The following is a 57,671-nucleotide window of genomic DNA, read 5'->3' on the forward strand; positions in this document are numbered from 1 at the left end:
ATACGAGTCGGGAAGGACTCCACGACGGCCAAATCAGAATCTTCAGTCAGATCTTTTTTGACACGGTTAAGGACTTCCATGCCGATCTGTTGGTGCGCCATCTCACGTCCACGGAATCGCAGAGTGATTTTGGCTTTATCGCCATCTTCCAGAAAGCGAATCAGGTTGCGTAGTTTGACCTGATAGTCGCCATCATCGGTACCAGGACGGAATTTAATTTCCTTGACCTGAATGACTTTTTGCTTTTTCTTCTGTTCTTTTGTCGACTTGCTCTTCTCATAGAGGAATTTGCCGTAATCCATGATACGGCAAACCGGCGGCTCGGCATTCGGACTGATTTCTACTAAATCAACACCGGCTTCCTCGGCTTTTTCAAGAGCTTCATTCAGACTGACAATGCCAATCTGCTCACCATCGACGCCTGTTAAGCGAACTTCTGTGGCGCGAATCTCTTTGTTGATGCGATTAGGACGCGCCGGTTGAACTCGTTTTCCGCCTTTAATACTTTATTCCTCCAGTTGATGAAGACTACGGCTGCGAATTTCTGCTAGCAGCTGGTCTACGACCACGTTGACGTCTAAGCTTCCTAAGTCTTTACCACGGCGGGTACGAACGGCAATTTTGCCTGATTCGACCTCTTTATCGCCACAGACCAACATATATGGAACCCGACGCAACGTATGTTCACGAATTTTAAAGCCAATCTTCTCATTTCTCAAGTCCGCTTTTGCCCGAATCCCTGCATCTTGCAGTTTTTTGGTCACTTGTTGGACATAATCAGACTGACTATCGGTGATATTCATCACCACGACTTGTACCGGTGCTAACCAAGTTGGGAAGAAGCCTGCATATTCTTCGGTAAGAATACCGATGAAGCGCTCCATTGACCCCAAAATAGCACGGTGAATCATTACTGGCACCTGGCGATCGTTATTTTCGCCGATGTAAGACGCACTTAAGCGGCCCGGTAATGAGAAATCGAGCTGTACGGTACCACACTGCCACGCACGATCCAAACAATCATGCAAGGTAAATTCAATTTTCGGACCGTAGAAGGCACCTTCACCCGGCTGATAATCAAACGGAATACCGTTTTCGGTCAGCGCAGCGGCTAAATCGTCTTCAGCACGAGTCCATAAGTCATCGCTACCGATACGTTTTTCAGGGCGCGTAGATAGCTTGACCACAATCTTTTCGAAGCCAAAGGTGCTGTACATGTCGTACACCATCTTGATACAGCTGTTCACTTCATCGCGAACCTGCTCTTCAGTACAGAAGATGTGGGCGTCGTCCTGAGTAAAGCCACGCACACGCATTAAGCCGTGCAATGCGCCTGATGGTTCATTACGATGGCAGCTACCGAACTCAGCCATACGCAGTGGCAGGTCACGGTATGACTTCAACCCTTGGTTGAAGATCTGCACATGCCCTGGGCAGTTCATTGGCTTGATGCAGTACTCGCGGTTTTCTGACGACGTGGTGAACATATGCTCAGCATAGTTCTCCCAATGCCCTGTTTTTTCCCACAGAACACGGTCCATCATAAATGGCCCTTTCACTTCCTGGTACTGGTACTCTTTGAGCTTCATGCGCACAAAAGTTTCCAGCTCACGGAAGATTGTCCAGCCATCATTGTGCCAGAACACCATACCGGGCGCTTCTTCCTGCATGTGGTAAAGGTCCAATTGCTTACCAATCTTACGATGGTCGCGTTTGGCGGCTTCTTCCAGACGTTGCAGATAAGCATTCAGTTGCTTTTTATCACCCCAAGCCGTGCCGTAAATACGTTGCAGCATTTTATTTTTGCTGTCGCCACGCCAATAGGCCCCAGAGGTTTTCTGCAATTTAAAATGATGGCAGAAACGCATATTGGGAACGTGTGGGCCACGGCACATATCAACGTATTCTTCATGGTGATATAAACCAGGGCGATCATCGCGGCTGATATTCTCGTCAAGAATAGCCACTTTATAATCTTCACCACGAGCAGCAAAAGTATCACGGGCTTCTTGCCAACTGACCTTTTTCTTGATCACGTCGTAATCTTTATCGGCAAGTTCATGCATCCGCTTTTCCAGCAGCTCAAGATCTTCCTGCGTCAGAGTACGGTCGATATCAACATCGTAATAGAAACCGTTGTCGATAACTGGGCCGATAGCCATCTTGGTATCTGGCCAAAGTTGCTTAATAGCGTGCCCCAGTAAGTGCGCACATGAATGGCGAAGAATTTCCAAGCCTTCAGCATCTTTGGTGGTGATAATGGCCAGTTGTGCATCAGATTCGATCAGGTCACCGGCATCCACTAGTTCACCATTGACGCGGCCAGCAATACAGGCTTTTGCCAAACCGGGGCCGATATCTAAGGCAACATCAAGGACAGAAACGGCGTGATCATATTGACGCTGACTGCCGTCAGGAAGGGTAATAACAGGCATTCTAATTCCTTATCTACAGTGGTGACCCACACGACAGATCACATGCAAAATTCTAATACTATTTAAAATCAATATGTTATAAACGCTATCCGGCTTTACTTTGCCTGATATGTACACTCATATGTACACAACTCGTTTTGCACATATAGTGTGACGCTATAACGGACAAGTCATACTAACATTCTCATTATTGGTTTATCTACTTAGAATGTTTTCTTTATTAAGCATCCCTGCCCTTCCGTTACATACACGGTCTATCGTCAAACACATCTGTCCTAGTATCGTTAATCGACCAGGTTACAACGCCCTCGACTGCAACCTCAGTATCCTCAATATTATAGTGATGTGATGGACGCCCCTTCCTAAGGTAGTCAGTGCCATACTTTTACTGACTGAATTAATCTGGGAGTAACACCACATGAACACAATCAGAGTTGTTGGTATCGATATTGCCAAATCTGTTTTTCAGGTATGTGTTTGGATGGTTGATGGTTCCGTTGCCTGGAACAGAAAAATATCACGTCAGAAATTGCTGGATACGCTTCGCCAGTTTGAGCCGGGTACTTTAATCGCGATGGAGGCTTGTTCAACCTCTCATTTCTGGGGGCGAACCCTCAGTTCTATGGGGTATAGCGTAAGGCTTATACCCGCACAGCACGTGAAAGCATTTGTCAGAAGCCAGAAGAACGATGCAAACGATGCTCTGGCAATTTGTGAAACAGCATGCCGCCCTGGTATCCACTTTGTTCCGGTTAAAACCACGGAACAGCAGGATATCAAAGCACTGCGGAATACCCGTCAACTGATGGTTGAGCAGAGAACCGCGCTGGCTAACCAGCTTCGTTCTTTGCTCGCTGAAAACGGCCTCATTCTTCCCGTTGGGATCCAGCGTCTCCAGCAGCAGCTACCTGAACTTATTGAAGATGCATCTAACAATTTAACTTTCACACTTCGCCGATTGCTTTCTTTATTGCGGGAAGATATGCAGGCGCTCAATGAACGCGTTACCTATCTGGATAAAGAAATGGCTGCATTGTCTTCACAACAAACAGCATATCGCCATTTATTAACAGTCCCTGGTGTTGGCCCGCTTATCGCTGCAGCATTTATCAGTGAAGTTGATGCAGTACAATTCTCCAACGGCAGAGAATTATCCGCATGGTGCGGCCTGGTTCCCCGGCAGCACAGTTCAGGAGGAAAACAAAGGTTGTCTTCTGTGACCAAAAACGGCAATCGCAGCCTGAGAACATTAGTCATCCATGGCGCGCGCTCAGTGATGCGCTGCGTGAAAAAACGTGATGACAACCTAGGTCTTTGGCTGAAGAGGCTCGAGGCAAGGCGAGGGTTTCTGAAAACCACCGTAGCTTTGGCGAATAAACTGACCAGAATCATCTGGCGAATACTGACCGATGGCGTTGATTTTAATATGAGCAAGGCTTTTACTGCGAATTAACTCAATACTCGTTAAAGAAAACATGTCTCTCTGAGTTTGCAGGCACTGATGAGAAAACGGCTACCGTCCCTGTAACAGCCTGAAGTTGACCTGGGTAATAATATACCGGTGTAGTGATAAGGAAACAGGGTTCGGATAACATCATGGCGCAGGTAACTTTACCTACTTATGACGCCGGATATATGGTCGCAAACCGTATCGAACCAGTACTTGTAACATCCGGGGCGTCCATATATGGTCAACTAAAACCGGACACGGATTTAGGCACATTGCTGTAGTCGGCGCTCATATTCATCCGGCGATATATTTCCCAGCCGATAATGCCGCCTTTAAGATGATAAAAACTGTCGATATAATCGATAACATCAGCGATACCCTGACTTCGGGTTTCATAACGACGATAGTTAACCCTCTCAGCTTTCAGGCTGCGGAAAACCTTTCTGTAACAGCATTATCCAAGCAGTTACCTTTTCGGCTCATTCTACCTGTAACATCCAGTTCCTGCTGGCAGGACTGGAACTGAGTTCTGGTATATTGCTCCCCTTGATCGCTATGGAACACCACTGACCCTGTGGGTCGTCGTTTATTGACTGCCAGCCTTAAGGCCCGGACAGTCAAGTCGCTGTCCGGTTGTCTGAGAAAGCCTAACTCACTATTTTTCTTGATAAGTCCATCACGATAGCCAGATATAACCAACCCTGAGTGGTACGCAGATAGGTAATATCACCTGACCATCAGGTATTCAATGTCTCTGGATTAAACTGCCGGTTCAACAGATTAGCGGCCACGACCGCGGGTTTTCCGCAGCGTGGATAACTTCAGTCCTTATGATGTGTTACCGAGTAAAAGCACATCACTGGTAAGCTTTACACACAACGGATTGAACGTAAAAACCTGAACCTTCGCAACCGATTAAGACGTCTAAATAGAAAAACTCTCGGGTACTCAAAATCAGTGGAGATGCATGATAAGATAATCGGTACATTCTAGAACATAAACATTATTTGCAATAACATGATCTACACAGTAAATACGTGACCCGATATTTCCTGATATTTTTAAAAACATCGAATTCCTGCATTCTATATATAGGAAATTTCCTACAACTAAATTTCTTGTTTCTTATTTCAATTAAACTATAAACTTATTATAATGTTAATAAGTTGTTTACCCGCGGGCCTTTTATAGGCAATTAATTTGAATGATAAGCTTTATTTAACAGTAAAGCTTCTTAATATATTTCAAGGTTTAAATATTATATTTATATAGAGTTAAGAAAACAAAAAGTAATATGATTTTTATTACTCCGCGCCTGAGTGTAATTGCATTAATATTCGGTCAATTATTTGGTGGTGTAAATGCCCAGCCCATTGTATTAAACGGAACCACAGTTATCCTAGATAATCCAATAGTAATTGACACTGGGTCAGTGGCGGGGAGTGCTGGCTACGCTATTAGTGTTTCCAATGCTGGTAAATTAATTGTAAATAATAGTGTTGAATTATTTACATCGGGTAATCTCGCGCATGGTATTTCCTTAAATAATAATGCCACTGCTGATTTGGCACAAGGCGGCGCTATAATAATTAAGGGTACAGGCTATGGCGTATACAGTGACAGTGGTGCTTCTATTAACTCAAATGGGCCACTATCTATCACCACTAATGGCCGCACTACTTATGCGCTCTATGCACGAGATAATGGGGGAATAAATTTAACGCAGGGTGATATATTAACTAATGGCATTAATGGTACGGGTGTTGGGGCGCTTAGTGGTGGTCAAGTTGCTCTCAATAATACTGATATTACCACTACGAATAATAGTTCCCGAGCGGTGTTAAGTACTGGACAGAATAGTCTGGTACAAATTGATAATGCAAATATTAGTACGCAAGGTGGATATACTACCGCTTACACTTGGGGTTCTAGAGGTATCAGTGCTGAAAACAGCGGCAGTATAAAATTAAGTAACAGTAAAGTCAGCACCGTCAGCCAGAGAGGTTTCGCTGTTTATGCGACAAATGGCGGTACTGTGGAACTAAATAATACCGCTATTGATACCCAGGGGGTATCTGGGCATGGGGTAAGTGCAAGCGGGGTCGACTCCATCGTTAATTCAGCGGGTGATCTAACGATTGATACATTTGGTAACTCTGCCCATGCAGCATCAGCCACTCTAGCAGGAGCGGTCAACCTTGGAAGTGGCGCGCGGATCAACACTAGTGGTAATACCTCAAACGGCATTAATATTATCAGTGGTGGTGGTCTTATTACTGGAGATGCTGTCACTTTGACTACCGAGGGTTTGGCTGCCAATGGTATTTATGTTGATACTATGGGGGCCGCTGCGGGGGAGGTGGCCGAAGTGATATTAACTGGGAATTCAAACCTACATACCACTGGTGAAACTTCGGATGGCATATGGAGTGCAGGAAAGCTAACCAGTATTGATATTGAAAATGTCAATATCAATACTGGTGGAAATATTTCTTATGGCATTAATGCTCAACGTGATTCTAAAGTCAAAGTTACACGAGCTGTATTGTCAACTTCAGGTGATTGGTCTTACGGAGCTGTTGCAAACCTAGGCGGGCAAATAAGTCTAGGTGCCGGGAGTTTGATTAATACACTGGGAGAGTATGCGCATGGTCTATGGGCTGCAGATGAAAAAACACAAATTAATGCAAGCGATACTTCCATTGTTGCTTATGGTTTAGGTGCTGATTCTGTCGTAGCAACAAGCCTAGGAACTGTAATATTAAGCCAACGCTCTGGTCAGTTAGTGAGTAACCATGGGACAAACTTCAGTGCTAGCGGTGGAACGATCAATGCAACTCTGGATGGAAGCGAGGTACGCAACAGTGGTTTGCTGATTAGCGCTCTTTCTGATGTTAATGGGCATCAAAGCGATATTTCCTTACAGACCAGTAATTTATCTATGCAAGGCGACATTCTGGCTGACACAATCAGTATTGCTGATCTTTCTATGTACAACACACAGTGGACTGGCGCTGCGACCAACGGCGGGAAAATTGAGATTGATGGACTCAGCCGTTGGGATTTGACACGTAATTCTGATGTTGCAAGTATTACTAACTCCGGTTTAATTAATTTCATGAATCCTGTTCCAGGTGATGTTCTTGTCATACATGGTGACTATGTAGGTAATAATGGCACTTTGCACTTCAATACTCAGTTAGGGGATGATACTTCCTCCACAGATAAAATAGTCATTGAAGGGAATACTTCTGGTATCACTAATGTGAGTGTTAGCAATGCTGGCGGTCAGGGAGACAAAACTCTTAATGGAATTGAGCTGATTCAAGTGAACGGTCAGTCAGACGGTGATTTCGTGCAACGTGGACGTATTGTCGCGGGTGCTTATGACTACAGTTTGGCGCGTGGTGTCGGTGCGAATGCCGTCAACTGGTATCTGAGCAGCGCAGCGGTACCAGTTGACCCGGCGGCCCCAGTTGACCCGGCGGCCCCAGTTGACCCGGCAGCCCCAGTTGACCCGGCGACCCCAGTTGACCCGGCGACCCCAGTTGACCCGGCGACCCCAGTTGACCCGGCGACCCCAGTTGATCCGGCAGCCCCAGTTGACCCGGCAGCCCCAGTTAACCCGGCAGCCCCAGGTGACCCAGGTGAGCGAGTTGACTCAGTTAACCCATCACCATTGACCGTGCGCCCCGAGGCTGGTAGTTATATGGCCAACTTAGCTGCCTCGAACAATATGTTTGTAACACGCTTGCATGATCGTTTAGGCGAAACTCAATATATTGATGCGTTGACTGGCGAACACAAAGTGACCAGCATGTGGTTGCGTAATGAAGGTGGCCATACCCGCTCTCGTGATACTTCAGGTCAACTGAATACACAAGCTAACCGCTATGTAATGCAATTAGGTGGAGATATTGCTCAATGGAGCAATAATGAAATGGACCGTTTTCATCTTGGCGTTATGGCTGGTTATGGTAACAGCAAAAGTACCACTGTATCACGCGTATCAGGCTACAATGCCAAAGGGTCAACTTATGGTTATAGCGCGGGCGTATATGGAACCTGGTACGCTAATAAAGAAGATAAAGCTGGGTTATACGTGGACAGTTGGGTGCAATACAATTGGTTCAACAATACTGTGGAAGGTCAGGATCTAGCTGCTGAAGAATACAAATCTAAAGGGATAACAACATCTGTCGAAAGCGGTTATACATTTAAAGTCGGCGAAAATGCTGCTAAGAATGCGACCTACTTTATCCAGCCTAAGTCACAGATAACCTGGATGGGAGTAAAAGCCGATGACCATAAAGAAGCAAACGGTACCAATATATCGGTTGATGGAGATGGAAATATCCAGGTACGTCTGGGAGTGAAAGCCTTTATGAACGGCTATAGTAGCCAAGATAAAGGCAAAGATCGGGTGTTCCAGCCTTTTGTTGAAGCTAATTGGATACACAACACTAAAGATTTTGGTGTCACAATGGATAATGCTACCGTGAAGCAAGATGGGGCTGCAAATATCGGTGAGCTAAAAGCAGGTGTTGAAGGTCAGATTAACAAGAAAGTCAATCTTTGGGGTAATGTAGCTCAACAAATTGGTAGTAAAGGCTACAGTGACACTGCTGTGATATTAGGTATTAAATATAACTTCTAATTAGCATTTGAAATAGCAAATTAGGTTGTCAATAGAGAGTGTTAGAAATTCTGTGTCATTCCAGTAATATGCAATCAAAAAGGAATGACACATGTTCCACCCCTTCGATTTTGACAAAGCCCTTAAAGCACTCCAGTCTGGTCAGGCACTAACGGGGAAAAATGGTATTTTAACATCTTTAATAAAACAGTTAACCGAAGCAGCACTGGCTGCTGAGCTTGACTCTCATCTGGCTCAGGATATGGAAGCCAACCGTAAAAACGGCTCCAGTAAAAAGACCATTAAAGCCGCTACAGGCAACTTCGAACTGGCGACGCCACGTGATCGTAATGGCTCGTTTGAACCCCTGTTAGTGAAAAAGCATCAAACCACACTGTCCTACGAGATCGAACGCAAGATCATTCGTCTGTTTGCACTGGGGATGTCCTCATGTGGCTTATGAAGACATTACTAATTACTAATATCGGGGTGTACTAATCAACGGGGAGCAGGTCAGGTACGCAACTGTGTATACAGTTTACTTTGTGACACAGATCATGCCATAAAGTGAAGTCATATTATCACCACTTAATGCAATGGCAATAAAACCTAGCGAATAATCTATTAATACGGCAACCAAACAGTGATAATGATCACCGACAAAGTTATCATGCTTAAACTGCTCTACGATCAGCATAATATCAACACCATATAACTGAGGGTCTACTATTGCAGCGACACCCTGTTACATCCTCCAGAATTTTGTCGATTGGTTATGATCCTGAAAATCGCATGCTGGAGATACAGTTCAGAGAACAAGGGATTTATCAGTATCTTGGCGTCCCTGAGCGTGTTCACCAGAATTTTATGTCGGCCGTTTCGAAAGGTCGTTTTTTTGATGGCGTAATAAAAGGCAAATTTTTATGCCGGAAAATTGGCTAGGCAAAAAATAATCAAATAAAAACAAATCATTACACCACATTGAAACGGTTACTTCTATGATAAGCATTTGCAAAGAAGCCTACCGTTTCAGTATCTTAGCCGCTCACGCCCTCAAATTCTTATCCCATGAAGTGACGCCATAAATAAGAAATTGGCACGACAAACAATAATGCTGGTAGAAAATTCACCACAGCAAATATTTTAATTTGAGCAATTCGCAATCCAACTGCAATCATAATAATCCCACCACAGGCGGAAAAATCGGCAAAAGCGATGTCATCCATGTACGGCATAATAAGTTTTGCCAGAAAAACCAATGCGATTTGAATGAGCAATTGAGGAATCGCAATGGCTACCAATGCAATACCTAGTGAGATGGAAAATATCAGCGCGGTGAAAAAGTCCATCAGAGCTTTTACGAATAGCAGCTGAAAATCACCGGTAAGACCTTCAGTTAGAGAACCTACAACTCCTAATCCGCTGGCACAAAACAAGACAATCATGGCGGTAAAACTTTGTGCAAACTCCTGTAGCGGTAAGGTACTGCGTGAAGGAATGATGCGGTCTAACTGTAAGTATCCCCTCAAAACGGCCCATTCACTTTTAGAGATCTTCCGACATACTGATTATGTCATCTGAGGAGATCACTATGCGTAAGATCCGATTCACCGAGCACCAGATCATCGCCGTACTGAAATCAGTCGAAGCGGGTAGGACCGTCAAAGATGTGTGCCGTGAGGCTGCTATTTCCGAAGCCAGCTACTACAACTGGAAGGCGAAATATGGCGGAATGGAAGCCGCTGATATCAAAAAAATCAAAGATCTTGAAGACGAGAATCGTCGTCTGAAGCAGATGTTTGCCGATCTGAGTCTGGAATGCCGGGCGCTGAAAGACGTCATCGAAAAAAAGCTTTAAAACCAGCGATAAAGCGTGAGCTCGTCAACTATTTGACCGCGCAGTTTACGATGAGCGTACGCCAGGCATGCAGGACGTTATCGCTGAGCAGGACGGTGTTTCGTTACCAACCGGATACGCGACGTGATGAACCGGTGATCCAAATGCTGACAGAGGTGGCCGAGCGCTATCCCCGCTACGGTTTTAAGAAGCTTTTTCAGGTGCTTCGCAGGCAGGGGCACGTCTGGAATCACAAGCGCGTACACCGGATTTACTGTCTGTTAAAACTGAATTTTCGTCGTAAGGGTAAACAACGCCTGCCGGTGCGCAATCCGGCTCCGCTGGCAACGCCGGAAGCCCTGAACCAAAGTTGGTCGATTGATTTTATGCACGACGCGCTGACATGTGGCCGACGTTTTCGGACCTTCAATGTCGTCGATGATTTTAACCGTGAAGCTCTGGCTATCGAAATTGACCTAAATATCCCGGCACAGCGTGTCGTCCGAGTGCTGGACAGGATAGTAGCAAACCGTGGATATCCGCTGAAGATGCGGATGGATAATGGGCCAGAACTGATATCACTGGCTCTGGCGCAATGGGCCGAAGAGCATGGCGTGATGCTGGAATTTATCAAGCCGGGCAAACCGACGCAAAACGCATTTATCGAACGGTTTAACAGGACGTACCGGACAGAAATACTGGATTTTTACCTGTTTAGAACGTTGAACGAAGCACGGGAAATTACGGAACGTTGGCTGAATGAATATAACAGTGAGCGGCCCCATGAATCCCTGAATAACCTGACACCGGAAGAATACCGGCTGATGGCTGAAAACCCGGAAATCTCAAAAAGTGCGTGGAACTAAAGCTGGGATACTTACATAACAAAGCACGAGTTTTATTGGCCCCCCACTTCACACCTTGTTCCAGCGATAGTAGCTCCCCTACTGCTGTCCCAATAATCAGTGCCAAAATGACAGCAGGCATAAAGTGCACTTTTATCACCATCACAATACCAATGGATATCGATGCCAGAGCGAATGTTGCCGGTAATCCCTCTTGGAGCCGTTTGGGCACATGACGGGCAAGCAAGACACCTATGATACCCCCAAGGATTATCCCCGCACTGTTAATAAATGGACCGACCATAGCATGCTCCCAACCGCTAAAATGCGTTCTGATGAGTTAAAGTGTGTCTGTTTTAGAATTGGTATTTCCGCTAATAGCTAAAGACAAACGATTGAATCGCCGACACAATTTTTTTAAATGTTACGTTTGGCGAAGGGAACTGATTTTATCACACATACAACAGGCGTCAGTTGTATAAAGGTGTTTATCCTTACCAACAATGATTTACATTATGATCTATTGCTTTTGAGTAGCACTGGGTGTATTGCTATTTCAACAGGATATGTCCATAATCAATTTCCGTTTCCGTGTAGCAATGGTTACTGGAACGCCGCCCCGATTGTTTACGCAATCGGGGCGTTTTATTTGGCCCAGACCAAGAATTACATGCTTTCTTTCCCCTCTCCTCGTCAATACTCCTCATTGCTTAAAATGGCGGCGTTTCCCTAAATACTGAACAATAAGATATATTCCATCCCTTTTTCTTCCGCATTTTATTGCCTATGATTTGCACACTGGTCAATAAGAGGGAGAAATACGATGAAACAGACTAACGACGTTCTGTCGGGCCTCGAACTTTACTTTCGCCGGACACATCAACAGAACACAGAGAAAACACCTTGGTTTACTCGCTGGTTGTATATTCCGATAGAAGAAAGGATGCAGATACTGGATGATTTACTGAAGCCATACCCTGCTGCTACAGAGTACCAAAAGAAATAAGCTATGCGAGTCGAGAGAGATATTGAGTAAAAAGAGGATAACGGTTGAGATGCACTCACTCTGATGAGTGCATTTTGGCCAGATCGATAGCGGCTTGAATTGCTGAGCGCGCTTGAGGGCTATTTTTCCAACACGTCGATCCCACCATGGCAGCCGCGCTGCTAACAATCTCATTCATATCAGCCTGACCAAGTTGAGTCAGAGAAGTAAAACCGAGCTGCTCCAGACGTGTAATAACAGTCGGCCCAACCCCCTTGACGGCCAACAAAGCGCTGCGTTCATTATCAGTAAATGCCATGCTAGCCTCCGGAGAGATAAGGTGAAAGTTAATAAAAAGGCACGTTATTTAAAGTAAAACCATGCTGTCACAATCAAACCATCCTTTACTTCAAAAACAGCCATACTCTCTATTGGCTCATCACTTAATCCGTAAATTTTTTCCAAATCGAACACTTTATTACCCAATACGCTACGAGAAATTAATTCAGCTCTTAATGCAGGAATATTAAAACGTTGTGTCCGATAAAACTCTGTCAATTGCTGTTTTCCCACCAGCGATGGTGTGGTAGACGGCATTCTGTAAGCAACAAATGAGTCACTAAAATTTGCCACGAAAGCGGCTAGATCATGCTGATTATAAGCATAAAACTGTTTTTCTACCGGTAATAATGCGCTTGACATAAAACCTCAAGATTAATTTAAATGCACAATAAATGAAAATAAATTCACTTTATGCATCTTGTCAAACAAAACCGACTATGGGCTCAGTTAAAAGTGATTAGAGCCGCTTCCTGGACGCATTTTCCGCACTGAAAAACCAGAGCTCGGGCAAACGGTTAGGATAAAAGCGGATTTCGTAAGTATCTTTAAGCGGTGCTAAGCGCCAACGGGGACGGGCTTCACGTTTAGGTTTTAAAAAACGCAAACGACCACGATCACGTGCAGCTTGTGTATCTAACACCCACGCAGCGGAAGCCGATAATGGCTGACGAATATATTCATCTTCAACACTGATATCACAAATACACAAAACCTTATTCCTTGCAAAAATTGATGCTGACATGATTATGCTTTAAATAATTCGAGTTGCAGGAAGGCGGCAATTAAGCGAACTCCCAGGAGCTTACTTATTTTAAGGTCAACAATCAGTAAGTGACTAGGATGACAAATCTGCCGGCAGCAGCTTGAACTATGGTGAGTATATTCTGGATCTGCGGTATTGAGCCAACTGTTGTCAGCCAAAGATTTGATCTACATCACATATCTTCTGGTGCTTGTTATCTCCGTTACACTCATTGCTGGGCGTCGATGCCAATGACGTTGGGCAATAGCATTGGTATCGCGTAGAGTGGCAAGGTAAGTAATCATTGCGTATGCGGGCATATTTGCCTGATGTGCAGCTAATTGCCTAATATGTTTTACTTTCATTGGGTTGGTTTAAAGTTATGTCCGGAGCAAGATGAATGCATAGTATTCTTGAGTTATTTAAAGCCATTGGCCTGGGGTTAGTTCTCCTGCTGCCATTGGCAAACCCATTGACGACAGTGGCACTATTACTCGGTTTATCCGGCAATATGACCAGCGAAGAGCGTAATCAACAGTCGAAGATGGCATCGATTTATGTCTTCTTTATTATGACTGTTGCTTACTACGCAGGTCAGGTTGTCATGAGTACCTTTGGTATTTCGATTCCTGGATTGCGCATCGCGGGCGGACTGATTGTGGCATTCATTGGTTTTCGTATGCTTTTCCCACAGCAATCCGCAGAAGATACGCAGTTAGAAGCAAAATCACAGGATTTAAAGAAACGAAAATCGATCAATATTGCCTTTGTGCCATTGGCAATGCCCAGTACCGCCGGGCCAGGAACTATCGCCATGATCATCAGCTCAGCAGCCTCGGTAAAAGGTCATGACATGTTCAGCCCATGGGTTGTGACAGTTGCACCCGTGCTGATTTTTCTCAGTGTTTCACTGATTTTATGGGGTTCACTGCTCAGTTCTGGTGCCATTATGCGTTGGGTCGGGAAAGGTGGTATTGAAGCTATTTCACGGCTGATGGGATTCTTACTGGTGTGTATGGGCGTACAGTTTATTATCAACGGTGTGCTGGATATTATTGCCAATTACCACACTGTGGTTGCATAACCTAACAATGACCAAGAAAGAAACGCTAGCCGATGTTTACGCTGATGCATCCATAAACGACATCGGTTAGCGTTTTAATATTATTCTGACATCGCCCGGTAAGCGGTATCGACTTTCCACAAATAACGTGGCGCTTGTGCGGCCGGGTGCTTCTTTTGTATATGCTGATAAAATTCGTTCGGGCTAAGACTATTAATTTTATTCACTGCCAGACGTTTATCAGATGAGAACGTCCGCAGCATAGCACCCGCGCCATTGGCGTAAGAGACGATAGTCGCATAACGCAATGTTTGCGGATCACTGATCCCCGCTAACTGCTGGTTTTGCAAAATATTGATATAAGCCGTCCCAATATCAATATTCTTCACTGGATCTTTTAATTCGCCAGAGCTTGGTTGACCATTACGCCCTTTCATCCGGTAGGCATCACGACCCGCAGTAGAGGCTTTAATTTGCATCAAACCCACAGCATTTGAAGTACTGACCACATTAGGATTATAACCAGACTCCACTTGGATAATGGCTTTAATCAAAGTTTCATCAACACCATAATGGCTGGCGGCTTGTTTAATTACATCGCTATATGCAACTGTACTTGAACCTACGCTGCTTTTTTGTGCATTAAGGAAACCACCTTGGGGCGCGTTCTTCAGCCACCCATTATTTGCTTGCGGTGGCGGGGTTTGTTTGGCGCACCCCGCCAGCAATAAAATTGCCATTAGGCAACCGACTTTTGAATTCACAGTATTCCCCGAGCTAGTAAGCTGTTTGGTAGCATATACAAGTTGTCACTTCGTCCAAATAGATTTTTTGCGCTAGTTTGACCATTATTAACATAATGATCAGGCTATATTCGGTAACTATCGGTAAGTTTTAGTTTATTGTATGGCGGGGCTTGACTTCATCGCTAATGATATTGATAATCATTTTCATTTAAAGAAAGGGAACATCGCCATGTTTACTAAGCAAAAAATACCCTACCTGCACTCTATTCACGGCTTCAGACCTGGTTTTTTACGGGCTATCGCCTTGTTAACAGCTGTGGCAATTTCATCACTGATCAGCACCTCAGCGTTGGCAGAAAATAAGCCCAACGATCCGGATAAAAAATTCAAAATTGTGACAACATTCACGATTATTCAAGATATTGCGCAAAATGTCGCCGGTGATGCGGCCGTGGTCGAGTCGATAACCAAACCCGGTGCTGAAATCCATGACTATCAACCGACCCCGCGTGACATCGTCAAAGCACAGTCAGCGGACCTGATTTTATGGAATGGCATGAATCTGGAACGTTGGTTTGAGCGCTTCTTCGAAAATATTAAAGATGTCCCCTCTGCTGTAGTGACTGACGGCATTACTCCGCTCCCTATCCGTGAAGGGCCGTATAAAGGTATTCCTAACCCACATGCCTGGATGTCCCCCTCAAACGCATTGATTTATATTGAAAATATTCGCAAGGCGCTGGTTGAACACGATCCCGCTCATGCTGATACTTATAATCGCAATGCTAAAGCCTATGCTGAAAAAATTGCCGCACTGGATGCTCCGCTACGTGAGCGTTTATCCCGAATTCCAGAACAGCAACGCTGGCTAGTGACCAGTGAAGGTGCTTTCAGTTATCTGGCAAAAGATTATGGTTTTAAAGAAGTTTATTTATGGCCAATCAATGCTGAAGAGCAAGGATCTCCACAACAGGTACGCCATGTTATTGATACCATGCGCGCCAATAAAATCCCGGTCATATTTAGCGAAAGCACTATTTCTGATAAACCTGCTAAACAAGTCAGCAAAGAAACCGGCGCACAATATGGTGGCGTGTTATATGTTGATTCTCTCTCGAATGAGCAAGGCCCTGTTCCTACTTATATCGATTTGATTAACACCACGGTGCAAACTATTGCGAAAGGATTTGGTCAATGAACCCTGCTGTTTTTGTCCGCCCGGAGTTGATAGTGGATAACGTCACTGTCACCTATAACAATGGGCATACGGCTATTTATGATGCCAGTTTTTCCCTCACTGGCGGGACTATCTGCGCATTAGTCGGCGTCAATGGTAGCGGTAAATCGACTCTGTTTAAAAGCATCATGGGGCAAGTCAAACCCAGCGTGGGCAAAGTAGAACTGAGTGATAAACCGGTTAGCCACGCCTTAAAGCAAAATACCATCGCCTACGTGCCGCAGACCGAAGATGTAGATTGGAACTTTCCGGTCTTAGTTGAAGACGTGGTGATGATGGGTCGTTACGGGAAAATGAATTTTTTGCGTATCCCGAGCCGGGAAGATAAAGCTCTGGTTGATAAGGCTATTGAGCGGGTCGGATTAACCGCATTGCGTTCACGGCAAATCGGCGAACTGTCTGGCGGGCAGAAAAAACGGGTATTTCTGGCGCGCGCACTGGCCCAGCAAGGCACGGTGTTACTGCTGGATGAGCCTTTCACCGGAGTTGATGTCAAAACAGAAAATGCCATCATTGATTTGCTGCGCGCGCTGCGCGATGAAGGCCATCTTATTTTGGTTTCAACTCATAACCTCGGCAGTGTGCCGGAGTTTTGTGACCACGTTATTTTGATTAATCAGACTGTGCTCGCGGCGGGCCCAACAGAAACCACCTTTACTCAAAAAAACCTTGAAATGACCTTTGGTGGCGTCCTGCGCCATATCAATCTATCGGGAAATACGCTTCACGACGATAATGACCCGCGCACCGTGACAGTTATCACTGATGACGAGCGCCCTGCGGTATTTTATGGTCATACCAAAGATGATCCACCGGCGCAAAGCCAGTCGAAGGAGAATACTCCCTAATGCTGGAAATTTTACTGCAACCCTTTAACTACAATTACATGGTGAAGGCCATTTGGGTGAGCGCGATTGTCGGTGCGGTCTGTGCTTTCTTATCCGCTTATTTGATGCTGAAAGGCTGGTCGCTGATGGGAGATGCGCTCTCGCACTCCGTGGTGCCCGGTGTGGCGGGTGCTTATGCCCTCGGCCTGCCTTATGCCGCTGGCGCATTCTTTACCGGCATGCTCGCTGCATTGGCTATGACATTAGTCCGCCACATTACCCGCCTGCGTGAAGATGCCATCATCGGTTTTATTTTCTCCACTTTTTTTGCCGTCGGGCTGTTAATTGTTTCGCTCAATCCCACCTCGGTTAATGTGCAGTCGATTATTTTCGGTAATATTTTGGGCATAGCCGATGAAGATGTTTTGCAAGTCGAAATCATTATTTTGGTCTCTTTTGTGATTTTATGTCTGATTTGGAAAGACTTGCTGGCGGTGTTTTTTGATGAAGGCCATGCTCTGTCGATTGGCCTGTCACCACTGCGGTTAAAGATTTTATTCTTCACCTTGCTGAGCGCCTGTACTGTGGCTGCGCTGCAAACTGTCGGGGCGATTTTAGTGATTGCTATGGTGGTCACGCCGGGCGCAACCGCCTATTTGTTGACTGACCGTTTCAGCCGTTTATTGGTGATAGCTATCGCCATTGGGGCTTTTACCAGTGCTTTTGGCGCTTATCTCAGCTTTTATCTTAATGGGGCAACCGGCGGGGTCATTGTGACTTTACAAACAGTGGTGTTCCTGTTGGCCTTTGTCTTCGCCCCTAAACACGGCTTGCTGGCAACGCGTTATCAAACGCGCCAGAAGCGCCGTCAACCTGCGGCCCCACGTCCGGAGGATAATATATGAATACCTTGTTCAGCCTGGTCAGCGAACCTTTCGCCTACCCTTTTATGCAACGGGCGATAGTGGCCGCCATCATTACCGGTGTGGTGTGCGCAGTTTTATCTTGTTACCTGGTGCTAAAAGGTTGGTCATTGATGGGGGATGCTATCTCTCATGCCGTGCTACCGGGCATTGTATTGGCCTTTTGGTTGGGTATCCCATTGGTTATCGGGGCTTTTATTTCGGGGATCTTCTGTGCTGTCGCCACTGGCTATTTAAAAGAAAACAGCCGGGTTAAAGAGGATACGGTCATGGGGATTGTATTCTCGGGGATGTTCGCTTTTGGTCTGGTGCTATTTTCCCGTATGGATACTGACCAGCATCTTAGCCATATTTTGTTCGGCAATATGCTGGGTATTTCACTGGCGGAACTGAAACAAACCTTATGGATTGCCGGGTTCACTCTGTTAGTGGTGCTGTTAAAGCGCAAAGATTTCATGCTGTACTGCTTTGACCCAAACCACGCCCGTGTCATTGGGCTGCCGGTTAAATTATTGCACTATAGTTTACTCTGTTTGCTGGCATTAACTATTGTGGCTTCATTGCAGGCGGTTGGGGTTATTTTAGTTATCGCCATGTTGATATCTCCGGGTATTATCGCCTTTATGGTGTGCCGCAGTTTTGATCAGATGCTGGTTGTCGCCACTTTGGCTTCAGTGCTTTCGTGTGTATTAGGGACATTAATAAGCTTCCATATTGACGGCGCAACAGGCCCCTGCATCGTCATTATTCAGGCATTATTCTTTGTCATCGCACTCATATACAGCCATATAAAGCCGATGAAAGGCCGCCCAATAGCGTTGAAAACCAAAGATGGCGGGGCTGAAAATACGCCCAAAGGTAACCTGCTATAATAAATTGAGCTTTAATATACTTGCCGTATTGTATTTGCGCACTACGGCTTATTATTAATGACTATTCACCAAATGTATTTCTGTCGCCATAGCAGTAAGTCATCGGCCAGAGCATGAATTGCGGCCCAATAAGCAGTGGAATCTTCCTTTTGTTTGATCCTGCATGTGTTCCCTGTGCACGGGGTCTTGTGCTTCGCACCATAAAGAAGTTAACCTAACATTCTGCATTCAAGATCATTGGGATTGCAGGTAGGCAGCAAGCGAACAACGCTTCAATCATCATAAATGAAGGGTATAACTGGCAGCTGATAGGGGGTGAATCATGTGGCAAGTAGTGAATCGTCTGTTAAGTGAATATTTCGGGCCCGCTGAAATCCGAGAAAGAACCGAACTGCCCGGCGGGGATATTCATGATGCCTGGCGTCTCAGCTATGGTGATACTGAAGTTTTCGTCAAATGTGATGCCCGTGAAATGCTGCCCATATTTACCGCCGAGGCAGACCAACTTTCTCTATTAACCCGCAGCAAAACCGTCCAAGTGCCTGAAGTTTATGGTGTGGGTAGTGATCGTGAATACAGCTTCCTGCTACTTGAATATATCCCGCTTAAACCCTTAGATGCTCATAACGCTTATTGTCTGGGTCAACAATTAGCACATTTACATCAATGGAGTGAACAACTGCAATTTGGGCTGGATTTTGATAATGATTTGTCCACCACACCACAACCCAATAGCTGGCAACGGCGCTGGGCGCAGTTTTTCGCTGAACAGCGCATTGGTTGGCAATTACAATTGGCGGCAGAGAAAGGCATGTCGTTTGGTGATATCGAGCATATCACTCATCTGATTCAAGAACGCTTACAGGGCCACCAGCCGCAACCTTCCCTGCTACATGGCGATTTATGGCCGGCAAACTGTGCTTCCAGTGCCAATGGGCCGGTTATTTTTGATCCCGCCTGTTATTGGGGTGACCGCGAGTGTGACCTTGCCATGTTGCCGCTCTACCCAGAACTTCCGGCACAGATTTATGATGGTTATCAGAGTATCTGGCCACTTCCGGCTGACTTTATTGAGCGCCAACCTATTTATCAACTTTATTACTTATTGAACCGCAGTAATCTGTTTGGTGGGCAACACTGGATTAATGCTCAGATTGCGGTTGAAAAACTGCTGTATCCAGAAAGATTTTAATGCAGCGCTAATCCCCCCTAAAGTAAAGGATTAGACTTTTTTTGTTCGGGGGGATAGAAAAAAGGCCCATATTATGGACCTTTTCATTATGATCTGATTAATCAGACTTAACAGTGTTGTCCGGTATGGTTGCTACCCTTCAGCCATCACTCCTAACAGCTTGATGACAAAATAGAACGCCACACCTATTACTAATGGCAGAATATATAAGGTGAAAAACTGCAAAAAGATGGTGTGATGCGGTAATACAATTTTCTCTTCCAACTGTTCGCGGCTACGCCCTTCACTGCCCTTGGCCTGCTCTAAAATCATTTGGTCTTCAATACCTTCGCGAATGTGACGGACTTGTCGTGACATCCGCGCACCGGAGGCTTGTAATGACAAACCAACGAAAATCAGCATATAAATGATAAAGAACATCATATTCGATGCTGAAAAACCCTGTTCGAAATTCGGCACCGGTGAGTTGTACCAGAAGATATCCAGAAAAGTCGTGTTAAAGCGGATCATATCGGTCATGACGCGGATAAAATCCAGCATTACCGCATTAACCCCAGTGCTTTTTTGACTATATTGATAGGCAAAATTGATAATTGAAATCAATGTTGACAGCAGTGCTGGAATAAAAACGAGCCACCCGGCTATCCGTTTGATGACAGCGACACGCCCAGCCTGTTGATAGGTCATGACTTCTCCTTGTAAATACCACAACTTATGTAGCCTTAGTTTACCCGCTACATCCCGGTCTTGTGCAGAATTTTGCTGAAGTTCTTACGATTAACACAAACTCAAGCCTAGCTCATCCAGCGCAATATCATTAAGTTAATAAATTACATCGTAAGAAAGACAAAGAATTGTGTTCCACCGGTTCAATCATTATGAACCAATGTTACAGTGTTAAATCCGTAGCTAGAGACCAAACAGGAGTAATAATAAATGGCGACCCCTCACACTATTAAGGCCGCAATTTTCGATATGGACGGCTTGCTGATTGATTCGGAGCCTTTATGGCTACAGGCTGAACTCGATATTTTCACTGAGTTGGGGCTGGATACCTCCTCAAGAGATTCATTGCCCGACACCCTCGGATTACGCATCGATTTAGTCGTGAAACTTTGGTTCCAGTCCATGCCATGGCAAGGGCCAAGTCAGGCAGAAGTTTGCAACCGTATTATTGCCAGAGCGATAGATTTGGTAGAAGAAACCAAGCCGGTATTACCCGGTGTGGGATATGCATTGGATCTTTGCCGTGCGCAAGGGCTGAAAATTGGCCTGGCATCCGCTTCTCCACTACATATGCAAAAACGCGTCCTGGCGATGTTAAACATTGAAAAATACTTCGACCGCCTGGTTTCCGCAGAATATCTGCCCCACAGCAAACCACATCCTGAAGTGTATTTGAATGCTGCGGCTGAACTGGGTGTTGACCCTCTGGAATGTGTCACGCTGGAAGATTCTGTCAATGGGATGATTGCCACTAAAGCAGCACGTATGCGCTCTATTGTCATTCCGTCGGAAGAATACCGCGCCGACCCCCGCTGGGCTCTGTCAGATATTCAGTTGAACTCATTAGAACAATTGCGAAAGGAACATATTTCGTAGCGGCAGGTTGATTATTATCTTGGCGATAAAGGGCGGTCAGAGTGAGTAACTCAACCGCCCGAATTCGTTTTACAGGAAATCATCCCGTTTAGGCGTAAAGGTGTCGATCAAAATACTATTATCTTCCAGTGATACCGCACCATGCATTTCGTTCTTAATCGCCCGATACGCATCTCCGGCTTTTAAAACGCGTTTTTGACCGTCGATTTCCACTTCGAAACTACCTGCCGCCACATAAGCAATCTGGTCATGAATATCATGCTTGTGCGCTACACCAATGGCACCTTTCTCAAAGTGAACACAGACCATCATCAGCTCATCGCTCCAGGTCATCACTTTACGTTTAATACCATTACCTAGCTCTTCCCAAGGCGTTTCATCATTAATAAAGAACATCTTCATTATTTCTCCTCACTATTATGCAGAATAGTCTGTAGCCCAGTCACAGTTTCACGCTGAATTCGGCTCATTCTACGGCCAAAATTCACAGTTCGATCATTATTAATCCAAAAATCATGACGCCCCTCAAAAAATAATAAAACATCATTTCATTTTAATTGAATTAACTTCCCGCAAATACTATCATCACCGCATCAAAAGAAACACCGGTCCGAACCGAAAGAGAGGCACCGACATGCAAATTCGTCAAAGCATTCATAGCGACCACGCCAGACAACTCGATACCGCCGGCCTGCGTCGTGAATTTTTGATTGAGAATATTTTTGTCGCCGATGAATACACCATGACCTATAGCCATATCGACCGCATCATTGTGGGTGGTATTTTGCCGGTCGAGAAAACGGTCAGCATTGGTGATGAAGTGGGTAAGCAACTGGGTGTCAGTTACTTTTTGGAACGCCGTGAGCTGGGCGTGATCAATATTGGTGGACCTGGTCTTATCTCAGTTGATGGACAGGTTTATGAAATTGGTAACGAAGAAGCCTTGTATGTGGGTAAAGGTGCAAGGGATGTGATCTTCAGTAGCCTTGAGAGTCAAAAACCGGCCAAGTTCTATTACAACAGCGCCCCAGCACATACTTCTTATCCCAATAAGAAAATCACGCTGGCAGAGGCCACACCACAAACATTGGGTGATGACGCGACAAGTAATCGCCGCACTATCAATAAATACATCGTGCCCGATGTGTTGCCAACCTGCCAACTGACTATGGGGTTGACCAAACTGGCCCCCGGCAATCTCTGGAACACCATGCCCTGCCATACCCATGACCGCCGCATGGAAGTGTATTTCTACTTTGATATGGACGAAGAAACGGCCGTCTTCCATATGATGGGCCAGCCACAAGAAACCCGCCATTTGCTCGTTCACAACGAACAAGCGGTGATTTCACCCAGCTGGTCTATTCATTCTGGCGTGGGTACCAAGCGTTATACATTCATCTGGGGCATGGTCGGTGAAAACCAAGTCTTCGGTGATATGGACCACATAGCCGTTAGTGAACTGCGCTAAATGTTTACGAATAGTGTTAAGCGTCACCAACTGAATCCGTCCTTTGGGCGTTTTCTTCCCCAATATTGAAATCGCGGCAATCGTTGACCGCCTTGAGAGAGATGTTAGCTATGATCTTAGATTCCTTTGAGTTAAAGGGTAAAATTGCTCTGGTTACCGGCTGTGACACAGGTTTGGGCCAAGGTATGGCGATTGGTTTAGCCGAAGCAGGTTGCGATATCGTTGGTGTGAATATTGTTGAGCCAAAAGATACCATTGAGAAAGTGACCGCATTAGGCCGCCGCTTCTTAAGTTTGACAGCTGATCTGAGCAAGATTGATGGCATCCCTGCCCTGTTAGAACGCGCCATCGCTGAATTTGGCCAAATTGATATTCTGGTCAATAACGCCGGGATAATCCGTCGCGAAGATGCGATCAACTTCAGCGAGAAGGACTGGGACGATGTGATGAATGTGAACATCAAAACGGTGTTCTTTATGTCTCAAGCGGTTGCTAAGCAATTTATCAAACAAGGTACTGGCGGCAAAATCATCAACGTTGCTTCCATGCTGTCTTACCAAGGCGGTATCCGCGTTCCGTCTTATACTGCATCGAAAAGTGCAGTGATGGGTGTGACCCGTCTGTTAGCCAACGAATGGGCTAAACACGGCATCAATGTGAATGCGGTAGCACCTGGTTACATGGCAACCAACAACACCCAACAGTTGCGTAAAGATGAAGAACGCAGCAAAGAGATCCTTGACCGTATCCCGGCGGGTCGTTGGGGCTTACCTGATGACCTGAAAGGCCCAGTCGTGTTCCTGGCCTCTAAAGCATCAGACTATATCAGTGGTTACACTATCGCTGTAGATGGCGGTTGGTTAGCTCGCTAAACCCAGAAATATCACCAATTTGAGTTAAGGATTATTTACTGCGGTTATTCGCAATATTCCAGCTCAAAATTCCATTCGGGCACAACTTCTGTTGTGCCTTTTTTTATTGGTTATTTATCAATTGGTTAACAAAGAAAACCAGCTAAAAAAACCGTCAAAAAGTGCAAAAATAAAAAATTCAAAACAACGTTCCGACTCTGATCACACTTTTGTCATTCGCCCAATGACTCGCCAGTAAATACAAATATAATAGATTGAAACGGTGTTTCTATTTATAAGGAACCTAAAACCGGTTCCGACCAGATATTTCTATGATGGGGTTATGGTGATGAATTTTGTCGGTAACATTAAAGACAGTGACGCAGTGATGATTAACTGGCTCAGCGCTATCCGTAGCTATGTTGAATTAGTCCAGTCTGTTAGCCATAGTCATCAAAACCCGACCCCACTAATGGCCGATGGCTTTGATGTTTTGACTCACCAACCTGTGACCTGGAAATTCCCAGATGGCCGTGATATTCCGATATCTAACTTCGCCAGTCAACAAAACTGGCTACGGACGTTGGATGCTCTCAGCCTGGTCACACAAGACCCGCAATATCATCAACAAGCGCGGGTACAAAGCCGCTATTTCATGCAAAAAGGTGTTCATGAGCAGAGCGGGCTGTTTTATTGGGGTGGTCACCGCTTCCTGAATTTGGACACTTTACAAACTGAAGGCCCAGAATCAAAGGCGCAAGTGCATGAACTTAAACATCACCTGCCCTATTACGACTTATTGCTCAGTGTTGATCGTGAGAAAACGCTTAATTTCCTACAAGGTTTTTGGCACGCCCATGTCGAAGATTGGCAAACACTGGACCTAGGCCGTCATGGTAGCTATGACAAGCAACGCGACCCCCATGTTTTCACCCATGTGCGCAATGACGTGGTTAAACCAGAAGCATTGCCACAATTACCGGAGACTAAAGGCCTGACCTTTGTGAATGCCGGTACCGACCTCATTTACGCAGCTTATAAATATGCGGCGTATACGGGTGACATCGCAGCTGCTGCTTGGGGAAAACATCTATACCGTCAATACGTCTTAGCCCGTAATCCTGAAACAGGATTACCGGTTTATCAGTTCAGTTCGCCGCAACAACGTCGGCCAATACCGGCAGATGATAATCAGACCCAATCCTGGTATGGCGATCGAGCCAAACGCCAATTTGGCCCTGAATTTGGTGAAATTGCCCGTGAAGCCAATGTCTTGTTCCGTGATATGCGGCCATTGCTGATTGATAACCCATTGGCAATGTTGGATATCTTGCGCCAGCAACCTGATGCGGAAGTTCTGCAATGGGTTATTGATGGGTTAAAGAATTATTATCGTTTCGCTTATGATGTTGAGAGCAATACATTGCGCCCGTTATGGAACGATGGACAGGATATGAGCGGTTATGTCTTACAACGCGATGGTTATTATGGCGCAAAAGGCCAGGTTATTTCGTCATTCCCATTAGAGGTCGATTATCTGCTCCCGCTGGTTCGTGCCTGGCGAATCAGTGAAGACGAAGAATTATTCGATCTGATTGGGGTTTTGTTGCACCGCTGGCAGTTGGCTGAATTAAACAAACAAGAACGCCGCGCAGTGCTAATCAATGACAAAAAAACAGTGATTTCCCCGTCTTTACTACTGGCCTTAGTTGAACTGGCCGAGCATTGCCAATGCAAACAATTATTTGAATTAGCTTGGCAAATTGGGAATGACCTATTTAACCAGCATTATCATCGCGGCTTGTTTGTCGAATCAGCACAGCACCGTTATTTTCGTATCGACAATCCGATTGCATTAGCAATATTGACCTTGATTGCTGCCAAACAAAATAAATTGGCAGCCGTTCCTCAATTTATTACCAATGGTGGTTACATCCATGGAGATTATCAGGTGAACGGAGAAAGCCGCACTCTGTATGACATCGATTTTATTTATCCGACATTTTTGAATCAGTAGTTTTATTTATCTTTCATGTTATTAAAAATAGGTAAGCATTATGAATGAAAACAGAATGCTGGGGTTAGCCTATATATCACCTTATATAATAGGGTTGATAATATTCACGGCTTTCCCCTTTGTATCATCTTTCTTTCTCAGTTTTACTGAGTATGACTTAATGAACCCTCCCGTTTACAACGGGATCGAGAATTACCGTCATATGTTCCTTGAAGATGATTTATTTTGGAAATCCATGGCAGTGACTTTCGCTTATGTATTTCTGACTATTCCATTAAAACTGGCATTTGCTCTGGGGATTGCTTTTGTACTGAACTTTAAATTACGCGGTATTGGATTCTTCCGTACCGCATTCTATATTCCTTCAATTCTCGGCAGTAGCGTAGCTATTGCGGTGTTATGGCGTGCTCTATTTGCCATTGATGGTTTGTTAAATGGTTTTATCGGGGTATTTGGGTTTGACCCTGTCAACTGGCTGGGAGAGCCGGCGCTGGCACTGACTTCAGTAACATTACTGCGTGTTTGGCAGTTCGGTTCTGCCATGGTTATTTTCCTCGCCGCATTGCAGAACGTACCGCAGTCACAATATGAAGCTGCCATGATAGATGGTGCCTCAAAATGGCAAATGTTCATGAAAGTTACCGTGCCACTGATTACGCCGGTTATTTTCTTCAACTTTATTATGCAAACCACACAGGCATTCCAAGAATTTACCGCGCCTTATGTCATCACCGGTGGTGGGCCAACCCATTACACTTATTTATTCTCGCTATATATATATGATACCGCGTTTAAATACTTTGATATGGGATACGGTGCTGCGCTGGCTTGGGTATTATTCCTAGTCGTCGCCCTCTTTGCCTCAATTGCATTTAAATCTTCCAAATATTGGGTCTTCTACTCCGCCGATAAAGGAGGAAAAAATGACTGACGTACACGAAAACTCCAACCAGAAGAAATTAGATCTGGCGCAGGATATCGCTGATGCAGAAATTAGCCGGACATTACGCAAAGCTAAAGTCAGTGCTGCTATCCGCTATATTGTTTTGATTATTGTCGGACTGATGATGCTTTACCCATTGCTGTGGATGTTTTCCGCCGCCTTTAAACCTAATAATGAAATCTTCACCACTTTAGGATTATGGCCAGAACACCCAACGAGCGATGGTTTTGTTAACGGTTGGAAAACCGGTACAGAATATAATTTCGGTCATTACATGCTTAACACTTTTAAGTTTGTTATCCCGAAAGTCATTCTGACGATTATTTCCTCCACTATCGTGGCGTATGGTTTCGCACGCTTTGAGATCCCATGGAAGAAATTCTGGTTCGCAACATTAATCACCACCATGTTGCTGCCAAGTACTGTGTTATTGATTCCTCAATACATCATGTTCCGTGAAATGGGCATGCTGAATAGCTATATGCCGCTGTATCTGCCATTAGCGTTCGCAACACAAGGGTTCTTTGTCTTTATGTTGATCCAATTCCTGCGCGGTGTTCCTCGCGACATGGAAGAAGCCGCACAAATTGACGGATGTAACTCATTCCAAGTGTTGTGGTACGTGGTTGTGCCAATCTTGAAGCCAGCCATTATTTCCGTGGCATTGTTCCAGTTCATGTGGTCAATGAACGACTTTATCGGCCCACTGATTTACGTCTACAGCGTAGACAAGTACCCGATAGCGCTGGCTCTTAAGATGTCAATTGACGTGACCGAAGGCGCACCTTGGAACGAAATTCTGGCAATGGCGAGCATCTCCATTCTGCCGTCCATCATTGTTTTCTTCCTGGCTCAACGCTACTTCGTGCAAGGCGTAACCAGCAGCGGAATTAAAGGTTAATAGAGGATTTATCATGGCTGAAGTCATTTTTAATAAGTTAGGCAAAGTTTACTCCAACGGTTTCCGCGCGGTTCATGGCATTGATCTGAAAATCCATGATGGCGAATTTATGGTGATTGTTGGCCCATCTGGCTGTGCTAAATCCACGACCCTGCGTATGTTGGCCGGGCTGGAAACCATCAGTGATGGTGAAGTTCGAATTGGTGATCGGGTGGTCAATAATCTGGCCCCGAAATCACGTGGTATTGCCATGGTGTTCCAGAACTATGCGCTGTATCCGCACATGACTGTAAAAGAGAACCTGGCGTTTGGCCTTAAATTAAGCAAACTGCCAAAAGACCAGATTGAAACACAAGTTGCTGAAGCTGCAAAGATTTTAGAGTTAGAAGACTTGCTTGACCGCTTGCCGCGTCAGCTATCTGGTGGTCAAGCACAGCGTGTGGCTGTTGGTCGTGCCATTGTTAAAAAGCCCGACGTATTCTTGTTCGATGAACCCTTATCAAACTTGGATGCCAAACTGCGCGCCTCTATGCGTATTCGTATCTCTGACTTACATAAGCAATTGAAAAAAAGCGGTAAAGCAGCAACCACAGTTTATGTAACCCACGATCAGACCGAAGCAATGACCATGGGTGACCGAATCTGTGTGATGAAACTGGGCCACATTATGCAAGTGGATACTCCAGATAATCTCTATCACTACCCTACCAATATGTTTGTTGCTGGTTTTATTGGCGCGCCGGAAATGAATATCAAACCGAGCACGCTGGTAGAAAAAGACGGGGAAATTGGCCTGACCGTGGGTCAATACACCTTAGTATTAAATGCAAGACAACAAGCCAAAGTTGCCGCCCACGCCGGGGAAAAAGTGTTCTTTGGCGTTCGTCCTGAATTCGTCAGCATGTCTATGAATCCATTTACTGAAAATCACTCTCAAGGTGAATTGGTACGAGTGGAAAACATGGGTCACGAATTCTTTATGTATATCAAAGTTGATGATTTTGAGCTGACTTGCCGTCTGCCATCTGACGAAGCGCGCCCTATTATCGAAAATGGTCTACATCGCACAGTGTACTTCCAGTTTGATATGGATAAATGCCATATCTTTGATGCAAAAACAGAAAAAAATATCTCTCTTTAACAGGAGCAGTACCCAATGAAAAAAGCGATCCTACACACGCTAATAGCATCCACTCTGGCACTATTATCACATCAAGCCTTTGCAGCACAGGACGAAGTTAATTTACGCATGTCATGGTGGGGTGGTAATGGCCGTCATCAGGTGACATTAAAAGCATTAGAAGAATTCCACAAACAACATCCGAATATTAATGTTAAAGCAGAATATACCGGCTGGGATGGTCATTTATCTCGTCTGACGACACAAATTGCCGGTGGTACTGAACCTGACGTTATGCAAACTAACTGGAACTGGTTACCTATTTTCTCTAAAGACGGCACCGGATTCTATAATTTGTTTAGTGTTAAGGAACAATTAGATTTATCACAATTCGATCCTAAAGAACTGAAACAAACTACCGTTAATGGCAAGTTGAATGGCATTCCAATTTCAGTGACTGCACGTATCTTCTATTTCAATGATGCGACCTGGGCTAAAGCTGGCGTAGAATATCCTAAAACTTGGGATGAATTGCTTGCTGCAGGTAAAGTATTTAAAGAAAAACTGGGTGACCAATATTATCCAGTAGTATTAGAGCATCAAGATACTTTAGCGTTAATCCGCTCTTATATGACACAAAAATACAACATTCCAACCATTGATGAAGCTAATAAGAAATTTGCCTACACGCCAGAACAGTGGGTCGAATTCTTTACCATGTATAAAACCATGGTCGATAATCATGTTATGCCATCTACCAAATACTATGCTTCATTCGGCAAGAGTAATATGTATGAAATGAAGCCGTGGATTAATGGTGAATGGGCAGGTACTTATATGTGGAACTCCACTATAACTAAGTATTCTGATAACTTGACCAAACCCGCTAAACTGGTGCTTGGTCCATATCCGATGCTGCCAGGAGCAAAAGATGCTGGCTTATTCTTTAAACCAGCGCAGATGCTTTCCATTGGTAAATCAACTAAGTATCCACAAGAAAGTGCTATGTTAATCAACTTCTTGTTGAACAGCCCAGAAGGGATTGAAGCATTAGGTCTGGAGCGTGGCGTACCATTAAGTGCAGCGGCGGTGGCTCAACTACGCGAAACCGGCGTAATTAAAGATGAAGATCCTTCTGTTGCTGGTTTAAGTATGGCATTGGAGTTGCCACACAAAATGACAACTTCACCATACTTTGATGACCCGCAGATTGTTTCACTATTCGGTGATGCCATCCAATATATAGATTATGGTCAGAAAACTGTACAAGAAACTGCAGAATACTTTAACAAACAAGGTGACCGTATTCTCAAACGTGCCATGCGTTAATAAACTAATTTAACTTAAGTACCTATTAAACCCTGCCATTAATTTGGCAGGGTTATTTTGTTTTAGAAAAAGCAATAGCCAATTAGATCGACATCACAATTTAATATCTGTTTAAAAAATTAATCACTAACACAGACTTGGATCACAAAAATAATTATTAATATAAATAGAATATGCATTCACAATAAATGAAACATTGTTTCTTTGTTCGTGAAATTGATTTTTAGTCGTATGTTGATCTTTATAGAATTGTTAATTGATTTTGATTTAAATAACCATAACTCTGGGATTATATAAAAATGAAATTTAAATTACTAACTCTGGCAGTGGCATCTGTAATCAGCTTTAGTTCTGTTGCAACAACAATTGACTACCGGCACGAAATGAAAGACACCAGTAAATCTGACCATAAAGATCGTTTGCTATTTTCCAACCGCTTTGCCAATGGCTTTGGCTTGTCTTTAGAAGGGAAATGGGGCCAGCACAGTTCTGACACCACTCCGAATAAACCATTCAATGAACAAGTGAGTAACGGCACCGAAGTCGTTGCCAGCTATGTTTACAAAATCAACAAAACTTTCCAAGTTGAACCAGGATTCTCATTAGATTCAACCTCTGACTCCAATAATTACCGTCCATATGTTCGCGGTAAAGTGGCTTTCACTGATGATTTTTCAACATCCCTACGTTACCGCCCATATTACAAACGTAACCAACCTGCTCAGACTAAAAAAACCGAGAAAGGCCATGAGTTCACCATGCTGTTTGCTTATAATTTCTTGAAAGACTATTCAGCTGAATATGAATTGAACTACAAGAAATCTGAAGACGAAATTCTGGCAAATAAAGAAAAATACGAATGGGCACATGATGTAAAAATCGCCTACAAATGGGATAAAAGCTGGAAACCCTACGTGGCTATCGGTAACGTCCCTGGTAGTAAAGCAACCGACGAACGCCAAACTCGTTACCGCGTAGGTGTGCAGTACAGCTTCTAATTTTGACCGGATAAATAGACCTGTCGATATTAATAAACCTGTAGTTGTTAATAGATCTGTAGTTATTAGTACCCTCATCATTATTTGTTAATTATGCCCTACCGTATGACTTTGGGGAAAAGCTGACTCCCAGTTGCTTTTCCCCTTTTTTAAGCCCCCCCTAGTGTGAGCCATGGCCGTTCCAAAGTTGCCCCTGTCTGACGCCGCTATTTCAGCCCAACACCCGATATTTCCATTACAAAACCTCAGGTTAAATGACATTTCCTTAATCCACGAAAAATGAGACATTTAGTTACAGCGTAACGGCTATTCATGCCATTAAAAATCTCATATACTGGATAAATCAACAGCTACAGATTCGGAATTCAAGTATGACAGGGGAAGGACACCTTATTTTTTCTGTCGCCTGCGTTATTTTTGCCAAGAAAGTCGGCCTCACCCCTGAACTGGCACATGGCGATTGGTGGCATATTATCCCTGGCGCCCTGCTAACTTCCCTGCTGCCAGATATTGATCACCCCAAATCAATCCTTGGTCAGCGACTAAAGTGGATATCAACGCCTATTGCTCGTGCATTTGGTCATCGCGGGTTTACTCATAGCCTGTTGGCGGTATTCGGCGGTATTGCGCTTTTTCAAATGGATATTTCTCGTGACTGGATTATCCCCGCGGATGCATTTCACGCGATGATTATTGGCTATTTTAGCCATCTATTGGCCGATATGATTACGCCTGCCGGAGTACCGCTTTTATGGCCATGCCGTTGGCGTTTTTCTGTTCCAATATTACGCCCACAAAAAGGTAATCAATTAGAGCGCGTATTATGTGTCCTATTAGTTTGTTTTTCCGTCTATTGGCAAACTGACACCACTATTCCGCTACAATCCTATATGGAGCAATTGAAGAATTTTAGATTATGATCACATTTTAGTGTGTAAATAACGGACAATTTGTATGAATTACATACAAATAAGGTAAAAAAATTATATAAAATTCTTTTTGAGTATAAGTGAGCTTCCTAAGTAACTGCTAACATACGCGACTAATTTGCGCAGTTGCCTGTGCGTGGCTCTATTCTAGATAAAAATAGACATAGAATATGTGGCCAGTATTTAAAATAATAATTTGGAGATTTGGGGATGAACCTACCGCTTGTGATTAACGTGCTGTTATTTGTGGCACTGCTATTACTGTTGGCACAAACCCGGCATAAACAATGGAGTCTGTCCAAGAAAGTCTTGGCCGGTCTGGGGCTGGGTGTGCTATTTGGTCTGGGGCTACAATGGGTCTATGGCTCAGATAATCCGCTACTGAAAGAGTCGATCACTTGGTTTAATATCGTCGGTAATGGCTATGTGCAATTGCTGCAGATGATTGTTATGCCGCTGGTATTCGCCTCAATTTTAAGTGCGGTTGCCAAACTTCACAATGCCTCTTCTTTGGGTAAAATCAGTGTATTGACTATTGGCACATTGCTATTCACCACATTAATCGCAGCTCTGGTGGGTGTGTTGGTCACTAATCTGTTTGGCTTAACGGCCGATGGTCTGGTGCAAGGTACACAAGAATCAGCGCGTTTGAGTGCTATCGAAAGCAATTATCTTAGTAAAGTGACTGACCTGACAGTCCCTCAGCTGATTCTGTCCTTTATCCCGAAAAATCCATTTGCCGATTTAACCGGTGCTAGCCCAACCTCAATCATCAGTGTGGTTATCTTTGCCACTTTCCTGGGAATAGCTTCCCTGCAATTACTGAAAGATGATGTAGAAAAAGGCCAACGCGTGTTAGTGGCTATCGACACCCTGCAAGCTTGGGTGATGAAGCTGGTGCGTCTGGTGATGAAACTGACCCCTTACGGCGTACTGGCCTTGATGACCAAAGTGGTTGCCGGTTCTAATATCCAAGACATTATCAAGCTGGGCAGTTTTGTTGTTGCCTCTTACCTCGGCTTGGCCATTATGTTTGTGGTACATGGCGTGCTGCTGTCTTTCACTGGCATTAACCCGCTGAAATTCTTCCGCAAAGTTTGGCCTGTGCTGACGTTTGCATTTACCAGCCGCTCCAGTGCTGCCAGTATCCCGTTGAATGTGGAAGCACAAACTCGCCGCTTGGGTGTGCCAGAATCTATCGCCAGTTTCTCCGCGTCTTTTGGGGCGACTATCGGCCAGAATGGCTGTGCTGGTTTGTATCCTGCAATGTTGGCCGTGATGGTTGCGCCAACCGTGGGTATTAACCCACTGGACCCCATCTGGATTGCCACACTGGTCGGCATTGTCACCATCAGCTCTGCCGGTGTTGCCGGTGTTGGCGGTGGCGCGACTTTCGCGGCGCTAATCGTATTACCTGCGTTGGGCTTGCCCGTCACTTTGGTTGCTTTGCTCATCTCTGTTGAACCATTGATTGATATGGGCCGCACCGCCTTGAATGTCAGCGGCTCAATGACTGCCGGTACGATTACCAGCCAATTGATGAAACAAACAGATAAAGACATTCTTAACAGTGAAGATGATGGCGATTTAGCCCATCAATAAACATCGCTGATGAGTCCTCAAAAGCCAGTCATATCTGTGACTGGCTTTTTGTTTTTAAAAGACTGAGAACAACTAACCCCCTGCGGCCTCAAGGATTAAGGGGATCCCCAAAAGCATTGAAGTCGCAGGTAGGCAGCAAATGAACGAGTCCCGATGAGCCTACTCAAGTAAGTGATTCGGGTGAGTAAATGCAGCTAACACCCCTGCGGCATCAAGGATGAAGGGGACGATATTTTTCAACCAATGCCAATGCAATAGCTTCCGTTTCTACATCAGGTACACCACTAAAATCTTGCGCCCTGAAGTGCATTTGAAATGCTTCAATAACGTGTTTGGTCTCATCATCCAGCTCGCCACTTTGGGGGATTTGATAACCATAACGCGCTAATGCCTGCTGGATAATGGCGACAGATGCGAGATCCTTTTTATTTCGACCATCAATATACTTTGTAACCGTCGCATCATCAGGCCAAGCCCCTATGCCCTGTTCCGCTAAACGCTTCCATGGAAATAACGGCCCAGGATCTGACTTTCTTTGTGGTGCAATATCGCTATGGGCAACAACATCCGTTGGGTCAATATTATAACGCTCAACAATGTCCTTGGTTAGCCGCTCAATCAATTGAATCTGTGATTCGTTGTACGGATACCACTGCCGACCCAACATCTTCTCAGTAAAGCCCTTATTGACGATTTCAATGCCTATCGAGGTATCATTGAGGCTATTACGCCCATGCCAATAGCTAACACCGGCATGCCAAGCGCGCTCAGATTCAGGAACCAATTGTAAAACGATAGGTTTACCATCAAGGTTATCTGGATGTGTTTTGACCAAATAATGGGCGCTAACATTACCTTGTGTCAGTAATCTCAGTGATTCTGCATCATCTGTTGCGGTGTAGTGAAGAACCAAAAACCTCACTCGCGTATTTTGAGCAACAGAAGGGATACTGGTATCCACTTTATACTCACCACGATCAATCAATTTATGCGAGCCATCACGATGAGAGTTACTACAGCCCGCCAACAGCAGTAATAACCCGATGCTTAATAACTTCCTCATCTTTTTCTCCCTGTAATGATGCTTAAGCACGGTTATAGTGAACCCACTAAATTAAATGGCTCGTCAACAGTATGTGCAAATGATAAGTAATATCATCAGATAATACTTATATCTATAAATTAGTTGATGGTGATATTACCTATGATACTAATAAAAAACGGCTCCTGATGAGAGGAGCCGTTTGGAATATGGGAAGGAAGGAATAAATAGTTATAATTAACAGCTGACTTAAAATATCCAATAATTATACAGTATTTACCCTAAAAGAGATTTCCTCAGAAAGGATAATCGCGATAGCCCATTTGCTCAGAAATATTACGTGCAGCGCGATGCAAAGATTTCACAATATTACTCTTGCTATCTTCAGAGAATCGCAACGTCGGATATGAAATACTTAAACCCGCAATGACGACACCGAAACGGTCAAAAACCGGCACAGCAATGCAACGTAAACCTTCTTCTTGTTCTTCGATATCTTCACCGAAGCCTTGCTCACGAACCTGATCTAACACCGGCAACAGTTCCGCTGCACTGCCCAGCGTGTGTTTGGTGCTGCGGGTAAACTCGACATGAGACAAGATTTCTTCTACTTCGCCGCGATCACGCCACGCCAACAATACCTTACCAATGGCAGTACTGTGCAGCGGGTTACGACGGCCGATACGAGAATGCATCCGCAGGTTATACATAGAATCGATTTTATGGATATAAACGATGCTATCTTCATCCAAGGCACCCAAGTGAATAGTTTCACGAGTTTCATTGGATAATTCACGCATTTGTATATCAGCGCTACGGATCAAATCGACGTTTTGTAATGCTTTAGCGCCTAACTCAAATAACTTCAGAGTCAGGGAATACTTCTCTGATTCGCCTTCCTGTGCGACATATCCCAAAGATTTCATGGTCTGTAGGAAGCGGTACACGGTACTCTTAGGCATCATTACACGCTGAGAAAGCTCGGTAATACCTATTTCCCGCTCTTCACCCAAGGCTTGTAAGATGCCAAAAACTTTCAGAACCGACGAAACAGAGTCGGGCTGTTTATCTAAATCTGCAATAGCCATTTTTTGGTTACCCTACTCATTTTCTGTGTTTGATAAAACAATATGTTTTAAAAAAAATAGAACAGTGGTTTTATTATAAAGGGAAGTCGCGAGACTGTGCAATAAACCAATGTGAATAATAAGATATTAGCCTTGCAGACAGCAAACTAGCCCCTTTCCATGAAAGAGGCTAGTGTAAAACTCAACTATTTCCAGACCGATTCAGGCAATGTGGCTAAATATAATGCCGGTTTACCGTGAACATCCGAGGTAAATAGGATTTGCTTATCGTCCGGTGTAAAGGAAGGATGTGGATGTGTAACCTGACGGTCACCTTCAAATACTTTCCATGAAGTGTCGTGGCGAGCCACACGATGCTGAGTGCCATTCTTCAGATTGAAAACATACAGGAATGGATCATTTTCAATCTTATACCCGCTATCATCTTGCACATCTACCGGCGCATCAGAACCATCGCCCACCAGCAACGTGCCGTCATAGTTACTCATCAGATGCGAACACGCTGGCATTGAGGTCAATTGTCGGTTTTCCAGTGTTTCTGGATCTGCACTGTAGATAAAGCGATCTGGGCTACCTTTTAGATAGGAAACATACACCAGCGCTGAGCCATCTGGCACCCAGAATTCATGGGTACAACTTTCGCCTTCCGCATGGGTTTTCACCTTGCGCATATTGCTGCCATCTTCATTGATGAGCCACATCCGCGCATCAACCAGATCATGGGGGCCTTCATGGCAAAACGCCACAGTGTTGTCATCATAAGGGCGGTAAATTGGATGACCGAGCCATTGATTTTCTTGCAAAATCACCGCTGATTCACCTGTTTTAAGATCAACTCGCATCAAGCGGCAGCAAGGTTTAGTGAAGTAGAATTCGTGGAATTTCTTCCAGTCCGTCAAGGGCTGCCAATCTTCGCGTTTGATCTCGATGCCAACCAACTTGGTACAATCTGAATTTGCTACCCAAGTGCCGTAACCAACCCACTCTTCAGGTACCTGATAAACCACATTTTCTTCTAATGTGGCGAGGTCAACACGCATCAGATTGCGGCCATCTTTGACATAAAACAGCGCGTCATCATCCGGTGATAAGAAACCACCAAAGGTATTATCGCCACGCCCTTCTGTCAGCTGTGTTGCCACCTGAGTATTAAGATCCAGCAAGTAGTAGTTCCATGGGCCATCAAAAGCGCCACCAAACAACAACTTACTACCATCACGGGTGAAACATTTTTGATAGAAATAGTTACGGTGGCAAGTCACGTCAGGAGGCGTCAGCCGTGTCACTTGTGCACCGGTAGAGGCATCCTGATAAGTCTGAAATGTCAGGGGGATTTGTTTACCTTTAGCCATCCGGAAAGTCCTTAAAATCATCAGAGAATTAAAATTTACCCGCAGGAAAACCTGTTCGGTTAATACTACCTCAAATTATAGAAACGATGTTTCATTTTTACGTGATCGCGGTTCTATTTTTAATGATTTGCATAAATTACGGTTTTTATCAGGCGGTTAATCTGGCTTAAAAGGGAAGTTTCATTCGATTCTTTAGTCACGCGCGCCTATAACACTCATTGCCCAGCCGCAACATGGCCTTTTACAAATAACCCGGCCACAAGGATGCATTCAAGCACAATAGCCGTTAGCATAGAAAGATTCAGCTACCTCATTACTTTTACAGATAAAATCTATGAACCCATCTGCAACTGATGGAATGCCGGTTCCACAGCGCTATGCCGCAGTCTTTGTTATTGCTTTAGGTATTATGATCGCGGTGCTGGACGGCACTATCGCCAATGTCGCATTACCGACCATTGCCCGTGATCTCAATGCCAGCCCGGCCACTTCTATCTGGGTAGTGAATGCCTATCAGCTAGCCATTACCGTATCTTTACTTTCGATGGCCTCACTGGGCGATATCATTGGTTATCGACGGGTTTATCAGGCCGGTTTACTGGTATTCAGTGTGACATCCCTGTTCTGCGCCCTGTCCGACTCTTTGTGGACACTAACATTTGCTCGCGTACTGCAAGGGCTTGGGGCCGCCGCATTAATGAGTGTGAATACTGCTCTCATCCGAATTATTTATCCCAAAGCTCAGTTAGGCCGAGGTATCGGTATTAATGCCTTGATTGTGGCGGTTTCTGCGGCGGCGGGGCCAACCATTGCAGCCGCGGTGTTGTCAGTTGCCTCCTGGCAATGGCTATTTGCTATTAACGTGCCGATCGGCCTGGTCGCTTGGGGGCTGGGCATGAAGTTCTTACCTGCCAACAATATGAAAAGCAACGGCAACCGTTTCGATGTCACCAGCAGTATTATGAATGCGTTGACCTTTGGTTTACTGATAACTGCTATCAGTGGTTTTGCCCAAGAGCAAAGCCCGACACTGATTGCCGCCGAAGTGGTCGCCTTATTAGTCATCGGCTTTTTCTTTGTACGCCGCCAACTCAATCAGCCCTTCCCCTTGCTGCCCGTGGATTTACTGCGTATTCCTATTTTTGCCTTATCGATCGGCACATCAGTTTGCTCCTTTGCCGCACAAATGCTGGCCATGGTTTCACTGCCTTTCTTCCTACAAATTGTATTGGGCCGCGATGAAGTTGCCACCGGGCTGCTATTAACCCCATGGCCACTCGCCACCATGGTGGTTGCCCCAATAGCCGGGCGGTTGGTTGAACGCTACCATGCAGGATTACTCGGAGGGATTGGTCTGGCGGTGTTTGCCAGTGGGTTATTCTTGTTAGCCATATTGCCAGCCAACCCCACTGATGTAGATATTATCTGGCGTATGGTGCTGTGCGGTGCGGGTTTTGGTCTGTTTCAAGCGCCCAATAACCACACTCTTATCTCCGCAGCACCACAACATCGCAGTGGCGGGGCCAGTGGTATGTTGGGCACAGCGCGCCTGTTGGGGCAGACATCAGGGGCAGCATTAGTCGCTTTGATGTTTAATCTATTCTCAACCAATGGAACACATGCATCACTGATTCTGGCGGGCTGTTTCGCCAGCATCGCGGCACTAGTCAGCCTACTGCGGGTCAACCAAAAACGCAGTTAACTTTGGTGCTCAACAATAAAAACCCCGCCGAAGCGCTGGTGAATCCCCAGAAAAAAGGACAGGCATAGAGAAAATATGATCTACTGATTGTGCAACCAATTCAGCGAGATCAACTCTATGCCTGCCCGTAAAGTATGCCAGAACTTTTTCCGGGGCGCTTTAGCCCCGTTTCATCAATATCGTCAAAATGCCCTGATTGATGCAACCGTCGCATTGACGCGTGGCGCTTCTCTGACCCTGACCAGTATCGGACGCCATCTGCCGGGAACCGCTCAGGTAAAACACAAGATAAAACGGGTTGACCGGCTGTTAGGTAATACGGCTCTTCACCATGACATCCCTCTGATATTTCGTAATATTACTTCGTTACTTACGCGCCGACTTCCCTGGTGTGTTATTGCTGTTGACTGGAGTGGTTATCCCTCACAGGCATTCCACGTCTTACGCGCCAGCCTGATTTGTGATGGTCGTTCCATCCCGTTAATGAGCCAAATTGTTCCCTCGCATAACCAACAGAATGCATTGATACAAAAAGAGTTCCTGAATTCTATCGCCACCGCTATTGCGCCTGATAAAAAGGTACTCATCGTCACTGACGCCGGTTTTCAAAATGCCTGGTTTCACCATATTAAATCATTGGGTTGGGATTTTATCGGGCGAGTCAGAGGCAATATCCAGCTCCGGCTGGATAAAAAAGGTGAGCACTGGTTCAGGCGGCAGGAATTATCGGCCAGTGGCAAACCTGAATATCTGGGGCCGGGGACACTCGCACGTGCAGAATATGCCCGCTGTGATGGTCACTTTTACCTGCATAAAAAGGAACCCAAAGGGCGGCAGAATAAACGTGCCCGTTGCCGGATATCTCGCTATTCGCAGGAGCGGGACGGACGCGCCGCAGCAAAAGAACCGTGGCTTATTTTTAGCAGTACAGAGGAGTTTAAACCACGTGAAGTCATGAAGTTATACAGTCGCAGGATGCAGATAGAGCAGAATTTTCGCGATGAGAAAAGTGAACGTTTTGGCTTTGGGCTTCGCGCCAGTCACAGCCGCACAGCGGGGCGTATACTGGTGTTAAGTCTTCTGGCAACGTTAAGCACGGCAGTATTATGGTTACTTGGCTATCATGCTGAAAATAAAGGGTTACATCTGAGGTATCAGGCTAACAGCCTTAAGTCACGACGGGTTATATCTTATCTGACATTAGCGGAGAATATCTTGCGACACTCTCCGCTAATTTTAACGCGAACAGCACTGGATACTGTTCTTAATCACCTCGCCAAAACCTACCGAATATGGTGTTGGTTTATTAGCGCTGAATTAGTGGGGATCCCTCAGCGCCGAAGCGGGTTTTTATTGAACTTATTTCAGGTATTCACCAGAACGCAAAGCTTCAATACGTTTGTCCAGCGGCGGATGGGACATAAACAGCTCACTGAATGATTTAGATTTACCGTTAATGCAGAAAGCCATCAGAGTTCCTGCTTCCTGTGGCTCATAGCTGGTTTTTAACCGCTGCAATGCGGCAATCATCTTCTCCCGCCCGACCAATCTTGCTGAGCCGGCATCGGCATGGAATTCACGATGACGTGAGAACCACATGGTAATAATGCTGGCAAGAATACCAAACACCAGCTCCAATACCATTGATACCGCAAAGTAAACCATTGGGTTACCTGAACTGCTCCCTTCATTATCACGATCACCCGACAAGAAGCCCGCAGCCACCTGTGCAATCAAGCGCGAAATAAAGATAACAAAGGTATTCACAATGCCTTGAATCAAGGTCATGGTGACCATATCACCATTTGCCACATGGCTGATTTCATGGGCAATAACCGCCTCAGCTTCATCGCGGCTCATGTTCTGCAACAAACCGGTGCTGACGGCGACCAGTGAAGCATCACGACGAGCACCGGTCGCAAAGGCGTTAATATCCGGGGCCTGGTAAATAGCCACTTGTGGCATAGCTATGCCTACCTGCTGAGACTGACGACGGACAGTCTCCAACAACCAGCGTTCAGTTTCATTACGTGGTTGCTCAATCACTTCACCGCCCACGGAGCGCAGAGCCATCCATTTTGACATCAGCAACGAAACAAATGCGCCGCCGAAACCAAACAGACCGGCCATGATCATCAGCCCCTGCACACTGCTGGACTGAATACCTGTCAGGCTAAGCACCAACCCGAACACCAACATGACAGCCAAGTTGGTGAGAAGGAATAGAGCGATACGCATCATAAAAAGTTATTTCCTTATTCTGTTAATTGACGACCGTATTAAATCTACATCGTATTAAGCCAAATTTGTCATGATGACTTAGCTAAATGATTACTGAGATATGCTGATCGTATGGGCATCTGACAAATTTTCAAGGTTTGTTAAGTCCTAAGAGAGGAAATCAACATAACTTTACAAATTTGGATACTTTTCATTACATATTAAGCTGTTTTTCCACCAATCCAACGGATGGACATGAAAAAAAAGTAAAAAAAATCCGGGCTCCAAGAACCCGGATTATGTCTATCATCCGCAGACTATTTTGCGGCGGTAGCTACCTGCGCAGGTGCTGCGGGTTGAGATTCAACCTGCGGCTGCGCTTTCTCTTTATGGGCCAAATCCAATGCGATATGAACAGTTTCGTCCAGATAAGGGTCCGGTTCCTGATAGTCTTTTGGCAAATCTTCCAATGACTTCAGCGGCTTTTTACCCTCACGTTTGAAGCGCTCATTTAAGCGGTTCAGGCGCGTGGCATCATCATCATGATTCTCTTTTTCGCGTTGAGCGTAATTGAGAGAGACAATGTTCTTCTTATCTTTCAGCGCCTTATAACGTTCAATATCTTGCTGAATATGTTGGAATTCAGGATCAGCAGCGATACGCGCGGCATGCGTTTTAAGCAATTCCGGCTCCAGCGGTTTCAAATCGCCCGTCTTGGTATAACTGGCAGCATTGATGCTGTCCCAAGGCAAAGCATTATCTTCGAAGCTTTCACCGGTTTCTGCCGGATCAACACCCGTTGGCATCACGATATCTGGGACAACTCCTTTGCGCTGAGTACTGCCGCCATCTACCCGATAGAATTTCTGGATAGTGTATTGCAGTGAGCCCAAGGCTGGCCATTCAGGGCGCAGCATTTGATCGTAAATACGATTCAGCGAACGATACTGCTGAACCGTGCCTTTACCGAAGGTCGGCTCACCGACAATTAATGCACGGCCATAGTCTTGCATTGCAGCAGCAAAAATCTCAGAGGCAGAGGCACTGTAGCGGTCAACCAAGACCACCAGCGGGCCTTTGTAATACACCACGCCGTCAGTATCACTGTCTTCACGTACTTTGCCATTGTTATCCCGAACTTGAACCACAGGGCCACTCGGAATAAACAAACCAGACAGAGAAACAGCCTCGGTCAGAGCACCCCCACCATTGCTGCGTAAGTCAATGATAATGCTACTGACATTTTCTTTCTCCAGCTTCTGCAATTGCACCTTGACGTCTTCGGTCAAGCCAACATAGAAGCCCGGAATATCCAGTACGCCGACGCGTTCTTTGCCGATGGTTTTCACCGACATTTTCACCGCGCGGTCTTCCAGGCGAATACGCTCACGCGTCAAGGTCACAGTGCGCGGTTTAGTCCCTTTACCGGCAGGTAAAATTTCTAACCGGACTTTACTGCCTTTCGGCCCTTTAATCAGCGCGACCACATCATCCAAACGCCAGCCGATGACATCCACCATCGGTTTACCGGTTTGCCCTACGCCGATTACCCGATCACCCACCGCGATAGTTTTACTTTTCGCTGCCGGGCCACCTGGAACCATGGAATTGATTAATGTGTAATCATCATCCATTTGCAGGACTGCACCAATACCTTCCAGAGACAAGCTCATTTCAGTATTGAACTGTTCGGTATTTCGTGGGGATAAGTAATTGGTATGCGGGTCAATTTCGTGAGCGAAAGCATTCATGATCAGCTGGAAGACGTCTTCGCTATTACTTTGCGTCAAGCGCTTAATGGCTGCCTGATAGCGCTTGGTCAGCGTCTCTTTTATTTCTTTATCCGTTTTACCGGTTAATTTCAAATTGAGCTGGTCATACTTAACTTTTGCGTCCCAAAGCTTATTCAGCTCAGCTTCGCTGGTCGGCCAAGGCGCTTTGCTGCGATCAATATCAATGGTGTCATTACCGGCGAAATTCATTGGCCGGTCTAAAACTGACAGCGCATATTGATAGCGTTCAAAACGGCGCTTTTGCGCCAGATTGAATAATGCATACGGCGTATCTAGCTGGCCGGATTTTAACTCATCGTCCAGCGAATGTTTTTTATCCGCGAACTGTGCCACATCTGATGCCAACAACAGGTTATGGCTGTAATCCAGCATGTTGAGAAAGCGATCAAATATTTTGGCAGAAAACTGATCGTCCAATGCAAACTGACGATAGTGAGAGCGAGTGAAGCGCGATGTTACGCGCTCACTCACGGTTGCATGCTCTGGTTCCTGGTGCAATTGAGGAAGTTGATCGACGCGATACGTTGTATCAGCCGCGTAACTTGCCCCCGCCAGTAACAAGCCTGCGATTGCTGTTAGTCTGACAAATTTGTTCATGCCTAGGTTGGCCTCCGTATCAGAACTGCAAGTGTTCTGCGCGCACAATCATCGCCAGACCTGAAGACAGCTGCACCCGTACGCCATCTTTAGCGATTTCTAATACGGTTGCGTCCATCGCGCTCTTGCCTGCTCTGACTTTGATTTCTTGACCAATTTGCAGTTTAGAGATATCTGTGACCGGCACAGGGCGTGGCTGGTTTTCCTCGGCCTGTGGACGAGGTGGCCGAGCCTGTTTTTGATTAGCCTGCTGTGGGCGAGGTAACTGACGAGGCTTGCGGTTTTCCACCGGAGCACCCGCTTCACGACGCGGTGCAGGTTTTTTACCTGCCGGACGTGGGCGACGTGGCTCTGGAGTTTCACCCGCAGCAATAGCAGCTTCGCGCTTTTTAGCTTGTTGTTCAGCACGTTGTGCCTGAACACGGGCTTTCGCCTCTTCCAGCTGTTTGCGGGCATGTTCGACATGTTGTTCTTCCAGCACACCACAAGGGTTGCCGTCTAAATCAACACGTTCAGCACCGACTTTGACCCCATAAAGATAACGCCAGCTAGATGTATAGAGACGCAGCGCAGAACGCAATTGCGTTTTGCTTAAATTCTGTTCCCCCTGAACACGTTCGACCAGATCTTGAAAAATACCGATCTTCAGTGGACGTGCTTCGCCTTCGGCGGTGAAACAAAGCGGGAACCGCTCAGCCAAAAAGGCTATGACTTCTTTACTACTGTTCAACTTAGGTTGATTTTCCATGAAATTTCCTGATTACAACGGGTTTGCCAACCAGCGCAGGCATGAACAGGCGTCATTATAATGACGCCATCAGCAATTGCCACGTTATCCGTCTATCAACTTGCACTCTTTGTAACATATTTTGCACTGTCACAAAGCTCAAGATGCTCGCAAAGCCCCGCCACGACTGAGATTAAGCCTAATTCGTCGTCTTTATCAAAGCGATCATAAACAATGCTGTCGATATCCAAAACGCCGATAACATTTCCTTTAACTGTGATTGGCAGCACAATTTCAGCATTACTGGCGGCATCACATGCAATATGACCGGGGAATGCATGCACATCACCGACCCGCTGAACGCGATTTTCTGCTACAGCTGTTCCACATACCCCTTTCCCAACCGGGATTCGTACACAGGCGATTTTCCCCTGGAAAGGGCCTAATACCAATTGATTGCCATCGAGCAAATAAAAACCGGCCCAATTCAAACCCTCAAGGCGTTCATAAATTAACGCGCTGGCATTAGCCAATGTGGCAATGAAGTTGGTTTCACCTGCAATCAGGGCACTCAAATCACGTTTTAATTCCGCGTAGAATTCTGCTTTTTTCATGTAATAACCGTTAGAAACCTAAAAATAGCCAGAGACAATTGATCTGCCTAGCTTATATAAAATAATCATTAAATGCGCGTTGCTACAAGGTTATTCGGCGCTTACCATGGAAAAGATTTGCCCACCGTGGGGTTTGCCCCTTTTTGCCCCTTGTTTTGACTCATTGCTCTGCTACCATCCGCTTTATTATTTATATATTGGGGTCAGGGTTCTTATCTGATGAAGATACATGCCATTCAACGCCCCTTGTCCACCGCCAGAGTTCAGCGGTGCTGTCAGTGCGATGCGCTATTTACCTTGCCCCCTCTCAATGGCAAGCAGACTGCCTATTGCCCGCGTTGCAGTGCGAAAATAGCCAATGGGCGCGATTGGTCATTAACCCGGCTGACGGCCATTGCTGTCGCCATGCTGTTATTGATGCCGTTTGCCTTTACCGAGCCGCTCATCACTATCCGCCTGCTCGGCACGCGGATTGATGCCAGTTTGCTGGAGGGCATTTGGCAAATGAGCCGTCAGGGTCACCCCATCACTGCCAGTATGGTGGCGTTTTGTATTATGGGTGCGCCGATTACATTGACCGTCTCAATACTGTATCTGCGAATTGGCAGCCGGATTGGCATGAACCTGCGCCCTATTTTGCTGATGTTGGAGCGCTTAAAAGAGTGGGTAATGCTGGATATCTATCTTATCGGTATGGCGGTGGCCTGTATTAAAGTCAAAGAATACGCCGACGTGATGGCCGGTAGCGGATTAATAGCCTACCTGACTTTAACATTGCTGAGTATTCTGGCGCTGGTGCATTTGAATCTGGAGCAATTGTGGGAGCGGTTTTATCCGCAAGAACAGCCGCCCGGCCCCAGAGAAACACTGCGTGTTTGTCTCTCCTGCCATTATACCGGGCACCCTGATGCACTGAGGCGTTGCCCGCGTTGCCATACACCTTTGCGCCATCGCCGCCGTCATAGCATCCAAAAAACCTGGGCAACCTTAATTGCCTCTATTGTATTGTTACTGCCCGCCAACCTATTGCCGATATCAATTGTTTATGCCAACGGCGTGCGTATGGAGGATACTATTTTCTCGGGCGTGGTTTCTCTGGCTTCATCGGGTAATATGCCCATAGCCGCCGTGGTATTTATCGCCAGTGTGTTGGTGCCCTTTACTAAAGTCATTGTCTTAATAACATTGTTGCTGAGTATTCATCTCAAGACACAGCACAGTCTGAAAACCCGCATGCGGTTGCTGCGTTTGATAACCTGGATTGGCCGCTGGTCAATGCTGGATCTCTTTGTTATTGCACTAATGATGTCGCTGATTAATCGCGATCAGCTCCTTTCTTTCACTATGGGGCCAGCAGCTTTCTATTTTGGGTCTGCGGTCATTTTGACTATCCTTGCTGTTGAGTGGCTGGATAGCCGGTTGATTTGGGATGCACATGCAACAGGAAACGCCGAGTACACCGACTGAGGCACAGGTTAAACATAAACGCCGGATATCGCCTTTTTGGCTGCTGCCTTTTATTGCCCTGCTGATTGCTGGCTGGCTGGTTTATAACAACTGGCAGGAACGCGGCACCGAAGTCACCATTGATTTCCAGTCTGCGGCAGGGATTGTCGCGGGGCGCACCCCGATTCGCTATCAAGGTGTAGAAGTTGGCATAGTGCAGTCCATCAGTCTGGATGATGATCTGCGGAATATTAAAGTCACCGCCAGTATCAAAAATGACATGGAAGATTCACTGCGCGAAGGGACTCAATTCTGGTTGGTCACCCCAAAAGCCTCATTAGCTGGGGTTTCCGGGCTGGATGCTTTGGTGGGCGGCAACTATATCGGCATGATGCCGGGAGAAGGTAAACCTCAGAGCCACTTTACCGCGTTAGATACTCAGCCCAAATTCCGTCTAAATACCGGCGAGTTAATGGTGCATCTTCATGCGCCTGATTTAGGTTCGCTCAATAGCGGCTCGCTGGTGTATTACCGTAAAATTCCGGTGGGCAAAGTCTATGATTACAACATCGCGCCTGATAATAGCGGCGTTGTCATTGACGTGCTGATTGACCGGCGTTTTGCCAAACTGGTCAAGAATGACACCCGTTTCTGGAATGTATCTGGTTTTAAAGGTGATTTCAGCCTAAGTGGCGCTTCTGTACAAATGGAAAGCTTGGCCGCTTTGGTGAATGGCGCGATTGCCTTTGATTCCCCACCAAACAGCCAGAATGCAAAGCCAGATCAGCCCTTCCAGCTCTATCCAGATTTAGCGCACAGCCAACGCGGTGTGGCTATCACACTGGATTTGCCCAGCGGCAGCAGTTTGAGTGAGGGGCGCACCCCACTGATTTATCAGGGTTTACAAGTCGGAACTCTGACAAAAATGACTCTTCAGCCGGACAGCAAAGTGACCGGCGAATTAACCATTGACCCGTCAGTGGTGGATTTAATGCGCACTGGCACGCGTATTGAGATGAACAGCCCGCGAATCAGTCTTAATGATGCCAAACTGAGTGAACTTTTAACCGGCAACACCCTGGAACTTATCCCCGGCGAGGGTGAACCGCAACAGCGCTTTACTGTGCTGCCCAGCAGCAAAAGCCTGTTACAGCAGCCCAATGTGCTTGAATTGCAACTCACTGCACCAGAAAGTTATGGCATCGATGTGGGTCAGCCGATCTCACTGCATGGCATTAAAATTGGTCAGGTTTTGACGCGCGAACTGTCCGCCAATGGCGTCAGTTTTACGGCGGCGATTGAAGCGAAATACCGGAACTTAGTGCATAAAGACAGTAAGTTTGTGGTGAACAGCCGGCTGAATGTGAAACTCGGCATCGACGGTATTAATATTCAAGGTGCCAGTGCACAGGAGTGGATTGATGGTGGCATTTTGATTCTGCCGGGCAGTAAAGGCGAGCCGCTCAATAAATACCCGCTGTACAGCAGTGTGGACAAAGCCCTTGATGGCATTTTAGGCAACAGCCCGGCCGCCACCCTCACCTTGACTGCCACCAGTTTGCCCGATGTGCAAACCGGCTCCGTGGTGCTGTATCGGAAATTCCAGGTGGGTGAAATTACCCAGATTAGGCCGAAAGCCAATGAATTCGAAGTGGAGGTTTATATTGAGCCGGAATATCGCAAACTGCTCACCGATAAGAGTATTTTCTGGGCCGAGGGCGGTGCGAAAGTCCAATTTAATGGCAGTGGCCTCACCGTGCAGGCTTCCCCACTGAATCGGGCATTAAAAGGCGCTATCAGCTTTGATAACCTCGAGGGTGTCTCGCTGGATAAAGGCGCAAAACGCACACTTTATGTTAATGAAACCGCCGCCCGTGCGGTCGGTAGCCAGATTATCTTACGCACCTTTGATGCCAGTAAACTGGCGGCTGGGATGCCAATTCGCTATCTCGGCATCAATATTGGTCAAGTTGAATCACTCAAACTGGCTCCTGAGCGCAATGAAGTCTTAGCCAAGGCGGTGCTCTACCCCGAATACGTGCAAAGTTTTACCCGCGCCGGTACCCGCTTCTCGATTGTGTCACCGGAGATCTCCGCAGCAGGGGTCAATAATCTGGATACGCTGTTCCAGCCCTACATTAATGTCGAGCCGGGTAAAGGTAATACATTGCGCACGTTTGAGCTGCAAACCGCCACCATTACCGACTCGCGCTATCTTGATGGCCTGAGCATTATTCTCGATACCGCAGAAGCAGGTTCGCTGCAAATTGGCACGCCAGTGCTGTTCCGTGGGTTGGAAGTGGGCACTGTCACTGGGTTTAATCTGGGGGCAATGTCTGATCGGGTGCAAGTTTCTCTGCGCATCAGTCAGAAATTCCAGCAATTAGTGCGGCAAAATACCGTCTTCTGGCTAGCATCGGGCTATAACCTTGAGTTCGGATTGACTGGCGGAGTAGTGAAAAGTGGCACTTTCCAGCAGTTTATTCGCGGTGGCATTGCTTTCGCCACGCCCCCCACCACACCGCTGGCCCCGAAAGCCGAAGTTAATCAACACTTTTTGCTGAACCCACAAGAACCTAAAGACTGGCGCAATTGGGGGACGGCAATCCCGCGCTTCTAATTCAACTGGCTAACAGGGCAGCGAATGTGCTGCCCTAATCGCTATCACCACAGACATCCAACACACATTTTCGCAACCAGCGATGCGCTGGGTCAGCATCCATTCGTGGGTGCCAGAGCATAGAAACCCTGATAGTCGGTAAGTTTATTGGCAGCGGGAAGCTGAACATACCACCGCGCAAATTCAGTGTGTGACATTCCGGAACCGTGGCCACTAAATCAGAACCTTTCACTAAGGCCAGTGCGGTCGAGATGCCATCAACATAAGTGACGGCGTTTCTTTCAAGACCCAATAATTGCAACGCCTCATCAACTGGCCCTTTATGACCTTGGCGCCGTGAAATCATAATGTGGCCTTGGGCCGCGTAGCGCTCAGCGGTTATCTCCCCCTCACTCAATAAATGCCCGGCTCTGGCCACACCGATAAAACGGTCACCAAATAATGCCCGCGTGCGCAGTTCAGGGCTGGCCGCAGCCCCCACCACACCGGTTTCCAGATCGACAATGCCATCGCGAAGTAACGCACTGTCTTTGTTCATTTTTTGCATAAAGCGCAACCGCACCCCCGCAGCATCTTGGTTAACCCGAGCCAACAGCGCCGCACCAAAATTTTCGAAAAAACCGTCGCTGCTACGCAATGTGAAAACACGCGTCAATTGCGCAAGATTGAGTGTCTCTGCCGGGCGCAGAACCGAAGTCGCGTCTTGTACCAATTGGCTCACTTGTTCACGTAGCTCCAGCGCTCTTGGCGTCGGAACCAACGCCCGCCCCGCCCTAACCAATAATGGGTCGCCGGTGGTTTGGCGCAATCTGGCCAGTGACCGGCTCATCGCCGATGGGCTAAGCCCTAATCGCTGAGCAGCTCGCACCACGCTACCTTCCGCAAGCAGGACATTGAGTGTAATTAATAAATTGAGGTCAGGTTTTGTCATCCAGTGACTCTAGCATAATCCGTCATGACATGGCGTTAGATGCATTAATAAACTGCATTACATGCGTCTTCCGCCCTATCAGGTAATGAAATAGTCTCCTGAATAAGTCTTATTTGGAGCCTCCCTACATGAAAGCGAATACTCACAACACAAACTCACTCAAATCTGCTGACTCAATATCTGCTGGCCCAATGGTTGAAAATGCCCATCTGCGAAAAACCATGCTCAGTCTCGCTCTGCCAATGCTACTTTCTTCCTTAGCCACCAGCATTGCCAATGTCGGATTACCTACATTGACGCAGGCTTTAAATGCCTCATTTCAGGATGCGCAATGGGTGGTTTTAGCCTACTTACTGGCGATAACCACATCGGCCATCAGTATTGGGCGCATGGGCGATATCATTAACAAGCGGCTGTTGCTAAAAACCGGCATTGGATTATTCACTGCGGCATCGGTGGGTTGTGCTTTGGCTCCGACCATGGGGATGTTGATTGCCGCCCGAGTCTTACAAGGATTAGGGGCTGCCGCCATGATGACACTGACATTGGCATTGGTCGGTGAAGCCGTTAGCCAAGAAAAAACCGGGCGCGCTATGGGGATACTCGGCACAGTATCCGCCATCGGAACCGCCCTTGGCCCCGCTCTCGGCGGCATACTCATTGCCGGGGCGGGTTGGCCTGCTATGTTCTTAATCAATATCCCTTTTGGACTGTTGGCCCTGTTCCTGGCATCACGTTACTTGCCAACCAGCCAGACTCAAACACCTCGGCCTCGCTCAGGTTTTGATCCCCTCGGCATGTTGCTGTTAAGTCTGACTCTCGCGCTGTATGCGCTGTCGATGACATGGGGACATGGCACATTTGATGCACGTAATTTAGCGTTATTAGCCGCGGCAGCCATCGGTGTCGGACTATTTGTTTGGGCAGAAAAAAGGGCGAAATTCCCCTTAATTCAAACTGCTATATTGCACCATTCAGTGTTGCGCGGAAGTTTGATCATGAGCACATTGGTTGCTACCATCATGATATCCACATTAATTGTCGGGCCATTTTATCTTTCCCGCGCGCTGGGCTTGCCAATGCAATGGGTTGGGTTAGCAATGTCTGCTGGCCCGATAGTCGCGGCACTGAGCGGTATTCCGGCGGGCTATGGAGTGGATAAATTAGGTGCTCGAATAATGGTCTCCAGTGGATTAGTTGGTGTCGTTTTCGGGTCCATGATATTGGCGATAATTCCTACAGACTTAGGTGTGCTCGGCTATGTCGTCCCCATTTGCCTGATTACGGCAGGCTATGCCATTTTCCAGACCGCTAACAATACCCTGGTGATTCAATCTGTTAGCGCGGATCAGCGGGGTGTTGTTTCCGGCATGCTTAACCTTTCACGCAATCTTGGGCTGATCACTGGCGCATCGGTCATGGGAGCGATTTTTGCTTTCGCGTCAGCCTCTCATGATATTCAATTGGCAGCAGCAACGGATATTATTCGAGGAATGCGATTGACTTACGGCGTCACCGCACTGTTAGCAACAATAGCATTAGGAATTTCCGCGAACCAATTGAGAAACAAATCTAATCAATAGGTATATCTCGCCCCACAGATACTGCCTGTTTATCACGCTGCTGAAAGGGTTCACATTAAAAATTAAAACTCTAAAATATCAATTTTACTTAAACATGGCGGTTAGATGACCGTCATTGTTTTTCCAGTGAAAAACACAATAAATGATAGACATGAGATGGATGCGTGATTTTCCGATCAAAATTGGACACTTTTCGAATCTTACTGCTATTAATTAATCATCTAGATTTTTTAATCATTTGTGTCGTAAACATCAGTTGCGCTACGTCATTGGCCTAACTCAACGCTAGATTGCCTGGCTACAAATTATATGATTAAGGAAGCAATAATGAAGAAACCCTTACTTATTCTAGGTGCGATGGTTTTACTGCAATCCGCTCCGTCAGCGGAAAGTGCCGGTACCATAAGCGGGACGCTAGGTGCGACATTAACGATTATTAAAGGATGTTATCTTAATGACAGTTCTGCCCCTGGTGGCCTGACCAACTTAGGCACAATCAGCTTCGGCTCGGTGCCAGACTTAAATGTCCAGATTAAACAGCCGTATAGCAGCACAGCCAATGGCACGCTAAATTTATACTGTAGCGCCGGAACCGCCTACAGTATCGGGATAGATAACGGAGCCCATGTCACCGGTACCCAGCGCCGGTTGGCCGGTGGGAGTTCAGAGTTTGTGAATTACAATTTATATAACGACGACGCCTATTCCGTCCCATGGACAACCACTGGTGCGGGTCTTCTCAGCGGGACCGCAACCGCTATTGCTACCCCTATCCCGCTCACTGTCTACGCGCAAGTTCCGGTGCAGGCGACGCCGAGTGTCAGCACCTACACCGACACCGTCAACGTGACTGTCAGTTGGTAGCCAGCATGACATGGGATATTGCCCCGGATAACTCACGGATAACTCGAGATAAAAAGGCGCTCTTGTGGTTTATTTTTTTTCTGTTCTTACTGCGAACCTATCCGGCTGATGCCGTGACTAAAACTGCCAATATCACAGTCAATGCGACGTTATTGCCCACCTGCATCGCGGGCACCACAGTGGGGGGTACCACCAGCTTTGGCACCTTAAATTTTGGCTCAGCCACCGTGCTAAACACCCCGATAGCGGTTACCGGTCAGGCCAACAGCGGAGCGATTTCCGTCCAGTGCAGCAAAAGCACCAGCTTTAGCGTATTACTCAGCCCTGGCCAAAGCGGCAGTGTCAATAACCGTTATTTGGCTGGCGGGCCGACCAGTCAGCATGTGAATTACAACCTGTATACCGACTTAGCGCATAGCCAAATTTGGGACAACACCGTGGGGGTTTCACAAGTTGCCACCGGGCAACCCGTTACCCTCCCCGTTTATGGGCTGATCCCGATACAGAGCACTCCGGCTGCCGGCATTTATACCGACACCATTCAAGTTACTGTCAATTGGTAGGGAGAGAATAATATGGCACATAACAGTTTCTATCCCACCTTAATTCAATTACTGGTTCTTAGCTTATTCGGCTTACCCGTGACCGGCAGTTATGGGGAAACTTTAAATAGCCCCTTTGCAGTCAAAGCAACCATATTACCCGGCTGTATTTTAGGCAGTGGAACAACTGATAGCAGCAGTTTTGGCACACTAAATTTTGGCAATATATCTTCATTATCAACAGTAATTAATATCGTCTCCAGCCAAAACGCCGGTTCAATCATGATTCAATGCAGTGGTACACCCAGCATGACTCTGGCACTCAATAGCGGGGCAAATACCACCGGCAATATTTCCGCTGGCAGGCAGTTACTCAACAGTGCCACCGGTGAATATCTGTTTTATCAAATATTTCAGAACAGCGCCCGCAGTGTTATTTGGGGCAATGGCAGTAACGGCGGAACAGCGCAAGTTATTAGCGCAAACAGTACGCTGCAACAAATTATTTTATATGCGCAATTATTTGCCACCAACACACTCCCCACCGCGGGGAACTACACCGATACGCTATTAGTGACCGTCACTTATTAAATGGCTATTTATTTAATGTGGGTATTTTACCGACAAGGAGTTCACCATGCTTAAATTAACATCGCTCGCATCAATGACCTTGCTCCCATTGACAGTTTCATTCGCCATGGCCCTTACCAGCAGCCCACTCCATGCCGCTTCCTCAGTACTGATTTGGCCTATTGATCCTGTGATAAACAGTCATGAGAAAGCGACGGCGCTGTGGCTAGAAAATAAAGACAGCCAGCCGATTTATATGCAAATCCGCGTATTAGGCTGGCAGCAAAAAGCGGGGCAGGAAGATTACAGCAATCAGTCGGCTATTATTGCCAGCCCACCCGTAGCGACTATTTTGCCGGGTAAACGCCAACTGATCCGCCTGATTAAAAACACTCCGGTGCCCGCAGGCCAGGAACAAGCATTCCGAGTGTTGATTGATGAAATCCCCCGCAAAGATCCCAACGAAGACGCGCCTATGCCCTCTTTGAATATGGGGCTGATATTTCAGATGCGCTACTCCATTCCGTTATTTATCTATGGTGAGGGTCTGAAATCTGAAGATGCAAATAACCCCGCAACCTTCTTTCCGCTGAATCTTGGCTATAAGTTCATTCAGGATAACGGTAAAACGTGGTTGGCGATCCGTAATCAAGGACAGACTCATGCCCGAATTTCTCACGTCAGTTTACAAAATAAAAATATTAATAGCGGGCTGATGGGCTACGTGCTGCCAGGTAATGAAATGCGTTTTCAAGTTCCGGCTTCAGCAAGTGGCGGTCAATTAACAGCCTTGGTGAATAGTCACCCAAAACCTATTGTTATTCCCCATCAATAGACTATCCAGATGAAGAGTCTTTATTGATTAATGCAGGGTTAATGCGTTGATAAACAGGAATAAATGTAAACACGTTAGGGTTTGGCATGATTATCAAATTCAGGCTGTCGCCATTTTTGACATTGATGTATGCCTCAATGATATCTCCTGTATTTATACCACTAACGGTATTGGGGGATGATTTGCCTCCCCCGCCATCTGCTGCGGTGATGCCTGACACGACCTTATATCTTGAACTGGTGGTTAATGGCCGCAACTTCGGTGAAGCTGTGCCGGTGATATACCGTGGCGGGCATTATTATCTGACGTCCGAGCAGCTAAAAGCCGTCGGTTTCCCCTCATCCATAGCGAGTACGCCCGAAGTTGCCATTGATGCTATGGATAAAGTGCATGTCACCTATCAAGGTGATAACCAACGGTTACTCATTGATATTCCTAGTGAATGGTTACCGCGGCAGCGGGTTAATACCACCACCACCGAGGACTATAATCTAGCTCAAAGTAGCCTTGGGCTGCTCTTTAACTATGATGTCTATGCCAGTCAGGGAGATCATAGCGGCCCCCCCAGTAATGTCTCGGCCTGGACAGAACAGCGCCTATTCGACCACTTCGGTTTGTTCAGTAACACCGGAGTTTATCGCACTAGTTTGACGGATACCGATAACATCACCGTCGAAAAAGGGTATGTCCGATACGATACTCAGTGGCGATTAAATGATGAAAATCATATGATCAGCTACACGGCGGGCGATCTGATAACCAACTCACTCACCTGGAGCAGTTCAGTCCGCTTGGGTGGATTTCAAGTATCACGCAACTTTGCCATCCGCCCGGACTTAGTCACTTACCCGCTGCCCCAGTTTGCAGGTCAGGCAGCAATCCCCAGTACCGTTGACCTCTATATTGATAACTTTAGAACCCAATCGGCAATGGTTAACCCCGGCCCTTTTGTCATTGATAATGGGCCAAGAATCAATGGTGCCGGGCAAGCAACCGTGGTCACCACGGACGCATTAGGCCGCCAGGTCAGCACCTCAATCCCTTTCTATGTCGCCAGTAATCTGCTCAAGCCCGGTTTATGGGACTTCAGTATTTCCAGCGGCATGCTACGCCAAAACTATGGTATTCATTCTGCTGATTATGGTTCCCCGGTTGCCAGCGGAGTGCTTCGTTATGGCACTACCCCTTGGCTGACACTTGAGGGCCGGGCAGATATTGCCAAACAACTGAATGTCATGGGAAGTGGTGCTAGCTTACGTGTCGGTAATTATGGTGTTTTAAATGGTTCCTACAGTATCAGTCAAGCCGGTGATGAAGTGCTAGGCAGTGGCATCGCCCCCACAGAAACAAATGCCGATTTACCGGCCTCCTACTCGCCTCTGCGCTATGGCGGGCGCGGTGACCAATACGCACTCGGTTACAGCTATAGCAATGCATTTTTCAGTTTAAATGCACAGCGTATTACTCGCAGTGAAAACTACGGTGACCTGGCAAATTATAAAAGTGAATATCGGCCCAGTCGCCGTACAGACCAAATCACCGGCAGCCTCGGGCTGGGTGCCTATGGCTCTATCGGCTCCGGTTACTTTGATGTCCGAGATGCATTAGGAGAGCGAACCCGCCTGGTCAACCTCAGCTACAGCACCACTGTCGTGGGTAATACTAGTTTTTATTTCTCGGTCAACCGAGAGCTGGGCAGCAAAGGCTACAACGCACAAATGGTCTTCAGCATCCCGCTGGGGGACTGGGGGGCGGGCAGTATCAGCAGTGTGCGCGACACGAATAACGCTTGGAGTCAACGTGTCAATTATAGCCGTGCAACCCCGACCAATGGCGGGTTTGGCTGGAATTTGGCTTATGCCAATGGCACCGGTGAAAACAGCAGTTATCAGCAAGCCGACCTCATCTGGCGAACCCGCGTGATGGAGAGCCGGGTTGGTGTGTATGGCAATACCAGCGATTATCGTCGCTGGGGAGAAGTCAGCGGATCACTGGTCATGATGAACCATGGGGTCTATGCCAGTAATACTATTAATGATGCTTTTGCGCTGGTATCAACCCACGGTTTTGGCAAAATTCCGGTGAGTTATGAAAATCAATTAATAGGCATTACCAACGACGACGGTTATTTATTAATTCCGAATGTCACCTCTTATTATCAGGCAAAATTCCAGATAGACCCAATGAGCCTACCGGCGGATGTTTCCATGCCGGAAGTTGAACGCCGCCTGGCTATTAGCGAACGTAGCGGTTATTTAGTCGATTTTCCATTGCAACAAATTACCGCCGCGACGCTGCATATTACTGATGAGTCTGGCAAAGATTTACCCAAAGGCAGCCCGATATTTACCCTCGATACTCAACCTGTCAGCTATGTCGGCTGGGATGGCATTGCTTATATTGAACAAACTAAACCCAATAACAAACTGAAAATAATCCGAGCGGATAATGGTGCCCATTGCACTGTGCAATTCGCACTGAAAAACAGTGTAGGAATACAGAATATCGGCACCCGGATATGCCAATAAGCGAAAGCTATCTGCCAATAAACAAAAATAGCGGAAATAACGGAGAACATATGACCCAGAAGAACATCAGAGCAGACGATGCTAGCAATCTCTTCGGTATTATCGCGCTGCTGATATTACTGATAGGATTTATGGTTCCCTCAGCCCACGCTGACTCCTGCACATTTTCACCCGGCGCTGTGACCTTACCACCAAGCTCATCAGTCGCGGCCAATACCACCGCAGTCAATGCTCAGGGCAACACTGCGATGTCTTGTTCCGGTCTGGGGGTCAGTTTATTATCGTCCTATTCATTGTCAGCCAAAATAACCAGCACTACGAATAATCTTAACCTTAAAAATTCGGCCGGAGACCTAATTCCTTACTCGATTTATCGCAATGGATCTTTTAGCCCAGCGCTGGGTCTCAATGGTGTACTGGATTACAGCAGCGCTAATCTACTGGTAGTCGGTTTAACGGGGATCACCGCAAATCTCCCTATCTATATCCGAACCGGGATTAATGGCGCAATTAACGTCAATATCAGTGCAGGGACTTATACGGATGTCATTAATCTGGCCTGGACTTACAGTATTTGCAAAGTCGCCGCACTGGGCGCATGCGTAGGTGGATATTGGAGTGGCAGTGGTATCGGCACCGATATTTCGTCAGTGACGGTCACTCTGGTCGTCAGTAAAGATTGCGCTATTAATAAATCCCCAGACGTCAATTTCGGTGGTTTT

At 46.2% G+C, this 57,671-nt stretch carries 51 protein-coding genes and 5 pseudogenes (2 of these 56 cut by a window edge); 35 read left to right on the plus strand and 21 right to left on the minus strand.

The window, feature by feature from the left end:
• A protein-coding gene (infC, locus tag DXZ79_RS11340; protein WP_011816226.1) for a translation initiation factor IF-3 crosses the window boundary here: on the minus strand, positions 1–503 show its 5' portion. Its footprint begins 49 nt before the window's first position; the window shows 503 of its 552 coding nt (coding positions 1–503); the start codon lies at positions 501–503; its stop codon lies beyond the left edge, outside the window.
• Positions 504–506: 3 nt separating this feature from the next.
• Positions 507–2,435, minus strand: coding sequence for a threonine--tRNA ligase (gene thrS, locus DXZ79_RS11345; RefSeq protein WP_038632573.1), 1,929 nt, complete (start codon positions 2,433–2,435; stop codon positions 507–509).
• 418 nt (positions 2,436–2,853) lie between these two features.
• On the opposite strand from thrS, the gene DXZ79_RS11350 reads away from it, so the two are divergent.
• Positions 2,854–3,888, plus strand: coding sequence for an IS110 family RNA-guided transposase (locus DXZ79_RS11350; protein WP_038633883.1), 1,035 nt, complete (start codon positions 2,854–2,856; stop codon positions 3,886–3,888).
• 420 nt (positions 3,889–4,308) lie between these two features.
• Here DXZ79_RS11350 and DXZ79_RS21320 read toward each other — a convergent pair whose 3' ends face one another.
• The gene (locus tag DXZ79_RS21320) at positions 4,309–4,584 is read right to left on the minus strand and encodes a DDE-type integrase/transposase/recombinase (protein ID WP_120011281.1); all 276 of its coding nucleotides are present in this window, start codon (positions 4,582–4,584) and stop codon (positions 4,309–4,311) included.
• A 153-nt stretch (positions 4,585–4,737) separates the two neighbouring features.
• On the opposite strand from DXZ79_RS21320, the pseudogene DXZ79_RS11360 reads away from it, so the two are divergent.
• The 3 genes and pseudogenes from DXZ79_RS11360 to DXZ79_RS11370 all read left to right on the plus strand — a co-directional run.
• Positions 4,738–4,901 (plus strand): annotated as a pseudogene (locus DXZ79_RS11360) (IS1 family transposase); the annotation flags it as partial.
• A 278-nt stretch (positions 4,902–5,179) separates the two neighbouring features.
• A complete protein-coding gene (locus DXZ79_RS20955; RefSeq protein ID WP_244942281.1) occupies positions 5,180–8,542 on the plus strand; it encodes an autotransporter outer membrane beta-barrel domain-containing protein in 3,363 nt (1,120 codons plus the stop codon).
• 91 nt (positions 8,543–8,633) lie between these two features.
• Positions 8,634–8,969, plus strand: a pseudogene (locus tag DXZ79_RS11370) (transposase); the annotation flags it as partial.
• 90 nt (positions 8,970–9,059) lie between these two features.
• Here the strand turns inward: DXZ79_RS11370 and DXZ79_RS20680 are convergent.
• Positions 9,060–9,218: a hypothetical protein gene (locus DXZ79_RS20680; protein WP_162928744.1), complete on the minus strand. Its 159-nt coding sequence runs from the start codon at positions 9,216–9,218 to the stop codon at positions 9,060–9,062.
• Positions 9,219–9,250: 32 nt separating this feature from the next.
• Here DXZ79_RS20680 and DXZ79_RS11375 point away from each other — a divergent pair, with 32 nt between their 5' ends.
• Positions 9,251–9,463 (plus strand): KTSC domain-containing protein, encoded by a 213-nt coding sequence (locus tag DXZ79_RS11375; RefSeq protein WP_038632569.1) that lies wholly within the window; start codon positions 9,251–9,253, stop codon positions 9,461–9,463.
• Positions 9,464–9,582: 119 nt separating this feature from the next.
• On the opposite strand, the pseudogene DXZ79_RS11380 reads toward DXZ79_RS11375, so the two are convergent.
• Positions 9,583–10,032, minus strand: a pseudogene (locus DXZ79_RS11380) (DUF554 family protein); the annotation flags it as partial.
• Between the two features lie 80 nt (positions 10,033–10,112).
• Here DXZ79_RS11380 and DXZ79_RS11385 point away from each other — a divergent pair.
• Positions 10,113–11,224, plus strand: a protein-coding gene (locus DXZ79_RS11385) for an IS3 family transposase (RefSeq protein WP_120011099.1) whose coding sequence is annotated in 2 segments (ribosomal slippage) — positions 10,113–10,374 and positions 10,374–11,224 — 1,113 coding nt in all. Because the reading frame shifts where the segments join, the coding sequence is not laid out codon by codon here.
• A gap of 16 nt (positions 11,225–11,240) precedes the next feature.
• On the opposite strand, the pseudogene DXZ79_RS11390 reads toward DXZ79_RS11385, so the two are convergent.
• Positions 11,241–11,507 (minus strand): annotated as a pseudogene (locus DXZ79_RS11390) (DUF554 family protein); the annotation flags it as partial.
• Positions 11,508–12,026: 519 nt separating this feature from the next.
• On the opposite strand from DXZ79_RS11390, the gene DXZ79_RS11400 reads away from it, so the two are divergent.
• Positions 12,027–12,209, plus strand: coding sequence for a hypothetical protein (locus DXZ79_RS11400; protein WP_038632565.1), 183 nt, complete (start codon positions 12,027–12,029; stop codon positions 12,207–12,209).
• A 55-nt stretch (positions 12,210–12,264) separates the two neighbouring features.
• Here DXZ79_RS11400 and DXZ79_RS11405 read toward each other — a convergent pair whose 3' ends face one another.
• From DXZ79_RS11405 to DXZ79_RS11415, 3 genes are all read right to left on the minus strand, one after another.
• Positions 12,265–12,507, minus strand: a complete 243-nt coding sequence (locus DXZ79_RS11405; RefSeq protein WP_038632563.1) for a Pathogenicity locus — start codon at positions 12,505–12,507, stop codon at positions 12,265–12,267.
• A 44-nt stretch (positions 12,508–12,551) separates the two neighbouring features.
• Positions 12,552–12,890, minus strand: coding sequence for a nuclear transport factor 2 family protein (locus DXZ79_RS11410; RefSeq protein WP_038632561.1), 339 nt, complete (start codon positions 12,888–12,890; stop codon positions 12,552–12,554).
• 97 nt (positions 12,891–12,987) lie between these two features.
• On the minus strand, positions 12,988–13,239 hold the full coding sequence (locus tag DXZ79_RS11415) for a hypothetical protein (protein WP_038632559.1): 252 nt from the start codon (positions 13,237–13,239) through the stop codon (positions 12,988–12,990).
• Positions 13,240–13,672: 433 nt separating this feature from the next.
• On the opposite strand from DXZ79_RS11415, the gene DXZ79_RS11420 reads away from it, so the two are divergent.
• Complete coding sequence (locus DXZ79_RS11420) at positions 13,673–14,356, plus strand: MarC family NAAT transporter (RefSeq protein ID WP_038632557.1); 684 nt, start codon at positions 13,673–13,675, stop codon at positions 14,354–14,356.
• 80 nt (positions 14,357–14,436) lie between these two features.
• Here the strand turns inward: DXZ79_RS11420 and DXZ79_RS11425 are convergent, their stop codons facing one another.
• On the minus strand, positions 14,437–15,099 hold the full coding sequence (locus DXZ79_RS11425) for a transglycosylase SLT domain-containing protein (RefSeq protein WP_038632555.1): 663 nt from the start codon (positions 15,097–15,099) through the stop codon (positions 14,437–14,439).
• A 211-nt stretch (positions 15,100–15,310) separates the two neighbouring features.
• Between DXZ79_RS11425 and yfeA the strand changes: the two genes are divergently transcribed.
• The 5 genes from yfeA to DXZ79_RS11450 all read left to right on the plus strand — a co-directional run bounded on the left by yfeA (position 15,311) and on the right by DXZ79_RS11450 (position 20,132).
• The gene (gene yfeA, locus DXZ79_RS11430; protein WP_038639472.1) at positions 15,311–16,279 is read left to right on the plus strand and encodes an iron/manganese ABC transporter substrate-binding protein YfeA; all 969 of its coding nucleotides are present in this window, start codon (positions 15,311–15,313) and stop codon (positions 16,277–16,279) included.
• Positions 16,276–17,166, plus strand: a complete 891-nt coding sequence (yfeB, locus tag DXZ79_RS11435; RefSeq protein ID WP_038632553.1) for an iron/manganese ABC transporter ATP-binding protein YfeB — start codon at positions 16,276–16,278, stop codon at positions 17,164–17,166. The genes yfeA and yfeB overlap by 4 nt, the downstream gene beginning before the upstream one ends.
• Entirely contained in the window at positions 17,166–18,050 is an 885-nt protein-coding gene (yfeC, locus tag DXZ79_RS11440; RefSeq protein WP_038632551.1) for an iron/manganese ABC transporter permease subunit YfeC, read from the plus strand. Before yfeB ends, yfeC begins: the two co-directional genes overlap by 1 nt.
• On the plus strand, positions 18,047–18,940 hold the full coding sequence (gene yfeD, locus DXZ79_RS11445) for an iron/manganese ABC transporter permease subunit YfeD (RefSeq protein ID WP_038632549.1): 894 nt from the start codon (positions 18,047–18,049) through the stop codon (positions 18,938–18,940). The genes yfeC and yfeD overlap by 4 nt, the downstream gene beginning before the upstream one ends.
• Before the next feature lie 322 nt (positions 18,941–19,262).
• The gene (locus DXZ79_RS11450; RefSeq protein WP_038632547.1) at positions 19,263–20,132 is read left to right on the plus strand and encodes a fructosamine kinase family protein; all 870 of its coding nucleotides are present in this window, start codon (positions 19,263–19,265) and stop codon (positions 20,130–20,132) included.
• Between the two features lie 132 nt (positions 20,133–20,264).
• On the opposite strand, the gene DXZ79_RS11455 is transcribed toward DXZ79_RS11450, so the two are convergent.
• The gene (locus DXZ79_RS11455; protein ID WP_038632545.1) at positions 20,265–20,819 is read right to left on the minus strand and encodes a YniB family protein; all 555 of its coding nucleotides are present in this window, start codon (positions 20,817–20,819) and stop codon (positions 20,265–20,267) included.
• 249 nt (positions 20,820–21,068) lie between these two features.
• Between DXZ79_RS11455 and hxpB the strand changes: the two genes are divergently transcribed.
• Entirely contained in the window at positions 21,069–21,734 is a 666-nt protein-coding gene (gene hxpB / locus DXZ79_RS11460) for a hexitol phosphatase HxpB (RefSeq protein ID WP_038632543.1), read from the plus strand.
• A 69-nt stretch (positions 21,735–21,803) separates the two neighbouring features.
• On the opposite strand, the gene DXZ79_RS11465 is transcribed toward hxpB, so the two are convergent.
• Positions 21,804–22,136 carry a cupin domain-containing protein gene (locus DXZ79_RS11465; protein ID WP_038632541.1) on the minus strand — a complete coding sequence of 111 codons (333 nt, stop codon included), beginning with the start codon at positions 22,134–22,136 and terminating at the stop codon, positions 21,804–21,806.
• Between the two features lie 232 nt (positions 22,137–22,368).
• Here DXZ79_RS11465 and kduI point away from each other — a divergent pair, with 232 nt between their 5' ends.
• The 10 genes from kduI (at position 22,369) to DXZ79_RS11520 (ending at position 33,895) form a co-directional block, all read left to right on the plus strand.
• Positions 22,369–23,205: a 5-dehydro-4-deoxy-D-glucuronate isomerase gene (gene kduI, locus DXZ79_RS11470; RefSeq protein ID WP_038632538.1), complete on the plus strand. Its 837-nt coding sequence runs from the start codon at positions 22,369–22,371 to the stop codon at positions 23,203–23,205.
• A gap of 110 nt (positions 23,206–23,315) precedes the next feature.
• Positions 23,316–24,077: a 2-dehydro-3-deoxy-D-gluconate 5-dehydrogenase KduD gene (gene kduD, locus DXZ79_RS11475; protein WP_004393262.1), complete on the plus strand. Its 762-nt coding sequence runs from the start codon at positions 23,316–23,318 to the stop codon at positions 24,075–24,077.
• A 328-nt stretch (positions 24,078–24,405) separates the two neighbouring features.
• The gene (locus DXZ79_RS11480; protein ID WP_050292425.1) at positions 24,406–26,073 is read left to right on the plus strand and encodes a pectate lyase; all 1,668 of its coding nucleotides are present in this window, start codon (positions 24,406–24,408) and stop codon (positions 26,071–26,073) included.
• Between the two features lie 40 nt (positions 26,074–26,113).
• Entirely contained in the window at positions 26,114–27,004 is an 891-nt protein-coding gene (locus DXZ79_RS11485; RefSeq protein ID WP_038632534.1) for a carbohydrate ABC transporter permease, read from the plus strand.
• Positions 26,997–27,917: a carbohydrate ABC transporter permease gene (locus DXZ79_RS11490; protein WP_032821132.1), complete on the plus strand. Its 921-nt coding sequence runs from the start codon at positions 26,997–26,999 to the stop codon at positions 27,915–27,917. Before DXZ79_RS11485 ends, DXZ79_RS11490 begins: the two co-directional genes overlap by 8 nt.
• A gap of 13 nt (positions 27,918–27,930) precedes the next feature.
• The gene (locus DXZ79_RS11495) at positions 27,931–29,058 is read left to right on the plus strand and encodes an ABC transporter ATP-binding protein (protein WP_038632531.1); all 1,128 of its coding nucleotides are present in this window, start codon (positions 27,931–27,933) and stop codon (positions 29,056–29,058) included.
• Between the two features lie 15 nt (positions 29,059–29,073).
• Complete coding sequence (locus DXZ79_RS11500) at positions 29,074–30,366, plus strand: ABC transporter substrate-binding protein (protein WP_038632530.1); 1,293 nt, start codon at positions 29,074–29,076, stop codon at positions 30,364–30,366.
• A 299-nt stretch (positions 30,367–30,665) separates the two neighbouring features.
• Positions 30,666–31,364 (plus strand): oligogalacturonate-specific porin KdgM family protein, encoded by a 699-nt coding sequence (locus tag DXZ79_RS11505; RefSeq protein ID WP_038632528.1) that lies wholly within the window; start codon positions 30,666–30,668, stop codon positions 31,362–31,364.
• A gap of 371 nt (positions 31,365–31,735) precedes the next feature.
• Positions 31,736–32,284, plus strand: a complete 549-nt coding sequence (locus tag DXZ79_RS11515; protein WP_038632526.1) for a metal-dependent hydrolase — start codon at positions 31,736–31,738, stop codon at positions 32,282–32,284.
• Positions 32,285–32,503: 219 nt separating this feature from the next.
• On the plus strand, positions 32,504–33,895 hold the full coding sequence (locus tag DXZ79_RS11520; protein ID WP_038632525.1) for an L-cystine transporter: 1,392 nt from the start codon (positions 32,504–32,506) through the stop codon (positions 33,893–33,895).
• 211 nt (positions 33,896–34,106) lie between these two features.
• On the opposite strand, the gene DXZ79_RS11525 is transcribed toward DXZ79_RS11520, so the two are convergent.
• From DXZ79_RS11525 to ogl, 3 genes are all read right to left on the minus strand, one after another.
• Positions 34,107–34,958 (minus strand): N-acetylmuramoyl-L-alanine amidase, encoded by an 852-nt coding sequence (locus DXZ79_RS11525; protein WP_038632522.1) that lies wholly within the window; start codon positions 34,956–34,958, stop codon positions 34,107–34,109.
• A gap of 275 nt (positions 34,959–35,233) precedes the next feature.
• The gene (gene kdgR / locus DXZ79_RS11530) at positions 35,234–36,025 is read right to left on the minus strand and encodes a DNA-binding transcriptional regulator KdgR (RefSeq protein WP_038632520.1); all 792 of its coding nucleotides are present in this window, start codon (positions 36,023–36,025) and stop codon (positions 35,234–35,236) included.
• A gap of 185 nt (positions 36,026–36,210) precedes the next feature.
• Positions 36,211–37,377, minus strand: a complete 1,167-nt coding sequence (gene ogl / locus DXZ79_RS11535; RefSeq protein ID WP_038632518.1) for an oligogalacturonate lyase — start codon at positions 37,375–37,377, stop codon at positions 36,211–36,213.
• 334 nt (positions 37,378–37,711) lie between these two features.
• On the opposite strand from ogl, the gene DXZ79_RS11540 reads away from it, so the two are divergent.
• Positions 37,712–39,079: an MFS transporter gene (locus DXZ79_RS11540; protein ID WP_038632514.1), complete on the plus strand. Its 1,368-nt coding sequence runs from the start codon at positions 37,712–37,714 to the stop codon at positions 39,077–39,079.
• A gap of 117 nt (positions 39,080–39,196) precedes the next feature.
• A pseudogene (locus DXZ79_RS11545) lies at positions 39,197–40,389 on the plus strand (IS4 family transposase).
• A gap of 49 nt (positions 40,390–40,438) precedes the next feature.
• Here the strand turns inward: DXZ79_RS11545 and htpX are convergent.
• From htpX to DXZ79_RS11565, 4 genes are all read right to left on the minus strand, one after another.
• Entirely contained in the window at positions 40,439–41,320 is an 882-nt protein-coding gene (htpX, locus tag DXZ79_RS11550) for a protease HtpX (RefSeq protein WP_050291187.1), read from the minus strand.
• Between the two features lie 296 nt (positions 41,321–41,616).
• Positions 41,617–43,689: a carboxy terminal-processing peptidase gene (gene prc / locus DXZ79_RS11555; RefSeq protein WP_050291189.1), complete on the minus strand. Its 2,073-nt coding sequence runs from the start codon at positions 43,687–43,689 to the stop codon at positions 41,617–41,619.
• 19 nt (positions 43,690–43,708) lie between these two features.
• Positions 43,709–44,437 (minus strand): RNA chaperone ProQ, encoded by a 729-nt coding sequence (gene proQ, locus DXZ79_RS11560; protein WP_050291190.1) that lies wholly within the window; start codon positions 44,435–44,437, stop codon positions 43,709–43,711.
• Positions 44,438–44,532: 95 nt separating this feature from the next.
• Positions 44,533–45,030: a GAF domain-containing protein gene (locus DXZ79_RS11565; protein WP_050116334.1), complete on the minus strand. Its 498-nt coding sequence runs from the start codon at positions 45,028–45,030 to the stop codon at positions 44,533–44,535.
• Between the two features lie 219 nt (positions 45,031–45,249).
• Here DXZ79_RS11565 and yebS point away from each other — a divergent pair, with 219 nt between their 5' ends.
• Positions 45,250–46,497 carry a membrane integrity lipid transport subunit YebS gene (gene yebS / locus DXZ79_RS11570; protein ID WP_050291194.1) on the plus strand — a complete coding sequence of 416 codons (1,248 nt, stop codon included), beginning with the start codon at positions 45,250–45,252 and terminating at the stop codon, positions 46,495–46,497.
• Positions 46,466–49,096 (plus strand): PqiB family protein, encoded by a 2,631-nt coding sequence (locus DXZ79_RS11575; protein ID WP_050291195.1) that lies wholly within the window; start codon positions 46,466–46,468, stop codon positions 49,094–49,096. Before yebS ends, DXZ79_RS11575 begins: the two co-directional genes overlap by 32 nt.
• Before the next feature lie 34 nt (positions 49,097–49,130).
• Here DXZ79_RS11575 and DXZ79_RS11580 read toward each other — a convergent pair whose 3' ends face one another.
• Positions 49,131–50,027 (minus strand): LysR family transcriptional regulator, encoded by an 897-nt coding sequence (locus tag DXZ79_RS11580; protein ID WP_120011283.1) that lies wholly within the window; start codon positions 50,025–50,027, stop codon positions 49,131–49,133.
• Positions 50,028–50,155: 128 nt separating this feature from the next.
• Here DXZ79_RS11580 and DXZ79_RS11585 point away from each other — a divergent pair, with 128 nt between their 5' ends.
• The 5 genes from DXZ79_RS11585 to DXZ79_RS11605 all read left to right on the plus strand — a co-directional run bounded on the left by DXZ79_RS11585 (position 50,156) and on the right by DXZ79_RS11605 (position 54,421).
• Positions 50,156–51,610: an MFS transporter gene (locus DXZ79_RS11585; RefSeq protein WP_050291196.1), complete on the plus strand. Its 1,455-nt coding sequence runs from the start codon at positions 50,156–50,158 to the stop codon at positions 51,608–51,610.
• A gap of 309 nt (positions 51,611–51,919) precedes the next feature.
• On the plus strand, positions 51,920–52,474 hold the full coding sequence (locus tag DXZ79_RS11590; protein WP_072088958.1) for a Csu type fimbrial protein: 555 nt from the start codon (positions 51,920–51,922) through the stop codon (positions 52,472–52,474).
• Between the two features lie 5 nt (positions 52,475–52,479).
• Positions 52,480–53,037, plus strand: a complete 558-nt coding sequence (locus DXZ79_RS11595; protein ID WP_120011284.1) for a Csu type fimbrial protein — start codon at positions 52,480–52,482, stop codon at positions 53,035–53,037.
• Between the two features lie 12 nt (positions 53,038–53,049).
• Positions 53,050–53,607, plus strand: coding sequence for a Csu type fimbrial protein (locus tag DXZ79_RS11600; protein ID WP_038632491.1), 558 nt, complete (start codon positions 53,050–53,052; stop codon positions 53,605–53,607).
• Between the two features lie 46 nt (positions 53,608–53,653).
• Entirely contained in the window at positions 53,654–54,421 is a 768-nt protein-coding gene (locus DXZ79_RS11605) for a fimbrial biogenesis chaperone (protein WP_038632489.1), read from the plus strand.
• A 1-nt stretch (position 54,422) separates the two neighbouring features.
• On the opposite strand, the gene DXZ79_RS20960 is transcribed toward DXZ79_RS11605, so the two are convergent.
• On the minus strand, positions 54,423–54,641 hold the full coding sequence (locus tag DXZ79_RS20960) for a fimbrial protein (protein ID WP_235202971.1): 219 nt from the start codon (positions 54,639–54,641) through the stop codon (positions 54,423–54,425).
• Between DXZ79_RS20960 and DXZ79_RS11610 the strand changes: the two genes are divergently transcribed.
• Positions 54,559–56,949 carry a fimbria/pilus outer membrane usher protein gene (locus DXZ79_RS11610; RefSeq protein WP_235202970.1) on the plus strand — a complete coding sequence of 797 codons (2,391 nt, stop codon included), beginning with the start codon at positions 54,559–54,561 and terminating at the stop codon, positions 56,947–56,949. The two genes, DXZ79_RS20960 and DXZ79_RS11610, sit on opposite strands and share 83 nt — an antisense overlap.
• Before the next feature lie 50 nt (positions 56,950–56,999).
• On the plus strand, positions 57,000–57,671 hold the 5' portion of the coding sequence (locus DXZ79_RS11615; RefSeq protein WP_120011285.1) for a Csu type fimbrial protein. It continues 333 nt past the right edge of the window; the window shows 672 of its 1,005 coding nt (coding positions 1–672); its start codon is at positions 57,000–57,002; its stop codon lies beyond the right edge, outside the window.

Source organism: Yersinia rochesterensis (genome assembly GCF_003600645.1).
Taxonomy (GTDB): Bacteria; Pseudomonadota; Gammaproteobacteria; order Enterobacterales; family Enterobacteriaceae; genus Yersinia; species Yersinia rochesterensis.

Excerpts from the sequence above, each read along its gene's own strand:
- thrS (WP_038632573.1), bottom strand. The coding sequence starts at position 2,435 with ATGCCTGTTATTACCCTTCCTGACGGCAGTCAGCGTCAATATGATCAC.
- DXZ79_RS11350 (WP_038633883.1), top strand. The coding sequence starts at position 2,854 with ATGAACACAATCAGAGTTGTTGGTATCGATATTGCCAAATCTGTTTTT.
- DXZ79_RS20955 (WP_244942281.1), top strand. The coding sequence starts at position 5,180 with ATGATTTTTATTACTCCGCGCCTGAGTGTAATTGCATTAATATTCGGT.
- DXZ79_RS20680 (WP_162928744.1), bottom strand. The coding sequence starts at position 9,218 with ATGCTGATCGTAGAGCAGTTTAAGCATGATAACTTTGTCGGTGATCAT.
- DXZ79_RS11400 (WP_038632565.1), top strand. The coding sequence starts at position 12,027 with ATGAAACAGACTAACGACGTTCTGTCGGGCCTCGAACTTTACTTTCGC.
- DXZ79_RS11405 (WP_038632563.1), bottom strand. The coding sequence starts at position 12,507 with ATGGCATTTACTGATAATGAACGCAGCGCTTTGTTGGCCGTCAAGGGG.
- DXZ79_RS11410 (WP_038632561.1), bottom strand. The coding sequence starts at position 12,890 with ATGTCAAGCGCATTATTACCGGTAGAAAAACAGTTTTATGCTTATAAT.
- DXZ79_RS11420 (WP_038632557.1), top strand. The coding sequence starts at position 13,673 with ATGCATAGTATTCTTGAGTTATTTAAAGCCATTGGCCTGGGGTTAGTT.
- yfeA (WP_038639472.1), top strand. The coding sequence starts at position 15,311 with ATGTTTACTAAGCAAAAAATACCCTACCTGCACTCTATTCACGGCTTC.
- yfeB (WP_038632553.1), top strand. The coding sequence starts at position 16,276 with ATGAACCCTGCTGTTTTTGTCCGCCCGGAGTTGATAGTGGATAACGTC.
- yfeC (WP_038632551.1), top strand. The coding sequence starts at position 17,166 with ATGCTGGAAATTTTACTGCAACCCTTTAACTACAATTACATGGTGAAG.
- yfeD (WP_038632549.1), top strand. The coding sequence starts at position 18,047 with ATGAATACCTTGTTCAGCCTGGTCAGCGAACCTTTCGCCTACCCTTTT.
- DXZ79_RS11450 (WP_038632547.1), top strand. The coding sequence starts at position 19,263 with ATGTGGCAAGTAGTGAATCGTCTGTTAAGTGAATATTTCGGGCCCGCT.
- DXZ79_RS11455 (WP_038632545.1), bottom strand. The coding sequence starts at position 20,819 with ATGACCTATCAACAGGCTGGGCGTGTCGCTGTCATCAAACGGATAGCC.
- hxpB (WP_038632543.1), top strand. The coding sequence starts at position 21,069 with ATGGCGACCCCTCACACTATTAAGGCCGCAATTTTCGATATGGACGGC.
- DXZ79_RS11465 (WP_038632541.1), bottom strand. The coding sequence starts at position 22,136 with ATGAAGATGTTCTTTATTAATGATGAAACGCCTTGGGAAGAGCTAGGT.
- kduI (WP_038632538.1), top strand. The coding sequence starts at position 22,369 with ATGCAAATTCGTCAAAGCATTCATAGCGACCACGCCAGACAACTCGAT.
- kduD (WP_004393262.1), top strand. The coding sequence starts at position 23,316 with ATGATCTTAGATTCCTTTGAGTTAAAGGGTAAAATTGCTCTGGTTACC.
- DXZ79_RS11480 (WP_050292425.1), top strand. The coding sequence starts at position 24,406 with ATGAATTTTGTCGGTAACATTAAAGACAGTGACGCAGTGATGATTAAC.
- DXZ79_RS11485 (WP_038632534.1), top strand. The coding sequence starts at position 26,114 with ATGAATGAAAACAGAATGCTGGGGTTAGCCTATATATCACCTTATATA.
- DXZ79_RS11490 (WP_032821132.1), top strand. The coding sequence starts at position 26,997 with ATGACTGACGTACACGAAAACTCCAACCAGAAGAAATTAGATCTGGCG.
- DXZ79_RS11495 (WP_038632531.1), top strand. The coding sequence starts at position 27,931 with ATGGCTGAAGTCATTTTTAATAAGTTAGGCAAAGTTTACTCCAACGGT.
- DXZ79_RS11500 (WP_038632530.1), top strand. The coding sequence starts at position 29,074 with ATGAAAAAAGCGATCCTACACACGCTAATAGCATCCACTCTGGCACTA.
- DXZ79_RS11505 (WP_038632528.1), top strand. The coding sequence starts at position 30,666 with ATGAAATTTAAATTACTAACTCTGGCAGTGGCATCTGTAATCAGCTTT.
- DXZ79_RS11515 (WP_038632526.1), top strand. The coding sequence starts at position 31,736 with ATGACAGGGGAAGGACACCTTATTTTTTCTGTCGCCTGCGTTATTTTT.
- DXZ79_RS11520 (WP_038632525.1), top strand. The coding sequence starts at position 32,504 with ATGAACCTACCGCTTGTGATTAACGTGCTGTTATTTGTGGCACTGCTA.
- DXZ79_RS11525 (WP_038632522.1), bottom strand. The coding sequence starts at position 34,958 with ATGAGGAAGTTATTAAGCATCGGGTTATTACTGCTGTTGGCGGGCTGT.
- kdgR (WP_038632520.1), bottom strand. The coding sequence starts at position 36,025 with ATGGCTATTGCAGATTTAGATAAACAGCCCGACTCTGTTTCGTCGGTT.
- ogl (WP_038632518.1), bottom strand. The coding sequence starts at position 37,377 with ATGGCTAAAGGTAAACAAATCCCCCTGACATTTCAGACTTATCAGGAT.
- DXZ79_RS11540 (WP_038632514.1), top strand. The coding sequence starts at position 37,712 with ATGAACCCATCTGCAACTGATGGAATGCCGGTTCCACAGCGCTATGCC.
- htpX (WP_050291187.1), bottom strand. The coding sequence starts at position 41,320 with ATGATGCGTATCGCTCTATTCCTTCTCACCAACTTGGCTGTCATGTTG.
- prc (WP_050291189.1), bottom strand. The coding sequence starts at position 43,689 with ATGAACAAATTTGTCAGACTAACAGCAATCGCAGGCTTGTTACTGGCG.
- proQ (WP_050291190.1), bottom strand. The coding sequence starts at position 44,437 with ATGGAAAATCAACCTAAGTTGAACAGTAGTAAAGAAGTCATAGCCTTT.
- DXZ79_RS11565 (WP_050116334.1), bottom strand. The coding sequence starts at position 45,030 with ATGAAAAAAGCAGAATTCTACGCGGAATTAAAACGTGATTTGAGTGCC.
- yebS (WP_050291194.1), top strand. The coding sequence starts at position 45,250 with ATGAAGATACATGCCATTCAACGCCCCTTGTCCACCGCCAGAGTTCAG.
- DXZ79_RS11575 (WP_050291195.1), top strand. The coding sequence starts at position 46,466 with ATGCAACAGGAAACGCCGAGTACACCGACTGAGGCACAGGTTAAACAT.
- DXZ79_RS11580 (WP_120011283.1), bottom strand. The coding sequence starts at position 50,027 with ATGACAAAACCTGACCTCAATTTATTAATTACACTCAATGTCCTGCTT.
- DXZ79_RS11585 (WP_050291196.1), top strand. The coding sequence starts at position 50,156 with ATGAAAGCGAATACTCACAACACAAACTCACTCAAATCTGCTGACTCA.
- DXZ79_RS11590 (WP_072088958.1), top strand. The coding sequence starts at position 51,920 with ATGATTAAGGAAGCAATAATGAAGAAACCCTTACTTATTCTAGGTGCG.
- DXZ79_RS11595 (WP_120011284.1), top strand. The coding sequence starts at position 52,480 with ATGACATGGGATATTGCCCCGGATAACTCACGGATAACTCGAGATAAA.
- DXZ79_RS11600 (WP_038632491.1), top strand. The coding sequence starts at position 53,050 with ATGGCACATAACAGTTTCTATCCCACCTTAATTCAATTACTGGTTCTT.
- DXZ79_RS11605 (WP_038632489.1), top strand. The coding sequence starts at position 53,654 with ATGCTTAAATTAACATCGCTCGCATCAATGACCTTGCTCCCATTGACA.
- DXZ79_RS11610 (WP_235202970.1), top strand. The coding sequence starts at position 54,559 with ATGATATCTCCTGTATTTATACCACTAACGGTATTGGGGGATGATTTG.